Origin of the sequence: Streptomyces sp. NRRL B-24572, from assembly GCF_002156145.1 — a bacterium.
Taxonomy (GTDB): domain Bacteria; phylum Actinomycetota; class Actinomycetes; order Streptomycetales; family Streptomycetaceae; genus Streptomyces; species Streptomyces vietnamensis.
This window is the reverse complement of sequence record NZ_MWIG01000287.1, coordinates 1-57,162: the sequence shown is the minus strand read 5'-3', so window position 1 is coordinate 57,162 and position 57,162 is coordinate 1. Positions and strand designations below refer to the sequence as shown.

Genomic DNA, 57,162 nt, shown 5'->3' with positions numbered 1-57,162 from the left:
ACTCGGGCCCCGGCCGGTGCCACGTGATCGACTTCGGGATCAGCGAGCGGGACGGCACCGGCCCCGGAGGGGCGACCCCCGGATACAGCGAGCCGGTTCTGCGCGCGACCGGACCGGCCGCTCCCACCGACGACTACTACTCCCTCGGTGCGACCCTCTTCTTCGCCGCCACCGGCATGGACCCGGTGATCGTCGACACCGACCACGAGGTCAATCGGGACCGGACCCTGGCCTGCCTGGCCGAGGCACTTCCCGGGGACGCCCACCAGGGCATCCGGTCGTTGATCACCGGACTGCTGAACTTCGACCCGGCCGTGCGCGTCGGCACCGTCGACCGCCTGCGCACGGGCGCGGCCGGCACCGCACGCCGGCCCGCACGCCCCCGAATCGACAACGACCTGCTGGACGCGATCATCGAGCACACCACCGCCTACTGCGTCGGCGAAGCGCAGGCGATCACGGACCCGGAACGGGCCGCACAGCTGAACGTTCCCACCTCGATCGACGTCTACGGCGGCAGTTCGGGGCTCGGACTTGAACTCCTGCACCATGCGCACCGGCCCGACGTGCGTTCGGCCGTCACCGCGTTGGCGCGATGGACGGCGGAGCAGTCGAGGAACCTGTCACCTGGCTTCTACACGGGGCGCACCGGTGTCGAACTCTTCCTCACGCAAGCGGGGTTGGCGACAGAGCCGGGGACGGGCGCCGAGGTGCGGTCCGGGTACCCCGTCCTGCCTGAGCGCGCACCGGACGGCGGGCCGCCGGAGGCCGATCTGATCGCGGGCGCCGCCGGAATCGGCCTCGGCCGGCTGCTGCTCGCCCGGCACGCCCTACGGTCCGGTCGGCGGCACACCGCGGGCCGGCACCTCGCCGTCGCCGCCGACTGCGACCGGATGCTGGCAACGGGCACCGCCCGGCTGACCCCGACCGGTGCGGACACGCCCGGCAGCGCCGCACTCCGCGAGGGCATCGCGCACGGCGAGGCGGGCGTCACCTGTTTCCTGCTCGAGTACGGTGCCGCGACCGGGGACCCGGACGTGATCAGCCGCTCCGAGAAGGCCGCGGCGCGCCTGGCCGCCGTGACACCGGAGATCATCGCGGCGGCCACCGAGCCGGGGGCGACACGCCGCTACGGCTCGTGGTGCCGGGGGCTCGCCGGCATCGGGACCGTACTCGTCCGGGCCGCCGAACGCCTCGACGAGCCCGGGTACCTCGATCTCGCCCGGCGGGCCGCGCGGGCGTGCGCCGTAGTGGCACCGCGGATGCCGCTGGTCACGCAGTGCTGCGGACTGGCCGGAGTGGGTGAACTGATGCTGGAGGTCTCGGACGCGACCGCGTCCGAGGAGTTCCGTGACGCGGCCGAGACCATCGCCCTGCTCATCCTGAGCCGCAGCGGCGGCACCTGGTCCCGGCCGGTGTTCCCGGACACCGGTCTCGCCCGGCCGAGCGCCACCTGGGCCGGCGGCTCCGCGGGCGTGCTCGCCTTCTTCAGACGACTCCACGACGGGGGCGGCGCGCGGCTCGGTCTCGACCTCGGATGAGCCACGCGAACCGGGCATCGCGCGTCCGCTTCGAAGCCCCGGCTGCTCCCGGACCGGCGACGACATCGAGCACGGCCGCGGTGTCAGTCGGCTGACGTATCCTTCCCGCCACCGCACACCGACTGCTAGGACCAAGAGAATTGACCGGCCTCTCTGCTTTCCCGCTGCCCTTTCACGCTTCCCGTTCCCTCTCGTTCGCGACGCCCCGAACGTTGCGGGAGCTTCAGATGATGCAGTGCAGCGCACACCTCCGGGCGAAGCCCGGTTGGTTCGACAAGATGCATGACGCCGACATCGTCGCCAGGTGGACGCAGGAGGCGGTCGCCCAGGGCCTCACCGAAGCGCAGGTTCGTTATGTGCTTGCCGAACTCGCGCATTACGCCTCGCTACGAGACGAACGGACCGGCATCGAGGTGTCCGCCGTCGACGGGGTGTGGCAGTCGGACACCTTGGTCGACGACAAGCTCAGGTCCCGGCTGATCGAGGCGGTCCGGGTTCTGGAACAGGTCCCCGAGGCAGAACTGGACTGGCATCCCGGATCCGGCGGCCAGGTACTCGATCTGGTTCATCCCTCCCTGTTCTGCCTCGTGAACGAGGTGAGCGGCGCTCCCGAGCGGGCCTGGCGGAACCCGACGGACCGTTACTCACGGTATGAGTTCTCGGAGAAATTCCAGTGGCTGCCCACGGACGTCGACGTCAGTGAAGACGGCGACGTCACGTTCCGTTCCTACGTCAACAACATCCACCCCGAGGTCCACCACGAACTGGCCGCCGTCCTGCCGGACGTGTTCGCGCGCATGCGCCCGCTGCTGGAAAACGTACTCACCGATCTGCGCCGTCCCCGTCCCCCACGGATCGAAGCCGATCCGTACGGGTGGTACGAATCGCAGCCGGAGTACCCGGACAAGTCCGCCTACAACGACGACGAGGCCTACGCGGAAGCGTGCCGCGCATGGGAACGAGCCCAGGACGACTGGTGGGAGAACCGCCGCCCGGTGGTCCCCGACGCCCCGGCCTACACCCCGCCCGAGTCGCCCGAAGAGTCCGCCCGCGTCGACTTGCGGGGGCGGACTCTCCAGGTCATCGTCAAGCTCGCCACCATTCATCTCACGCCGGACAAGCCCGAGTACCAGGGCGGTTCCTGGCATGTCGAGGGGATGATGAACGAGCGGATCGTCTCGACCGGCATCTACTACTGGGACAGCGAGAACATCACCGAAAGCCGGCTGAGTTTCCGGGCGGCACTGGACGACCCGGACTACGAGCAGAACGACGACAACGGTCTGCGTGAGGTCTACGGCCTGGAGGACGAAGACGCGCTGAACCAGGTACTGGGATCGGCATCGACCCCGGCGGGTCGCTGTCTGGCGTTCCCGAACATCCTGCAGCACCGCGTCGGCTCGTTTCGCCTCGCGGACGCGACTCGGCCGGGACATCGCAAGATTCTCGCGTTCTTCCTGGTCGACCCGTCGGAACGGATCGTCTCGACGTCCGATGTGCCACCGCAGCAACCGTGGTCCGACACCTCGACCATGACGCTCGAACAGGCCAGGGAATATCGCGAACAGCTCATGCGGGAACGCAAGTTCTTCGTCGACGAACACAACGAGCAGCTCTACGAGCGGGAATTCTCCCTCTGCGAGCACTGAGCACCGCCTGAATCCCGCAGCATCCTTGAACCATGGATGACGACTCGCCCCAGGTCGGCCCGAAGCACGGGGCCCGGGATCCGGCTCCCCCCCTCCGGAACCGTCGCCGGCCCCAGGCAGCAGCGGGGAGCCGGCCCAGGGACGCCGCCGTGCGGTTCACCGATCGGTGACCACGATCCCACGCTTGAGGATCTTGCCGGTAGGGCCCTTGGGGAGCTCGGTCGTGACAGTTACGAGCCGCGGGTACTTGTACGCCGCCACCCTTGCCTTGACATGGTCGCGGATCTCCTCGGCGGTGGCCTCGGCTCCGGGACGAAGCGTGATCACCGCGGCGATCTCCTCGCCGAGCACCGGGTGCGGTACGCCGAGGACGGCGGCCTCGGCGACGGCCGGGTGCTCGTACAGCACCTCCTCGACCTCGCGCGGGTAGACGTTGTAGCCGCCGCGGATGATCAGGTCCTTCTTGCGGTCGACGATGAAGTAAAAGCCGTCCTCGTCGACGCGGGCCAGGTCACCGCTGTAGAACCATCCGTCGCGGATCGCTTCTTCCGTGGCCTCGGGGCGGTTCCAGTAGCCGGCCATCACGTTGTCGCCGCGGATCGCGATCTCGCCGACCTCTCCCGGGGGGACCTGGCCGCCGGCCTCGGAGACGAGCTTCATCCCGACCCCGCGGATGGGCTGTCCGATCGAGCCCGCCTTACGCGGGCGGTCAGGGTGGTTGAAGGCGGCGACCGGTGAGGTTTCGGAGAGCCCGTACCCCTCCAACACGGTGGCGCCGAAGCGGCGCTCGAAGCCGTGCAGCACCTCGACCGGGAGTGAGGATCCGCCGGAGACGGCCAGGCGCAGCCGACTGGCGTCGAAGCCGTCGGGAAGCTCGGCGTGGAGCAGCGCCGCGTACATCGTGGGCACGCCGAGGAAGACGGTGACCCCGTCGCGGGCCATGATCTCCAGGGCGCGCCCCGGCTCGAACTTCGGCAACAGGGTCAGCGTGGCGCCGGCGGCGACGGCCGTGTTGAGTGCGCAGGTCTGGCCGAAGGCGTGGAAGAGGGGCAGTCCGCCGAAGAGCACGTCGTCGGGTCCCGCCTGGACCAGGGTCTCGGCCGTGGTGGCGGTGTTCGTGGCCAGGTTCCGGTGCGAGAGCACGGCTCCCTTCGGTGTCCCGGTCGTGCCCGAGGTGTAGAGGATCAGTGCCGGGTCGTCATCGGTCCGGTCGACGATGCCGGGCATCGGTTCGTGAGCGCGCAGCATGTCGTCGAAGGCCACGGGCTCGGTGACCAGGCATGCGGTACCGGTTTCGGCGGCTGCCTTGGTCACCTCGTCGGCGAAGAGGTGGGATGCCAGAACGATCCGCGCCCCGCAGTCGTGAAGGGTGAAGGCCACCTCACGTGCCTTGAGCAGCGGATTCATCGGCACGGCCACGCCGCCGACCCGCAGGATGCCGTAATAGGCGACCGGGAACAGCGGGACGTTGGGCATGGTCAGCGCGACGCGGTCGCCGGGCCGGACGCCGCGGTCGCGCAGGAGGGCGGCGACTCTGGCGCTCGCCTCGTCCAGCTCGGCGTAGGTGAGCGTGCTGTCGTCGTGGCGCACCGCGATGCGATCGCCCCGGGCTGCCGCGGAGTCCACCAGGAACGTGGCGAGGTTGGTCATGTCGGCAGTCTCCTTGAGTTCGTCTCGGCCTGCGATGCGGCGTTCCGGCGGCGGATCACGTCGCGAGGGGTGATTCCGTGGCGAGCGCGGCCGGCACGGGGGTGTTGCGGCAGGGCCAGCCACAGCCGCAGTAGATGGCGCTTGAGCTCGGGCGGGTCATGGTCCTCGAACTCCGCTCGCGCGTGCATGATCGTGTGGGTGTTGAGCAACAGCAGATCGCCGACTTGGAGGTCGATGTCCAGTCGGAACCCTGCCGAAGCCGCCACGTCGTCGATGAGGTCGAACAGGTCCGAGTCCGCCGGTTCCAGGCGGGGCACCTCGGGGAAGCGCTGGGCGGATTCCAGGTAGCAGCGGTTGTAACGCATGCTCAGTGCGCCTCCCGGCAGCCGGACGGCGAGCGGCGCGGCCTCGTACGGAGGCTCCTCGGGAGGGTGCTCCTGCCGGCGGTCGAAGCAGTACGTGCGGTACAGGCGCTCGGCCAGATCGGGGCGGCGGTCCATCACCGCGTTGTGAACCGCCCCCGCGCTGACCAGAGAGGTGCGCCCGTCGGTGCGAGGCGCCTGCAGACACAGCAGCGCCACGAGATCGGCTCCTTCCGTGTGGAACGGCAGAGCCACCCGGGTCTGGTAGCCGCGTGTCGCCGGATCGGCCAGGCTGCGGCCGGTGTCCCGGACGTGGCCGAGGACGTGCCCGTCCGCGTTCTGCGGGACCGGACGCCCCAGGTATTGACCAAGGCCCCAGAAAACCGCGCTCGCGGTCGACTTGGTCAGCTGCCCGACCGCGAGGCCCTTCACGAGCACGAACCCCCGGCCGTGCTCCAGTGCCTCGGCGATGCGTTCCAGTTCAGCCGAGAGCGTGGGAAGCGGGAAGTCGGCGGTCGTCAGCTTCAGCAACGTGGTGTCGCGCCGGCGAGCCTCCCGCAGGGCGGCATCGATCTCGGCGAGGTGGTGCGATGAGAGGCATCGGGTCCACTCCTCGCGGTGGTCGGCCAGCTCTTCGCCGCTCCACACCGACGGTCCTGAGCAGGGTACGTACAGCCTCTCGTCCCCGTAGGTCGTACCGGTCATTACGCCTCCGTACCTTCGCGTGTCTACCGGCCCCGTACGTCTGCCACGAGCAGGCCGGGCCGGTGAACAGCGCCATGCTAGGTTCCCTCCTCCCACCATGCTTAACTTGGAGTGACATCAGACTTGCCCTTTCGGGACAGTCTTGGAGGGTTCACATGAAGCCCCTGGTCCGCACCGCTGCCCTCAGCGGCTATGTCGAGCTGTGCCGCTCACTCGATCTCGACCCACAAGCACTGCTGAAACGGGTGGGCCTGGACACCGCCGCCCTCGTGGTTCAGGACAGGTGGATCTCCGGCGCGGCCGCGGTCCAGGTGCTGGAGCTGTCGGCGGCCGACTCGGGCCACGAGGACTTCGGAGTGCTCCAGGCGGAGTTCCGGCGCTTCTCCAACCTCGGACCCATCAGCCTGGTCGTCCGCGAGGAGCCTTCCGTGCGGAGCGCGCTGGGACTGTTGATCCGTCATCAACACATGTTCAACGAGGTCCTGCACACCCAACTGCAGGAGGCTGACGGGCTGGCCACGTTGAAGGTCGACCTGCTGCTCGGCGAGGCGATGCAGACCCGGCAGGCCACGGAGCTGGCCGTCACCGCTTTCCACCGGATCCTGCGCGCGTTCCTGGACCCCGGTTGGCACCCGCTCTCCGTCTGGTTCAGGCACCCCGCCCCGGCGGACGCCTCGACGCATCGGCGCGCGTTCGGCTCTGCCGTGGAGTTCGATCAGAAGTTCAATGGAATCGTCTTCTACGCCCACGAACTCGACGCGCCCAACGCGATGGCGGACCCGCTGCTCCACGAGTACGCCCGCCAGTACCTGAAGCCCATCGCGACTCCCCAGGACACCACCGCCGCGGATCGGGTGCGTGAGTTGATCGAGGTCCTGCTGCCGAGCGGGCGCTGCTCGATCGAGCAGGTCGCCCGCAGCCTCGGTGTCGACCGGCGCACTGTTCACCGGCATCTGGCCGCCTCGGGCGAGACGTTCTCCTCTCTCCTCAACGCCACCCGCATGCGCCTCGCCGAGCAGTTCGTCGCGAACCCGCGGCGCTCGCTGACGGAGATCTCCGATCTGCTGGGCTTCTCGTCGCTGAGCGCATTCTCGCGTTGGTTCCGCGAGCAGTTCGGGTGCAGCCCGAGGGCCTGGCGCAGCAGCGGGAGCCGGCAGCACCCCGGCCGGAGCTGATACCTGGCAGAGCCGGCCCCCGCACCATGCCGTGCCGGCGCACTCGGCACGCCCCAGGGGACGGTGTCCCCAAACGGCAAGTTATCCGTCCCTCAGGGTCAAGCGAAGCCGGCGTGCCCGGTCCTACCTTGGGATCACCGCAGAGACGCGGTCGGCCGCCGGAGGAGACGGGTTCCCCCTGTGCGCGTTTCCTCCGGAACGTCGATCGTAACCGGGCCCCTGCGCCCGCTGTCACCCGGTGACCCGCATCGATCCTCGCCGGACTTCCCAGTCCCTCACATCGCACTCGGCGGTGCTCGGAGCGAGCGATCGAACACCCGACGAAGGAGACGGACCGTGCACTTCCACGACGACTCGCTCTTCCCGGAGAACCAGCAGAAGCTGGTGATCCAGGCCGCTCCCTACGGGCCGGAGTGGCTTCCCGGGGATGCCGACGACCTGCCCCTGACGATGGACGAGCACGTGCAGGCGGCCGTGGACTGCTACAACGCCGGCGCCACCGTGCTCCACATCCACGTACGAGAGCTCGACGGCAAGGGCTCCAAGCGGATGTCCATGTTCAACGAACTCCTCGGCCGGCTGCGCGAGGCCGTCCCCGACATGGTCCTGCAGATCGGCGGGTCGATCTCCTTCGCCCCCGAGGGTGAGGGCGGCGACGCCAAGTGGCTCGCCTACGACACCCGCCACCTGCTGGCCGACCTTACCCCGGCGCCGGACCAGGTGACGATCGCGATCAACACCAGCCAGATGAACATCGTCGAGATCATGACCGACGACGACCTGGAGGGCACCTCGATCGCGAAGCCGGAGTACTACCGTGCCTATCGCGACATGGTCGTCGAGGCCGGCCCTGAGTTCTACCTCGAGCACCTCAAGCGCCTGCGTGCGAGCGGCGTCCAGCCGCACTTCCAGCTCGCCACCCTCGCCCAGCTCGAGACCGTCGAGCGGCTCATCCGCGCCGGCGTCTACACGGGCCCCCTGATCCTCAACTACGTGGCGATCGGTGGCGGTTTCGCCGGGCGGCATCCCGCAGACCTGATCGAGTTCATTCGCCGCGTCCCGGACGGCGCAGTGCTCACCATCGAGAGCTCCATGCGCGCGGTGGCGCCGATGAACGCTGTCGCCATCGCCCTCGGGGTGCACGTCCGGGTCGGCAACGAGGACAACCTGTGGCGGCGCAAGGGCGAGCGGATGTCCTCCGTCGAACAGATCGAGCAGACGGTTCACATGGCCGACGCACTCGGCCGCGACATCGCGACCGGCGCGGAGGCCAAGGAGATCTACAAGATCGGCGAGTACTACACGAGCGCCGACGAGACCCTGGCCCGCCTGGGCATGGTGCCGAACCGCCGTCCCGGTCAGCGTGGCTTCATGCTGCGCGACGTCTGATCGCGAAGCACTACCACCGCGCCGCCGCTCGTCGGCGCGGGCCGAGGGGCCGCCGGAGTCGTGCCCTCCCCCGGCACCGGCGGCCCGTTCCACTCCCCTCCCGCGCACCTCCCATGATCAACGGAGCACACACCATGACTCATGCCGTCCGCTTCAAGGAAACCGGCGGTCCCGATGTCCTGCGCTGGGAAGAGGTCGTCGTCGGCGACCCCGGCCCGGGTGAGGTACGGATCCGGCACGAGGCCGTCGGACTCAACTTCGCCGACACTTACTTCCGCAGCGGCCTGTATCCCGTGCCGCTTCCGGCCGGACTGGGCGTCGAGGCCGCCGGAGTGGTCGAGGCGGTGGGCGAGGGCGTCGTCCACGTCGCCGAGGGCGACCGGGTCACGTACACCGGAAGCCCACTCGGGGCCTACAGCACGGAACGGGTCATGCCCGCCGACTCCCTGATCCGGCTGCCGGACAGCATCAGCTTCGAGACCGCCGCCGCGATGACCATGCGCGGCCTCACCTCCGCGTACCTCCTCCGCAGGATCCACCCGTTGAAGGCCGGCGACACCATCCTGCTGACCGCGGCGGCCGGTGGTGTCGGCCTCATCGTCTGCCAGTGGGCCAAGCTGCTCGGACTCACCGTCATCGGCACCGTCTCCACCGAGGAGAAGGCGGAACTCGCCCGCGCGCACGGCTGCGACCACATCATTCACTACCGGCGAGAGAACGTGGCCGAGCGGGTGCGTGAACTGACCGACGGCGCCGGGGTCCCTGTCGCCTTCGACAGCGTCGGCAAGGCCACCTACGCCGCCTCGCTCGCCTCGCTTCGGCGCCGCGGTCTGCTGGTCTGCTTCGGTACGGCCTCCGGTGCGATCCCACCCGTCGACGCCATGCAACTGGCCGTCAACGGCTCCCTGTTCATCACCAGGCCGGCGCTCGCCGACTACATCGCGGATCCCGCGGAGCGGGCCGAACTCGCGGGCGAGCTCTTCGGCCACGTCGCCTCCGGACGGATCTCCATCGAGATCAACCAGCGATACGTGCTCGAAGACGCCGTACACGCGCACCGCGAACTGGAGTCGGGACGTACCACGGGATCGTCCGTCTTCGTCCTCTGAACACCAGACGCCCCACGCGCACCACGACCCCTTCCAGGAGGGAAATCGCCATGGAAAAGACCGTCGCTCCGCCGGAGGGAACGCCCGCGCCGGTGCGCGCGCGTTCCCGCGGCTCGATCAAGGTCGAACCGCTGACCTGTACCATCGGCGCCGAGCTCTCCGGCGTGAACCTCGGCGACGCCTCGCGCGACGACGACCTGTTCGCCGAGATCAGGGCCCTGCTCCTGCAGTACAAGGTGCTGTTCCTGCGGGACCAGGACATCACCCGGGCCGAACACGTCGCCTTCGCCCAGCGCTTCGGCCCGCTGGAGGACCACCCGGTGGCCGGCAGCGACCCGGAGCACCCCGGCCTGGTACGGATCTACAAGGATCTCGACAGCGCGCCGGAGCACTACGAGAACGCGCTGCACACCGACGGTACTTGGCGTGAAAAACCGTCCATGGGCGCCGTGCTGCGCTGCATCGAGTCGCCCCCGGTGGGCGGCGACACGATCTGGGTCAACATGGCCGAGGCCCACCGCCGGCTTCCCGAGCACATCAGGACCCGGATCCAGGGACTGCGGGCCCGGCACAGCATCGAGGCCACGTTCGGCGCCGTCATGCCGCGGGAGAAGCGGCACGCGCTCAAGGCGCGGTTCCCCGACGCGGAGCACCCGGTCGTGCGCACCCACCCCGAGACCGGAGAGCAGATCCTCTTCGTCAACGCCTTCACCACGCACCTCGTCAATTACCACACCCCCGAGAACGTGCGCTTCGGTCTTGACTACGCCCCCGGCGCCGGCCTCCTGCTCAACCACCTGATCAGCCAGGCCTCGGTCCCCGAATACCAGGTGCGCTGGCGCTGGACGCCGAACAGCGTCGCGATCTGGGACAACCGCTCCACCCAGCACTACGCCGTCCAGGACTACTGGCCCGCCGTCCGCAAGATGGAGCGCGCCGGAATCGTCGGCGACAGACCGTTCTGATCCCGTCTCCAGCAGGTTTCACAAGCCCGTGAGGTGATGACAATGGAGTTGTGCACCACTGCTGGGTCCGTCCCTGGGGCCGAGACGAACATCTCGTCCAGGTGGCCGGTGTCCCCACGCTACGCCTGGGTGGTCTTCGCCCTGAGTTTCGGCCTGCTGCTGTCCGACTACATGTCGCGGCAGGTACTCAACGCCGTCTTCCCGATGCTGAAGGCCGAATGGCTGCTCTCCGACGCCGAGTTGGGTTCGCTCAGCGGCATCGTGGCCCTCATGGTCGGCCTGCTCACCTTCCCCCTCTCGCTCTTGGCGGACCGCTGGGGCCGGGTGAGGAGCCTGCTGCTCGCCGCGACGATGTGGAGCGTGGCGACCCTGGCCTGCGCTGTCTCGGCGACCTACGGCCAGATGTTCATCGGCCGCCTCTTCGTCGGCATCGGTGAGGCGGCGTACGGGAGTGTGGGAATCGCCGTCGTCCTGAGCATTTTCCCGATCGGACTGCGGGCCACCCTCTCCGGAGCCTTCATCGCCGGCGGGGCCTTCGGCTCGGTCCTGGGCGTGTCGATCGGCGGTGTCGTGGCCCAGCAGTTCGGCTGGCGCTGGGCGTTCGGCGGCATGGGCGTCTTCGGGCTCGTGCTGGCCGCGGTCTACGGGATCGTCGTCACCGAGAAGAGACTCGCTCCGCGAGCCGGTTCCACGGACGCCCGGAACGAGGAAGCCTCACGTGGCCGGCTGCGCGAGCTCCTGCCGCGGCTGTTCTCCTCCGTCTCGGTGATCTGCGCCTATGTCGGCAGCGGACTGCAGATGTTCATCGCCGGCGCGCTCATGGCCTGGCTGCCCAGCTACTTCAACCGCTACTACGACATGCCCACGGCGAAGGCCGGCGCGACCGCCGGGGTCTTCGTCCTGATCATCGGCATCGGGATGGTGGTCGGCGGCATCGCCTCGGACCGCATCAGCCGAGCTCTCCCCGTTCGGAAATGGACCGTGGCCATCGTCTGCAGCGTCGGCTCGCTCGTCCTGCTCATGGCCGCGTTCCGGCTGCCCGCCGGCCCGGCGCAGCTGCTGGCGCTGGCGGCCGGAGCGCTGCTGTCGGCGGGGACAGCGGGTCCCGCCGCCGCCATGGTGGCCAATCTGACCCCCGCGTCCATCTCCGCGACGGCCTTCGCCACGCTCACCTTGGCCAACAGCCTGCTCGGGCTGGCCCCCGGGCCCGCGGTCACCGGCAGGCTCGCGGACAGCATGGGCCTGCTCGGCGCGATGCGGATCGTGCCGCTCGCGGCACTCGCCGCCACTACGGCGTTCGTGATAGGCCGCCGCCACTACGCACGTGATCTGGGCCGTCTGACCGGGCCGGCCCCGGTGAGGGGCCGGAAGGAAACGGAGATCGCCCGATGAACCGCACGATCGAGCCAGTGGTGGTGATCGTCCCCGGCCTGCGCGAGCACGTCGAAGAGCACTGGCAGACCTTGCTGGCCGACCGGCTCACCATGGCCGGGCGCACGGTCCGCACCGTTCCCCCTCTGACGCGGGACCAGCTGAGCCGCGAGGCCCGCGTCGCCGCACTGGACAAGGTGGTGGCCGAGATCGCGGGACCGGTCGTGCTGGTCGCCCACAGTGCCGGCGTGATCACCAGCGTCCACTGGTCCCAACGGCACGAGGCGCAGGTGAGGGGGGCGCTGCTGGTGACGCCGCCGGACTTCGAGAACCCGCTGCCCCAGGGCTGTCCCGTCCCCGAGGTGCTCGACGAGAACGGCTGGACTCCGGTGCCCCGTACGCCGCTGCCCTTTCCCAGCATCGTCGCGGCCAGCTCGAACGATCCCCTGGGATCCCTGGATCGCATCGCCGAACTCGCCCGGGACTGGGAGGGACGCCTCGTAGAACTCGGCGAGGTCGGCCACCTCAACCCCGCCTCCGGCTACGGTCCGTGGCCGCGCGCGGAGGAGCTCCTCCGCGAACTCGAGCACCCGCTCGACTAGACCCCCGTCCCTCCTCGTGCAGCCCCCGCGAAAGGCAACGATGAAAACCGACACCGACCTGCTGTGGTCTCCCGGTCGCCGCGAGTTGGAGACCTCCAACGTCGCGTGCTTCATGGACTACGTGAACAACGTGCGGGGGCTGCACTTCTCCGACTACGCCGAGCTGTGGCGCTGGAGCTCCACCGACCTGCCCGGCTTCTGGTCGGCGGTGTGGGAGTACTACGGGCTGGACACGGTCACCCGCTACGACGAGGTACTGAGCGATGCGTCGATGCCGGGCGCCGACTGGTTCCCGGGCGCGCGGCTCAACTTCGCCGAGCGGTGCCTCGCCCATGCCACCGACGCTCGCCCGGCGTTGATCAGCGTGGCCGAGGGCGGCACCTCTGTGGAGACCTCCTGGCAGGAGCTGCATCGTCAGGTCGCGGACGTCGCCGCGGCCTTGCGACGCATGGACGTGGGGCCTGGCGACTGCGTGGCCGGCTACCTTCCCAACCTCCCGGAGACCGTGGTCGCCCTGCTCGCCACGGCCGCCATCGGCGCGGTGTGGACTGTCTGCTCCCCGGATTTCGGCACACCCAGCGTGCTCGCCCGACTGCGGCAGGCGCAGCCGGTCGTCCTCGTGGCCGCGGACGGATACCGCCACGGCGGCAAAACCTATGACAAACGCCCGGAGGTCGCCGAGCTCGCTGACGGACTTCCCACCCTCCGCCACATCCTCGCGGTCGACAACCTCTTCACCACCCGGACCGAGCCGTGGTCGACGCTGTCCGGGAGAGAACAGCACGCCTGGTCCGAGCTGCCGGCCGCCGAGTCGCCACTGGAATTCGCCGACGTTCCCTCCGACCACCCGCTGTGGATCCTGTGGTCATCGGGAACCACCGGCATGCCCAAAGGAATCGTGCAAAGCCACGGCGGCATCGTGGTCGAACTGCTCAAAGCACTCGGCCTGGGCGCGGACCTGCGCCCTGACGACCGCTACCTCTTCCTCACATCCACGAGCTGGATGGTCTGGAACTTCCTGGTCGGCGGCCTGCTGCACGGCAGCACCATCATCCTGTACGACGGCAGCCCCACCTTTCCGGACATCAACGGCGCCTGGCGGATCGCCGCGCAGACCGGTGCCACCATGGTCGGCGTCGGCGCGGCCTACCTCGCCGCCGTGGAGAAATCGGATACGCATCCCGCGGCCGAGTTCGATCTCAGCGCGCTTCGCTCCATCCTCCAGACCGGCTCGTCCCTGCCGCCCAGCACCTGGCGCTGGGTCCACGACCGGCTGACTCCCGGCGTCTGGCTCCAGTCCATCTGCGGCGGCACCGACATCTGCTCGGTCCTCGCCGGCGGGACCCCCGTGCTGCCCGTACGCGTGGGACGGATCCAGTGCCCCGCGCTCGGCGTCGCGCTGGCCTCCTGGGATCCCGTCGGGCATCCTCTGACAGGCGAACAGGGCGAGCTGGTGGTGACCGCCCCGCTGCCGTCCATGCCCCTCCGCTTCGTCGGCGACCCGGACGGCACCCGTTACCGGGCGAGCTACTTCGACACGTACCCCGGGGTCTGGCGGCACGGTGACTGGGTCACCCTCCACACAGACCTGTCGGTGGTCATCGCCGGCCGCTCCGACTCCACGCTCAACCGCATGGGCATACGGATGGGATCCGCCGACATCTACGACGTCGTCGAACAGCTCCCCGAGGTCGCCGACAGCCTCGTCATCGGCGTCGAGCGGTCTGGCGGCGGTTACTTCATGCCCCTGTTCGTCGTGCCCACCGACGGCGTCGCGTTCGACGACGGACTGCGTGAGCGGATCGCCAAGACGATCAAGCTCCGACTGTCCCCGCGCCACGTACCCGATGTGATCGAGCCGATCCCCGCCGTTCCGCGCACGCTCACCGGAAAGAAGCTCGAAGTACCGGTCAAGCGCATCCTGCAGGGTTCGCCGATCGCCGACGTCAGCGGCGAAGGGTCGGTAACCCATCCCGAGATGCTCGCGTGGTTCGCGGACTTCGCAACCCGTTCGACACCGGACAAGTGAGGTCGCCGAGGCACGGGGAGGCACTCACCCCAGCCGATGTCCGACAGCGGCCCCGAGGCACTCCGGGTGGCCGCTGCCGGGCTCGGGAACGAGCTGCGCCTGCCTGCCCAAGAGCATCAGCCCAGCAGGACGAACTCCGGATCGTGCTCGCGCAGAGTCTTGAGCAGGCCCGGGGACCGTTCGGCGAGCAGGTTCGTCGCGGCGGTGACATACGCGTGCGCGGTGCCGACGGACATCCCGAAACCGGCCGCGATCCGGGTGAGGCTGTCATGGCGGCGCAGGTACACCAGAGCGACGAGCGCGCGCTGGTGCGACGGGAGCTTGTACCGCCGGTCACCCTCACGGGTGACGATGAGCATCGTGACCCATTCGACCAGCCCGTGCGGGGGGCGAGTGCGGCCGGATGCGGAACCAACGAGGCTCCTGCACCGGTGGGTTGAGACGTCGACACCTCCCCCGACGGCACGGGAGCCCTGTGCGTTGCGGCCCTCATCTCAACCTCACCGGCGTCACCCGATCAGCGGCCACGCTGAAAACGCTCGCTGACGGCAGCCGGACAGCGAGTGATCGATCAAGGTGGCCGCTACTTGCGCCTGGGCCCTGCGGTTGCCGCCCTGCACGATACGTTCGCGGAGGCCCTGGCCGACGACGCGTCGCGCGCCGTCGTCGCCCACCGCCTCAAGGAGGTCGGCCGCGTCCTGCTCTCGCGTGGACACCACGGCGTCACGGGCTACACCAGCGGCTACGACGACGCCGCCGCGCGACACATGGCCGACAGCGGCATCGGGATCCTCCCGGAGGCCGACCGTGCCGTTCTTGCCATCGCGCTGTGGACGATCAGGTGATTCGGCTCTGTCGGGGATCTTGTGATGTCGCAGGGCTGAGCTGGGCAGTCTCCGGGTGTGTGGTTCAGGGGTGTTGGGGCGGCTGTTGCCGCATCTGTCTGATGTTGGCATCGAGTCGATCAAGCGAGTGACAGGGGTCGTCATACTTCGCGCCGGGTGCCAGGCGCTGCTGGCGAGATGCCCCGGATGCGGCATGCCGTCCTGGCGGGTGCACGGTCGGTACGTCCGCCGGCTCGGCGACGCACCGATCGCGGGCAGCCCCACGGTCATCGAGCTGACCGTGCGGCGGTTCAAGTGCTTGAACAACCGCTGCCCTGCGGTCACGTTCGCCGAGCAGATCGAAGGGCTGACCAAACCGCACGCCCGGCAGACGCACATGCTGCGGTCGATGCTCACCTCGATCGCCCTCTGCCTGGCGGCCGCCCAGGCGCCCGTCTGGCCGCTGCCTTCGGGATCCGCATTGCCAAGGACGCACTGCTGGACCTGCTCCGCTCGGTCCCACAGCCGCCGGTCGGGACGGTCAGATTTCTGGGAGTGGACGATTTCGCTCTGCGCAAGGGCGACTCCTACGCGACGGTCCTGGTTGATCTGGAAGCCCGCCGCCCGGTCGACGTGCTGCCCGGTCGCGACGCCGAGCCGTTGGCGGCCTGGCTGCGTCGGCACCCGGAAGTGGAGGTGATCTGCCGGGACCGGGCCGGCGCCTACGCGGAGGGAGCCCGCATTGGTGCCCCGCAGGCAATACAGGTCGCCGACGCCTGGCACCTGTGGCGGAACGTTGCCGAGGCGGTGGAGAGAACGATCGGATCCCACCACGGTTGCATCCGGGCCGCGTTCGCCGAGACCCCGGTCCTGGCGGAGGCAACCGCGAAGGACCCGGTTGCGCCGAAGCCGCCTGAGGCAGTGACCGCGCCGTTCGTTCCACCGGACGGCACGCTCGATGTCATGGGCCGACCCCGGCGCCTGGTCGCCCGCACCGCGGAGAGATTCGCCGCGGTCCAGGCACTGCTGGCCGAGGGGAAGTCCTTGGCGGCGATCGGCCGGACCCTGCGGCTCGACCACTCCACCGTCCGTCGTTTCGCCCGGGCCGGCAGCCTCGACGAACTCCTGGTCAAGGCCACCGGACGACTGTCCGTGCTGGACGAGCACAAGCCCTACCTTCACACCCGATGGGCGGAGGGCTGTCACGACATTCCCCAGCTCCACCGAGAACTGCGCGAGCGCGGATTCACCGGGAGCATCCAGTGCCTCCGCCGCTACTTCCGCGCCTTCAGACCGCCCCGTCAGCCGGGGCGGAAGCGGCAGCCGGTCTCTCAGCCGCAGTCCAGGCCGGTTCCGAGGCCCCGCCGCATCGTCCGCTGGATCATGACGAACCCCGCACACCTCGCCGCCGCCGACGCCGCGGAGCTGAAGGAGATCCGCGCGGTATGCCCGCACCTCGACGCCACTGCGCGGCATGTCCGGGACTTCGCAGAAATGCTCCGCAACCTCCGGGGAGACCAACTCCCGGACTGGATGAATCGCGTCCTTGACGACGACCTCCCGGCCCTGCACTCCCTGGTCAGCGGCCTGAGACGCGATCTCGAAGCCGTCACTGCCGGACTGTCCACACCGTGGAGCTCGGGCCAGGTCGAAGGCCACGTCACCCGCGTCAAACTCCTTAAACGCATGGGCTACGGGCGAGCCAACCTCGACCTCCTACGCCAACGCGTACTTCTCGCCCCGTGACCCTGTGACATCACAAGATCCCCAACAGAGCCGCCTTCGACTACGACGAGGTATCGACGGTACGACACCCCTGCCGCAGCAATCATGCACAGCTGGGGCAGTCGATGACATGGATGGCGTGCAGGGACTTGATCAGGGCGAAGTCGGCGTCAACCGTACGGCTGGAGTACGAAGCGAGGGCACCGAGTCCCACCCGCTCGCCGTTCTTGAGGACCAATCCGGGAGCCTGCGCCGGGGCCAATCCAGGGCCCTCACCGGTATCGACCGCTCCGATCACACACCACGGAACGACTTTCGAGCGTCCCAGGCCACGTTCGGTGAGACCCGTGGAGTCGATCCGCACTCCCAGGACACAGCTGCGGAACACCATCCAGGCACCGCCCGCACCCATCACGGTGTAGATCACTGCACTGACAGGATCTGCGGCAACCATCCCGCTGATCAGCGCCCCAGCACCCAACAGCGCAAAACCACTCCCCACCAAGAACAGGGCTACCCGCTGCCCCGACCTATGGAGAGTCTGAGTGCGTATCGGGCTCGGTGAGGGCGACTCCATGGCCACGATCCTAAGCCGCAGCCGTACACCGCGTACGGGTTTCACCGTCACAAGATCCCCGACAGAGCCGAATTGCGTGATCGTCGACACCGCCGACCGGCGCTGCTGCCCGTTCGGCATGAGGTGCGCCACAGGGACCGTCGAAGGCAGGTCGGGCGCTTCCGTGGGAGCCGTGCGCTCTGGTAGACGTGGTGGCGCACTTGTTCGATTCATTCCGAAAGCACCCCCATGAACCACGACACCGGTCCTCGTTCCGACCTAGTCGGCTTCAGCATCGACCTCACCGTCGAGGAGGCACGTCGGCGTGCCGAAGTCGTGGCAGCCCTTGGGCCCGACTGGGACCCCGTGGCCGTTCTGCGTGAGGAGGAGGCGGCGCGCACCCTGCTGTACTCGGGCCTGGACGAGGAGCAGCAGAGGCTTCACGCGATGCTGGTCGCGGCCGGTGTGCTGCCCGGGGAGGTGCCGGGCCGTGCGTCTTCCGCTTGATCCCCACGCCGACCCGGCTCGGCGGGCCTGGGTCGCGTGCCCCGGCTGCGACGATGCCCGTGACTGCGCGACCTGCCTGGACCACCGGAACTGCCGGAGCCACTGGCGCTATCTGATCGGGAACAACGGGCTCCGGGTCCACCTGCAGTGCCCGAACTGCACCCACACGTGGACCCTCGACACCTCCCGTGAGCGACGCGGCCGCCGGGCCTGAGCTCAGCAGATCCGCGGCAGCTGCTCTCCGAGTGGCATGTCCACGACGCGGGTGCCACCGAGTCCGGTGCGCGCCACCACCATGCCCGGGTGGGTCTCGACCGCCTCACCGATCACCGCCGCTTCGGTGCCCATGGGATGAGCGCGCATCGCGGCCAGTACCGCATCGGCGTGGTCACGCGGAACGAAGGCCACGAGCTTGCCCTCGTTCGCCACGTACATGGGGTCGAGTCCGAGCACCGCGCAGGCATTGCCGACCGCTTCGGGGACCGGTACGGCACGCTCCTTGATGACGACGCCCGTGCCCGACGCCGCCGCGATCTCGTTCAGCGAGGCGGCCAGGCCCCCGCGCGTGGGGTCGCGCAGCACGTGCAGGTCCCGCGTGACGGCGAGCATCGCCTCGACGAGGCCGCCGAGCGGTGCGCAGTCGCTGTTGATCTCGACACCGAATTCGAGGCCCTCACGCACGCTCATGATCGCCACGCCGTGCATACCGATCGGGCCGCTCACGATCACCACGTCTCCGGGCACCACCCGTTGCGGGCGCAGGTCGACTCCCTCGGGGATCAGCCCGACCCCCGAGGTGTTGATGTAGACGCCGTCGCCGTGACCGGCCTCCACGACCTTGGTGTCACCGGTGACGACCTGGACGCCGGCCACGCGCGCCGCCGCACCGAGGGCTTGCGCGACGCGGGCGACCACGTCGGTCTCGACGCCTTCCTCCAGGATGAACCCGCAGGAGAGGTGGCTCGCCCGGGCGCCGCTCATGGCGAGGTCGTTCACGGTGCCGTTGACGGCGAGGTCGCCGATGCTGCCGCCGGGGAAGAACAGGGGGCGCACCACGAAGGAGTCCGTGGAGAACGCCAGGCGGGCGCCGCCGATCCGGATCTCGGCCGCGTCCGCGGTGTGGGCGAGGGCCGGTCCGCCGTAGGCCGGCGCGAAAATGTGCTCGATCAGCTCGGCGGACAGTGTTCCTCCGCCGCCATGGCCCATGACGATGCGCGGTCGGTCCCGCAGGGGCGCCGGGCAGGTCCAGGCGAGCATGTCGGGGGCCGGCTGCGCGACGTCGACCGCCGGGGTGGTGCTGACGGTGTCAGGCAAGGGGGCTGCCCTCCAGGGAAGCGGTGACCGGGGACGGGGTGCCGGAGGCCGTGGGGACCGACGTGGGAGGCCGCTGTCCCGGAGTTCCCGCGTCGAGCCGCCGGTAGAGGTAGTAGGCGGCGCAGGCGCCCTCACTGGACACCATCGTGGCGCCGAGCGGGGAGCGGGGCGTGCAGGTGGTGCCGAACGCCTCGCACTCGTTCGGTTTCAGCAGGCCCTGGAGGACTTCGCCGCTGCGACACTCGGCAGGCTCGCGGGTGTCGATCCCCTCGACGGAGAAGCGGTGCTCGGCATCGTGGTCACGATAGCGTTCGGACAGGCGCCAGCCGCTGTCCGGGATGACGCCGATGCCGCGCCAGGCCCGGTCGGTGACCTCGAAGACATCGCTCAGCATCGCCTGTGCCGCCGGATTGCCCTCGGCCGTCACGGCGCGCTGATAGGCGTTCTCGACCCGGTGCTCGCCCTGCTCCAGTTGAAGCAGGGTCCTGCGTACGCCTTCCAGGATGTCCAGCGGCTCGAATCCGGTGACCACGATCGGCACCTGGTGGCGTTGCGCGAGCTCCGGGTACTCGGCCGTGCCCATCACGCTGCAGACGTGGCCGGCGGCAAGGAAACCCTGGACTCGGCAGTCCGGGGACCGCATGATCGCGTCGATCGCCGGGGGGACGCGGACGTGGGACACGAGCAGACTGAAGTTACGGATGTTCCGCTTGCGCGCCTGATGGACGGTCATCGCGTTGGGCGGCGCCGTGGTCTCGAAGCCGATGCCGAAGAAGACCACCTCCCGGTCCGGGTTCTGCTCGGCGATCCGCAGCGCGTCCAACGGGGAGTAGACCACCCTGACGTCGCCGCCTTGCCCGCGGACCTGGAACAGGTCGCGGCCCGTGCCGGGGACGCGGAGCATGTCGCCGAAGGAGCAGAAGATCACCCCCGGCCGGGAAGCGATCTCCAGGGCCTTGTCGATCATCTCCAGCGGAGTGACGCAGACCGGACAGCCCGGGCCGTGGATCAGCTCGATCTCGGGCGGCAGGAGCTGGTCGATGCCGTGCCGGATGATGCTGTGGGTCTGGCCGCCGCAGACTTCCATCAGGGCCCAGGGGCGCGTCACCGTCGCGCGGATCTCGTCGAGCAGCCGGCCTGCCAGGTCCGGGTTCTGGAACTCGTCGATGTACTTCACGGCCGTACCTCCCCGTGGACGTCGCCCTGCGCCTGCCACTCGCTTCCCGCGGCCTCGGCGGCCTCCCACGGGTCTCCGAACTCCTCCTGGAGCAGACCGAGGGTCTCGAACAGCTCCAGCGTCCGCCGGGCCGACTCCTCGTCGAGCTTCTGGAGGGCGAAGCCCACGTGCACGATGGCGTACTCACCGGGCTTCAGGTCCGGCAGGTACTCCAGGCACACCTCCTTGACCACGCCGCCGAAGTCGACCGTGGCCATCCGGGTTCCGTCCCGGTCCTCGACGTCCAGCACTTTTCCGGGTACCGCCAGGCACATGGGCGTTTCCTCACTTTCGCTCTCGTCGTGGCGTGCCGGGGGCCGCCCCGTCCGTGCTCCGGGCCGCCACGACGAGCTGGCCGAGAGCCAGGCCCCCGTCGTTCGGCGGGATCAGACGGTGGCGCAGGACGGTGAAGCCGTCCTCCCGCAGTCCTTCGGCGCAGGCCGAGGAGAGCACTGTGTTGGCGAACACCCCCCCGGTCAGGGCGACGGTCTCCACGCCGGTCTCGCCGCGGGCCGCGGCGCAGACCACACGCACCAGTCGGGCCACGGCGTGGTGAAAGCGCGCCGCGACGACGGCTGCGGGGGTCCCGTCCAGCACGTCGGCGACCACCGCCGTCAGAAGGGGCGCGGGGTCGGCGGTGAGCGGGGCGCCGGTCCGCGGCGAGCCGAGCCGGAAGGCGTAGCGTCCGTCCTCGGCCACGGCGGGTGCCCGCAGGGCCGCGGCCTCCAGCTCGATCGCGGCCTGCGCCTCGTATCCCGCGTGCTGGCAGATCCCCGCGAGGGAGGAGACGGCGTCGAAGAGGCGCCCCATGCTGGACGTGGGCACGCAGTTCAGCTCACGCGCCAACTGCCTTTCCAGTACGGGAAGCTCCCCGGGCGCACAGGCTCGCGTGCAGGGCAGCGCGTGGTCGGCGGCGAGGCCCGCGGCCCGCAGGTGGGACAGAGCCATGCGGTACGGCCGTCGTACGGCCGCGTCACCGCCCGGCAGGGGTACGCAGGCCAGGTGCGCGAACCGTCGGAACCCGGCGTAGTCCGCGAGAAGGAACTCGCCGCCCCACACGGCGCCGTCGAGACCGTAGCCGGTGCCGTCGAAGGCCACACCGATCACGGGACGCGTGCCGTCGAGACCGTTCTCGGTCATCGTCGCCGCGACGTGCGCGTGGTGGTGTTGTACGGGGACGACGGGCCGTCCCGCCGCGTGTTCACGGGCCCAGCGGGTGGACCGGTAGGCGGGGTGGCGGTCGGCGGCGAACAGTCCGGGCCGTACGCCCGTGACGGACTCGAGTTGCCGCTCGGCGGAGGTGAGGGCGAGCTGGGTGGCAAGGTCGTCCATGTCGCCGATGTGGGCGGAGAGCCATGCCTGGCGTCCTTCGCCGAGGCAGAAGGTGTTCTTCAGGTCCCCTCCGACAGCGAGGGCCGGAGCGATCTCGACGGGCAGCGCGACCGGAAGTGGTGCGTAGCCCCGGGAGCGGCGCAGCGTCAGCTGCTCGCCGTCGCAGACGCGGACGACGGAGTCGTCGCAGGGCACATGGATCGGTCGGTCGTGCAGCAGCCAGGCGTCCGCCAGTCCGGCGAGCCTGGTCAGTGCCTCCGCGTCGTCCGTGACGATGGGTTGGCCCGAGAGGTTGCCGCTGGTCATCACCAGCAGCCGAGGCCCTTCCCGGTCAGCCGCTCCCAGGCCGAGGAGGAGATGGTGCACGGGGGTGTACGGGAGCATGAAGCCGAGGTCGGGGCTTCCGGGGGCCACCGCTCCCGCCGGGGCGGCCCCCTGTCCCGGCCGGGCGTCGTCGCGGCGGCGCAGCAGGACGACGGGCCGGACACCGCCGGTGAGGAGTTCGCGTTCGAGCGGGCCGAGGTGCACGAGGGGCTCGATGTCGGCGAGGTCCGCGGCCATCATCGCGAACGGTTTGTCACCGCGCGCCTTGCGGCGGCGCAGTTCGGCCACCGCGTCGGGGTTCGTCGCGTCGCAGGCCAGGTGAAAGCCGCCCAGGCCCTTGACTGCGAGGATCGCACCGGCCGCGAGCATCCGGCGTGCGGCGGCGATCGGCTCGTCGCCGGAGTCGGAGGCGCAGTGGGCGTCCGGATCGGCGCCGGAGCGGGCAGGGCCGTCCGGCGCCGTGACCAGCCGCAGCCGGGGGCCGCAGCGGGGGCAGGCGATGGGCTGCGCGTGGAAGCGCCGGTCGGCCGGGTCCGCGTACTCCCGGGTGCAGTCCGGGCACATCGGGAAGCCGGCCATGGTGGTGTGGACCCGGTCGTAGGGCAGTCCCGTGACGATCGTGAACCGCGGGCCGCAGTTGGTGCACGTGATGAAGGGGTGCAGATACCGCCGGTCGGCCGGGTCCGCGAGCTCCGCGAGGCAGTCGTCGCAGGTGGCCGTGTCCGGCGGGACGAGGGTGCGGACGGCGTCGCCCCGGCGGGAGGGCACGATCGTGAATCCGCTGCCGCCGCCGGCGGTCAGCTCGGCCGCCTCGACGGACTCCACGCGGGCCAGGGGCGGGGCGTCGGGCGCGAGGCGGGCGCAGAAGGCGGCGACGTCCGCGGGGTCTCCCTCGACCTCCGCGACGACGCCGTCCGCCGTGTTGGTGACGTGGCCGGACAGGCGCAGCCCGGTGGCAAGGGCATGGACGAAGGGCCGGAAGCCCACGCCCTGCACGACACCGCGGACGACCACACGGCTGCGCCGCGGGGCCGTCGCGGGGGCGGGTCCGGGCTGCGCCGTGGTCATGCGCCGGCCCGGGCCATCGCCGGGGTGTGGACGCGGTTCCCCTCTGCCGTCGCGAGGGCCCGGTCCAGCAGCGCGCCGGCTCCTCGGTCGTCGCGCACCGAGCTGAGGACGACCTCGACGCCGGGGTTGACCTGCTGCACGTTGGCGCGGAAGGCCGTCTCGTCGAACTCCGCGGCCTCGGCCATGTCGGTCTTGGTGACGATCACCAGCTGGGCGAGGCCGAACGCGGTGGGGTACTTGAGCGGCTTGTCCTCCCCCTCGGTGACCGAGGCGAGCACCACTCGGAGGGACTCCCCCAGGTCGTAACCGGCGGGGCAGACGAGATTGCCGACGTTCTCCACGAACAGCAGCCGGACGGACTCGGGCAGCCAGTCGTGCAGGTGCCGGGCGACCATGTCGGCCTCCAGGTGGCAGAGGCCGTCGGTGAGCACCTGCTTGACGGGGACGCCCGAGCGGGCCAGGCGGCGGGCGTCGTTCTCGGTGGCCAGGTCGGCGGTGAGCGCGGCGGCGCCGACGCCCCGTTCGCGGGCGAGGCGCAGTTCGCGCTCCAGCAGGGCGGTCTTCCCGCTGCCGGGGCTGGAGAGCAGGTTGATCACGGTGGTGCCGCGTGCGTTCAGCTCGGTGCGCAGGATGTGTGCCGCGGCTTCGTTCTTGGCGAGGACCGCGCGCTGGAGATCGACGGCTCGGCACATGCTCAGCTCTCCTCGGTGATCGGTCGGCGATGCCGTTCGTGCGTCGTTTCGGGACAGGCCCAGCGGACCTCCCGGATCTGGAGCTCACGGCCGGAGACCAGTTCGTCGGCGGCGGCGCCGCAGCCGGGACAGAGCAGCCGGGGCGGCATGCCGACCGCCCAGTCCTCGGCGCACGGTGCGCAGCGCGCGGTGCCCGGGACGGTACGGGTGATCAGCTCGGCGCCCTCGACGACGGTTCCGGCGCAGGCGAGTTCGAAGCAGAAGGCGAGGGCGTCGGCGACGACGCCGGCCAGCTCGCCCACGTCCAGCTCGATGCTGCTGACACCGACGGCCCCGCGGGACTTCGCCGCGGCCTCGACCTGGTCGACGACGGCGACCGCGAGGGACATCTCGTGCATCGGTCTCCGTCCTGGGCGCGGGGGTCTCGGGCGCCATTAGAGAACGGGTGGCGGCGGGGGCATGCCCGGCGCGCCGGGATTGGACGGCCGTGTCGTCCGTTCGGTGCAGCCGCCACCACCGGACCCGCGGGTGCGTCACATCCTGCTGATGCGCAGATAGCGCCGGATGTCGGGGAGGACTCCGGCGACGACGGCCACGACGGCCAGGGCGGCGGTGGCGGCGACTGCGGCGCCGAGGACGTTCCTGTGCATGGGACTCTCCGTTTCGGTGTTCATACGACGGCTTCCTGGCGGACCAGTTCGGTCACCATGCGCACCGCCTCGGGCACGGCGGCGGCGACCTGCGGGCTGAGCCCGATGCCCTCGTCGAGGCAGGCCGGTTCGCAGCCGACGACGAGGATCCGCCGCGGCGGTGCCGCGCCGGTTCCCGCGCACAGGGTGTCGAGCAGGGCGAGGACGGCGTCGGGGGTCATCCGGTGGCCGTCGAGCGGCGCGGGCTCCGTGCCGCGGGCACGGTCGTCGGCCGCCGAGGCGTCGATCAGATAGAGCGTCCCCGGTTCCCCGCCGCGGGCGGTGACGTCGACGAGGACGAGGGTGTTCCAGCCGTCGAGGAGTTCGTAGGCGAGGTGGACGCCCCGGACCCCGACGTCGGCCAGCTCGACGGAGGCGGGGAGTTCCTCGCGGGTGAGCCGCCGCAGGGTCTCCACGCCGAAGCCGTCGTCGCCGAGGAAGACGTTGCCCACCCCGGCCACGAGGGTGCGGGGTGCCCGGGCCTCGGGCGCAGGGCCGTTCACGCGTCCTCCAGTACTTCGACCTCGTCGGGCTGGAAGTAGAGGAACCGGCCCTGTTCGCGGCGGATGTCGGCGCCCGGGTCGTCCTCCACGGTCACCGCGATGTGAACCCCGCCGTCGACGTCGTGGAGGACCGCCTCGACCAGCGCGCTGCGCCCGTCGAGGAACAGGTCCTGGGCGTCCGTGCGGCGCAGCCGGGGGCGCAGGACGACCCTGCTGCCCGCGCGGACCGCGCGCCCGTCGACGAGGACGTGGTCGCTGCCCGGATCGACACCGGTGTCGCCGCCCGGGTCCCACCAGGGCGTCTCCGGTTCGAGGACGTTTCCGGCCGGCTTCGGGGGCCCGGTGACGCTCTGGAGGCTCCGCACAGCTCCGTGCAGACGCTCGAGCACTTCGGGAGGCATGGTGTCCGCCAGCTCGATCACCGCCGCGGCGCGGGCGTCGGTTCCCCTGGCCTCGCGCTTCTCCTCGTCGGTGAGGGCCGCCGTGCGCAGGGCGAGGATCTCGTCGATCTCGGTCGCGTCGTAGAGGGCACCGGGGCTCTCGGGCGCGATGGCCGGGTGGTCCTCCAGGATGATCGGCGAGGAGAGCATCAGGTCGTCGTGGCCGGGTTCGCCGGCCAGGACGGGCCAGGTGTGCAGGTTGCGGCAGGCGGCGACGGCGCCCCTGGCCCATTCCGGCGGGTCGGTCATCGACAGGAACGACCCGCCGTCGATACGGAGCAGCGTGTGCGTGGCGACGAGGGAGTACGGCAGTGCCGCGTGGCGGTCGGTGTCCCGCTCGGCGGTCCAGTCGCTGGTGTTCTCCACCGTGACCGAGAGGCGCTCGACGCGGTACGGGCCGTCGATCTCGGCCGCCGAGATCCGCAGGGCGCCGCTGATCTCCTCGCGGCGGCGTACGAGTCGGCCGAGGACGCGTCCGTCCGCGTCGGTGACCTCCTCCGTCTCCTCGGCTGCGGGGCGGGTGAAGGACAGGACGGTGCCGTCGCCCCGCAGTTCGGCGACGGGGGCGACGAGGGTGACGCGCTCCTCGACACCCTCGTCCCAGGCCACCAGGACCCGGTCGGCCAGCCGTAGTTCGCCGGTCGGGGCGAAGGTCCCGTCCCCGCGCAGTTCCTCGACGGTACGTCGCTGGGCGCGCAGGAAACGGACCTCCACGGCGAGTTCGGCTCCGGTCCTGGGCTCCACGAGGCACTCGGTGAGCTGGAAGTCGTGCTCCTCGGCGGCGGCGCTCCAGGACGGCGGCACGAGGACCCCGAACTGCCAGCGGAGCCGGTTCTTCGCGGCGGACGCGCGGTACGGGTAGAGGACGTACCCCTCGAAGAGGACGGCGTCTGCGACGTGCCGGGCGACGGCGAACCGCGCCTCGGTGCCGGGGGTGAAGGCGACGGTGGTCATCGTGTCCTCTCCCCCGCCGCTTCGAGCAGGGACTCGACGGTGGCCTCCCACGAGGGGAGGGCCCGGCGCGAGCGGTAGGCGAGCAGGGCGTCCATCGCGTCGCCCGGGAGCCGGATCCATCCGCAGCCGGGGAAGTGCTGGTCGATCATCTCGCGCCACACCTTCACGGGCATGCGGTGGGAGACCTCCTTGTCCCAGGGCACGGGCTCGACGTGGAAGCCGCCGGCGCCGGTGAAGGCGGTGCCGGAGAAGAGCAGGAGCAGCGGGACGTCGCCGTCGGAGAGCGCCCGGAAGTAGCGGGACGCGGCGATGTCGGTGTCGTAGGTGCACGGCACGACGAGATCGGTCTCGATCTCGTCGGTGAAGCCGGGCACCATCACCGAGGCCTGGGCGAACTGGACCGGGTTGAGGCTGCTGCCCCACCGGGAGCGTTCGCCGAAGAGATCGCCCAGGGCCGCGGCCTCGTGGTCGTCGTAGCCGCGCCGGGCGGGTTCGATGCGGATCTGGCAGCGCAGGGCCATGGCGTGGACCCGGGTGCCGCCGGTGGCGGTGATCCGCAGCCGGAACACGAGCGTGGGTCCGGCCGCGTAGGCGTCGGCGCGGACGTCGGTGCAACTGAAGGAGAACTCGGTCACGGTCGGCTCTCCTGCGGCTCGCGGGCCAGGCCGCGGACGTGGGTGAAGAGGTCGTCGAGGTCCGCCCGCGCCTCCGCGCCTCCGTCGAAGCCCTGCCAGTGCAGTCGCATGCGGCCCACCAGTTCGTAGCAGAGGTCGATCGGCACGAGGAAGCACTCGGTGCGGCCCTCGTGGCGGCGCAGCAGCAGGGCCTCGACGTCGGGTTCGAGGTGGGCGGCGAGCCGGGTGGCGTCGAGGACCGACCGCCAGGCCTCTTCGTCCGGTTCGCTCTCCGTGGCGCCGGCGGGGCTCGGGTAGAGCACCACCGGCCGGTCGAGGGCGGAGTTGCGGAAGAAGAACGCGACCGAGACCGGGATCCGCAGCGACTCCCAGGCCCGGTCGTCGATCCGGTGCCCCGGGTCGCTCAGGAAGCGGCCGGGGACCGCCCGGAACCGCCCCGGGGAGGCGGCGGAGCGGTCCATGAGCTGCGCGCACGGGACGCAGGCGCAGACCAGGGCCCGCTTGTCCGTGTCGACGAGATGCGGGTGACGCTCCTCGGCCGCCAGCATGGCACCGCACAGTTCGCAGCGCTCCTCGCGGGGCGGTCGGGGAGTGGTGAACCGGCGCAGGCCGGTGGGCCCCGGGGGGCGCACGGCGCTGTTCGGCGGCCCGTTCACAGGGCGGCCGATGAGCGGCCGCCCGCGGGCGACGGACGGGTGCCGATCTGGAGCAGCGCCGGTTCGCGCGGGGCACCGCTCTCCAGTTCCACACCGGTCACCTCGGGGGCGAAGCAGGCGAGGGCGTCCACGGCCGCCTGCCGGACGGACTCCTGGGTGCCGGAGCAGCCGCAGCCGGCCGAGGCGGTGACCCGCAGTCGCAGCACGCCCGTCGCCGGGTCGAATCCGGCGTTCTCCACGGGCTGCGGCAGGGCGGACAGGGCTCGGTCGATACGGGTCGGCGTGTCCTCGGGGTGCAGTCCGTGCAGGTTGAGGAGGCTCGCGACGAGTTCGTCCGCGAGCAGCGGGCCCAGCGGGTCGGCTGGCGGGCGGGCGGCGGGGCGCCCGAGGAGCTCGACGAGGCGGGCGATGCCGCTGCCGTAGAACTCCATGAGGACGCGTACGACTTCCTCCGCGGCCGCGCAGGCCTCCGCGTCGCCGTTCTCGGCCAGCCGGTCCAGGACCTCCTCGACCCGCCGGCCCGCCTGTTCGGCGGTGGTCGCGCTCATCCGGCCAGACCGCTCAGGCCGGTGGGCACGTGCATCTGCTTCACGGTCCTGCCGCTGCCCGTGTACATGTGGACGCCGCACGGCAGGCAGGGGTCGAAGCTGCGCACGGCGCGCATGATGTCGATGCCCTTGAAGTTCTCGGGCGTGTTCTCCTCGAAGATCGGGGTGTTCTGCACCGCGTCCTCGTACGGACCGGGGGTTCCGAACGTGTCCCGCGTGGAGGCGTTCCACGGCGTCGGCGGATAGGGGTGGTAGTTGGCGATCTTGCCGTCCCTGATGACCATGTGGTGCGAGAGGACACCCCGTACGGCCTCGGTGAAGCCGACACCGATGGACTCGTCCGGCACTTCGAACTTCTCCCACGTCTGCGTGCGTCCGGCGCGGACCTCCTCCAGGCCCTTCTCGGCGCAGTGCAGGGCGACGGCGGCCGCGTACGCCTGGAAGTAGGTCCGGGCGCGGTTGCGCTCCAGCGCGTTGCTCCACTTCGGGATCTTCCACTCGAAGGTGGTCTCCGGCTTGGTCATCGTCCGGGGGAGGTTGATGACGACGCTGTGCCCGGTGGCCTTGATGTAGCCGATGTCGACGAGGCCGGAGAGCGCGGTGGACCACAGGCGCGCGATGGGGCCGCCGCCGGTGTCCAGTGCCAGGTGGTCCTTGCCGTCGAACCAGCGCGGGGACATGACCCAGCTGTACTTGTCGTCGAAGTTCCGCTTCTGCGGGGCCGGGATCGTGTGCTGGTTCCACGGGTGGCGCGGGTCGACCGGGTTGCCCAGCGGATCGTGGGTGACGAACTGCTCCTGGCCCTGCCAGTCCTCGTAGTACGAGCTGCCGAGCAGGATGCGGATGCCGAGGTTGATCTCGGTGAGGTCGTTGGTCACCAGCTTGCCGTCGACGACGACACCGGGGGTGACGAACATCCGCCGGCCCCAGTCGGTCATGTTGGCGTAGGTGAAGTCGCAGTGCTCGGGGTCGTTGAGCGCGCCCCAGCAGCCGAGCAGCACGCGGCGGCGACCGACCTCCTCGTAGCCGGGCAACGCCTCGTAGAAGAAGTCGAAGAGGTCGTCGTGGAGCGGGACGACCCGCTTCATGAACTCCACGTAGCGCATGAGGCGGCTCATGTAGTCGGTGAACAGCTGCACGGACGCGACCGTGCCGACACCGCCGGGGTAGAGGGTGGAGGGGTGGACGTGCCGCCCCTCCATGAGACAGAACATCTCCCGGGTGTAGCGGCTGACCTGGAGCGCCTCGCGGTAGAACTCGCCTTCGAGGGGGTTGAGGGAGCGCATGATGTCCGCGATCGTGCGGTAGCCGTGCTCGGCGGCGTGCGGCGCCTCGGTGCGCTCGGCCAGTTCCAGGACGCCGGGGTTGGTCTCGCGGACCATCTTCTCGCAGTAGTCGACCCCGACCAGGTTCTCCTGGAAGATGTTGTGGTCGAACATGTACTCCGCGGACTCGCCGAGGTTGATGATCCACTCACCGAGGTGCGGGGGCTTCACGCCGTACGCCATGTTCTGCGCGTACACGGAGCAGGTCGCGTGGTTGTCACCGCAGATGCCGCAGATGCGGCTGGTGATGAAGTGCGCGTCGCGGGGGTCCTTGCCCCGCATGAAGACGCTGTAGCCGCGGAAGACGGAGGAGGTGCTGTAGCACTCCGCGACGCGCTTCTGCTTGAAGTCGATCTTCGTGTGGATGCCGAGGCTGCCCACGATCCGTGTGATGGGGTCCCAGGCCATCTCCACAAGGCCGGAGCCGTCACCCGTCGTCTTCGCCGGAGATGCCATGGTTGTTGCGGTGCCCTTCGTCAACTCTTCGACTACGCGAACAGTGGGATGGATGGGGGGGGGTCCTGCGGGGGTGGTGCGAGGACGTCACGGTCACCAGGGCGGCCGGTAGCCGGTGGTGATGCGCTCGCCGGTGTGCCGCCACTTCGGTTCCTTGTCCACGGTCTTGGCCGTGATGTCCCGCAGGCGGCGGATGACGGAGCCGTACACGCCGCTGGCGGTGCTGGAGACCTTGCCGCCGGGAGGTTCGTCCATGAACGGCATGAACTTGTCCGGGAATCCGGGCATCGTGCACGCGATGCAGATGCCGCCGACGTTCGGGCAGCCGCCGACACCGTTGATCCAGCCGCGCTTGGGGACGTTGCACTTGACGACGGGACCCCAGCAACCGAGCTTGACCAGGCACTTGGGCGAGTCGTACGTCGAGGCGAACTGGCCCTGCTCGTAGTAGCCGGCCCGGTCGCAGCCCTCGTGCACGGTGGCCCCGAACAGCCAGGTCGGACGGAGCTTGTCGTCCAGCGGGATCATGGGCGCGGAACCGGCCGCCTGATAGAGCAGGTAGGTCAGCGTCTCCGCGAAGTTGTCCGGCTGGATGGGGCAGCCGGGCACGCACACGATGGGGATGCCGGCATGCGACTTCCAGTCCCAGCCGAGGTAGTCCGGGAGGCCCATCGCGCCGGTCGGGTTCCCCGCCATGGCGTGGATGCCGCCGTACGTGGCACAGGTGCCGATCGCGACCACCGCGAGGGCCTTGGGTGCCAGGCGGTCGATCCACTCGCTGGTGGTGATGGGCTGGCCGGTCTCCGGGTCGTCGCCGAAGCCGCTCCAGTAGCCCTCCTGCTTGATGGCCTCGTTCGGGATCGATCCCTCGACGACCAGCACGAACGGGTCGATCTCGCCCCGCTCCCCCTTGAAGAACCACTCGATGAACGTGTCGGCGCCGCCCACCGGACCGCACTCGAAGTCGATCAGCGGCCAGTGGACCGCGATCCGGGGCAGCCCCGGCAGCCCCGCGAGGGCGATCTCCTCGATGCTGGGCTGCATGGCGGCGGTCAGGGCCACCGAGTCGCCGTCGCAGCTCAGACCCGCGTTGATCCAGAGGATGTGGATCGGCTTCTCTTCGCTGCCGGGTGCGGCACCCTGGTCCTCGACCGGGGCCGGCTTCACTGCGCTCATGGGTCGCCTCCTGAGGAGGGATGGGGCGAAGGCCTCGTGTCGGGCCTAGGTCTTGCTTAACAGTCGGTCGATCCACTCGCGCCCGCACCTGGGCCGTTCGGGATCGGCGCTCGGGGAGCCTCCTTCCGGACGAAGGCCCGGCGCCGTGCGTGGTAGCTCGCGGTGGGATCGTCGAAGATCGCCCGCATCCGGGAGAGCTCCTGCTCACGGTGGGCCGCAAGGGGAGCGACGGACTCCCGGCGCTCGTGCTCCGCCTTCTTCGCCGCGATCCGCGACTGGAGACCGCCACGGGACGCCAGACGGAGGGCCAATCGGGTGACCTCGGCGGCGAACTCCCCCGGTCCGCAGTCGACGACCCGGTCGACCAGCCCCATGTCGAGCGATGCCGCCGCGGACACCGGCCGGGCGTCTTCGGTGAGGTGCGCCGCCAGAGCCTCGCCCACCTTTCCGGGCAGGGTGCGGGTCCAGTACTCCGAGCCGTACAGGCCCATGCGCCGGTAGTGCGGATTGAGCACCGCCCCCGAACGGCACCAGACCTCGTCGGCGGCGAGGGCGAGCATCACCCCGCCGGCGGCGGCGTTGCCGCCGATCGCGCTCACCACGAGCCGCTCGGTCGTGGTGAGGACCGCCTCGACCAGGTCGTTCATCGCGTTGATGTTGGCCCAGGACTCGGCGGCGGGGTCGGCGGCGGCCTCGATGACGTTCAGATGGATGCCGTTGGAGAAGAAGTCGCGCTGTCCGCCGAGCACCAGGACGGAGGTGGGACGCCCGCGTGCGGTCTCGTACGCGTCCAGCAGGCGGCGGCACTGGTCTGTGCTCATCGCCCCGCCGGGGAACGAGAAGGACAGAACGCCGACCGGCCCCTGCTCGCGGTACCGGATGTCGGACCAGGTCCGCCGACCCGGCACCGGGTCGGCGGGTGCGGGCAGTTCGGGGAGTTCCGGCAACCGGCCGGCGAGGGCGAGGGTGGCGGGGAGCTTGCAGGCGCGCGGCCTGCCGGGGCCGGTGCGGGCGCGGAGCTCGGGGATCCACACCGCGCCGTCCACGGTGGCGCGGCAGACAGCGCCCGCCCGGGTGGCGAGCAGTGCACCGGGCCGCCCGCGCAGACCGTCCTCCGCGTGGCCGCCGTGCAGGAACCACTCGGCGCCCAGCAGCCGGTCCGGTACGCCGGGCTGCGAGTCGGCGGCCCGCAGGGTGCGCAGAACGGTCACGGTGGCGTCCTCGTCCCACGAGATCCGACGCTCCTCCTGGCGGAGGGCGGGACGGGCGCGGATCTCGCCGGTCTGCGGACGCGGTGTCGCGCCGGCGGCGACCTTCTCGATGGCGAGGAGCACGGCGGTCACGGCGGCGTCGGACAGCTCGTTGCGGTACAGATCGCTCTTGCCGACCTCCGGAACGCGGAAGGTCGCGGACGCCCAGACGTCCCCCGCGTCCATCTCCTCGTCGGCCTGGAGGACCGTGACGCCCCACTCCGCGACCCCGTCGTGGATCGCGTGGTCCAGCGAGGACGGACCGCGGTCGCCCACGGGCCCCGGGTGCACGATCAGGCAACGGTGTGCCGTCCACACGTCGCGGGGCACGACGGCCTTCAACATGGGGGCCACGACCAGATCGGGCGTGTGGCGCGCCACTGCCTCGCGCACGGCGGCACCGTCGGGGGTGACCTCCACGGGAACGGTGTGCCCGCGGTCGCGCAGCTCCACCAGGACGCGCTGGGTGAGGCTGTTGAAGCTGCTGGCGACGAGCAGGATGCGCATGGGCGGCCTTTCCGGGTCGTGGTGGACGGTGCGGCCCTGGGAACCGCGGTCCACCAACCGCCTGTGATCATCGGGCAGCACGAGGCGGGCAGCGGGGTGGCGGAGCCCGCACCTCACCCGTTCGAGGCGTGCGTCCGACCGATTGGCGGCCTGGTCGCCGCGGTGTGCCGCCCAGGAGACGCGCCATGTGTCCCGTGGGAAAATCAGAGTCCTACGGGTACGCGGACGCATGCCCCTCATACGGACAGGCAGGTCGGCTCATGGCAGAGAAGCCGAAGTCCTCCAGGTCCTCGCGCGGCGAGCCGAGCCGCGACGGCATGGCCGGACAGCACGGCTGGTCCCCCGATGTGAACGAGACGCGACAGCAGGAGAATCCGAGCGCTTCGCGTTCCTTCCACCCCGAGAAGCACGCGCCCCCGCGTGGCAAGGGACGGAAGGCCGCCAAGGAGGAAGAACGCGAGGTCCCCGGCGACACCGTTCACAGCGACACGACCCGGGGCGAGAAGCGAGGCCGCTCGTCGGAGAAGGGCATGCGCGACACCGGTCGAAGGGGCCGCTCACAGCGCCCCAGCGGAACGAAGGACGACTCGGCGTTCACGGGCGTGAACCCGGACGACGACTCCGGCCCCCGACCGGGCTGACGCGGCACCGAGAACGAAGGGCCCCTACGCCATACGAGCGGCCCTCATCGCCACTCCGGCCATTCCTGTCCCGACGAGGGAGATCCGGCCGCGGTGCACAGGACCGGTGCTGTACTCGGTCGCCAGGGACCGGATGCCGAGCACGGCCTCCGGTGCGGGCACCGTGGCCGGGCGCGTACGCTGCGCCCCTTTCGACGGGGAACAGGACCTGAATGCCCTGCCCAGCGCGGCGTGCGCACTCTGCCGGGTCGGCCCTGAGAGCGAGCGAAGACGACACGCCGGCGCGGCGAAGGCCGGGCAGCGCGCTTGCAGGGCCTCGGTGAGGCCGGGAGCGATTGCGGCCAGGACCTCGACGGCTTCGCGGACGTACCGGTACACGACCGCGAGCCCGATTCGGAATCCGGCGGCGAGGCGGGCGCAGGTGTCGCCGCATCACGGAGGGGCAAGGACGAGCAGCGCTGTCGGCCCGGCGTCACGCGCCGTCGGGGGCAGCTGGTCTCCTGACGGTGTGCGCCCAGCCGGCGCGAGTCGTACGAAAGGCCGGTTGAGAGAATATGTAGATCGGTCTACTGTATCCGCATGGGAGTGAAGGGCGCCGAGACGCGGGACCGGATGCTGGACGCGACGCAGGAGTTGATCGAGACCGGGGGGTACTTCGGCGCCGGACTCAACCAGGTGATCGCGGCCAGCGGCACGCCTCGCGGCTCGCTGTACTTCCACTTCCCCGACGGCAAGGACCAGTTGGTCGGCGAGTCCGTCCGGCGGGCCGGACGGACGATCGGCGATGCGCTGGAGGGTCTGGCCGACTCCAGTGCGTCGGTGGCGGAGTTCGTCGACGCGGTGCTGCGGAGCCTGGGCGACCGGCTGGAGGAGTCGGGGTGGCGCAAGGGGTGTCCGGTGGCCACCGTCGCGTTGGAGACGGCCTCCACCAACGACCCGCTGCAGGAAGCCTGTTCCGAGGTCTACACCTCGTGGGAGGCGGCCCTGCGCGCACGACTGGCGGGCCGCCCGGACAGCGACGACCTCGCGGTCACGATCCTGGCCCTCGTGGAGGGAGCGCTCCTGCTGGCCCGGACGCACCGCAGCAGGGAACCCCTGACCAGGGTCGCCCGCCAGATCGGCGCCCTGCTGCGCTGACACGGCCCGCCGTCACCGGCGGGCCTTTTATTGCCCCAAAAATATGTAGACCGATCTACTAAGGAATTCCATGGACGCGATCGTCTTCGGTGCGACCGGCTTCATCGGCCGCGCCCTCGTCGCCGAACTGCTCACTCGGGGTCAGCGGGTGGCAGCGGCAGTACGCAACGACACCCTCACCCCCTGGCTGACCTCCCAGGACGTCGACATCCGCGGGCTCGACATCGTCACCGCCGACATCACACGACCACTGACGGAGCTGCCCGAGGCCCGCGACGTCTACAACGCCGCCGGTCGCTTCGCCTTCGGACTCGGCAAGCAGGAGGCGCGAGCCACCAACCTCACCGGGGCGCTCAACGTACTCGAATGGGCTGCCACGCTGCCCGGGCTGCGACGACTGGTACACATCAGCGGGTACCGGGTGAGCGCGACCGGCTCCCACCCCGACTACACCGGGCTGGGAGCCTACGAGGCGTCGAAGCTCGAAGGTGATCTCGCGGTACGGGCCCGGGCGGACGCGCTGTCGGTCCCGCTGACCATCGCCAATCCCAGCACCGTGATCGGGCCGGGCCAGCACATCGGCCTGGCAGCCCTCGTCGAGGACCTGTGGAACGGGCGGCTCCCCGCGCTGCCCGGAGGCCCCGACACCTTCCTGCCCGTCGTCACGATCGACTACTTCGTGCGGTTTCTGGCGGAGATCCCGACATCGCCCGCCGGCGAGCACTACTGGGTGCTCGACGACACCACCCCGCTCCTGCCCGAACTGATCGGCACGCTCGCCGACCACATGGGCGTGCGGGCACCTCGCCGGACCGTTCCCGTCGGCCTGCTGCGGCGTCTGCCGCGCAGGCTGACCGGCGCCGATCCCGAGACGCTGTCGTTCCTGTCGGCCGACCGCTACCCCACGGCCTCCGCCCGCGCCTTCGCCGCGAGCGCCGGCCTGGAGATGCCTCCAGCATCCGATGCCCTGCGCGCGTGGGCCGACGACCTGGTGGCCGCCCGCTTCGGTGCCGCATCGCCCGGGCTGAGCCCGTACGGCTTCCACACCGTGTCCGGCAGACCGACCTGGGTGACCGGAGAGCGGCAGAGCCCCACGCACGTCCTGCTGCACGGACTACCGATGAACGCCGACCTCTGGGCCCCGCTCGCCGCCCATCTCCCCGGCCCGATCCTGGCCCCCGACCTGCCGGGCCTGGGGCGCTCGGCCGCCACGACCCAGCCGGTCGACGCGTGGCTGGCCGACCTGATGCGGCCGGTCCGGACCCGCCCCGCACTGGTCGCACACTCCCTGGCCTGCGGACCCGCGCTCCGCTTCGCCGCCGATCACCCGGACCGCATCAGCAGCCTCGTCCTCGTTTCCCCGGCATTCCTGCAAGCGCCCGCACCGCGGCTGGAACGCTCGGTCCTGGCCGCGCCGATGCTGCGCCGCGTGACCGCCGCCCGGCTGGCTCGGGCGCTCGGCGTCCCCGAAGGGCCGGAAGTGCACAGCGCCGCAGTGGACCTCCGTCGCCCCGGGGTCGCGCGCCGGGCGGCCAGGGCCCTGCGCACGACCGTGGCCGATCGCCGACAGGCACGGGAACTGCTGGACCGGGTCAGCGTCCCGGTCCGGCTCATCGTGGGCTCGGCCGACCCGCTGGTCGAGGCCGTCGACTTCCCGGTGGCCGAGATCACCGGGGCCGGGCACTATCCCCAGCTGACTCATCCGTCACAGGTCGCCCACCACCTCGGCGCTGCTTCCGCTCCGACGGGCGGATGACTCCGGTGCGGGGCCGCAATCCCAACATGCCGAACCGAGGGCTCTGATCCCCGGGCCAGGAGCGCGGTTCGCTTCCCGGCACCCGCTACGGGCAGAAGCGGGAACCCGTAACGGGGTGGTGCCGGGAAGGTACGGGGCGACGAGTGGAACGAAATGCTTCGCCCCTACGACCGGGGCCGTCGGCCGGGCTTGCCGATCGTTTCGGAACGAGGTTCGGAATCGTCTCGGGCCGATGACGCCGCAGGCGAGTGGAAGCAGGCCGAGGTGCAGGTCGGCGCGTACCTCGAAGACGAGGCGGACATGTCGCCGGAGCGGGAGTCGCAGGCGGCGCGAGACGACCTCGGCGCCGCCGGTAGCCGGTTCGGGACCTGCGACGCCTCCGGCCGGCATACCGTCAGGATCAGTCGGTCTGGTTCGCGACCGCCCCGACTGACGCGATCCCACACGGTTCGCCCGCTCCCGAACGCCGCCCAGGAGGCGGGGCTGTCCGCGCCGTGGGGTGTGCCCGGTGTACGGCGCCGGGGTGATCGCCGTTCGCCAGGGGCACGTCACGGAACCGCCACAGCGGCGTGCGGCGGGAACCCGCTCGAGTCAGGGGGCCGTGTACCTGCACGCGAGTACCGGTGCAGGACCGGTCGTGAACCTCGGGGAGTACCCAATGCAGCACACAGCAGACATCGGCCGAACCGCTGCGGCTCTGGCGACGGCCCTGGCGGCCGCGGCTCTGATGACGGGCTGTACGCCGACCGGCGACGGCGGCGGGGCCGTCGCCCCGTCGACGTCGCCCGCGGTCTCTCGGCCGGCCGATCCCACGCCCACCGGCGGCGACAAGGGCGGAACGACCAGCGGCAGTGGGAGCGGAGGTTCCACGGACGGCGCGTCGTCCTCGGGCGGGGGATCCACAGGCGGCGCGTCGTCCTCGGGCGGGGGATCCACAGGCGGCGCGTCGTCCTCGGGCGGCTCCTCCTCCGGCGGCGCCGGCGGCGTGACGAAGAAGCCCTGCACGATCGACGACATCAAGGTCTCCGAGGCGCACCAGGCCGACGTCCGCCCGCCGGGCACGGGAACCGGGGCCGCCGCCCTCTCCGTCACCAACACCTCCTTGTCCTCCTGCAAGGTGTACGGGTACCCGACGGTCGCGGCGGCGGGCAACGGCTCGCCGGAGAAGAACAAGCCGCTGGCCACCACTCACACCGGCCCCGCCGCGGCCGACGTGCTGCTGACCCCGGGCGCCCGCGCGTGGACGAAACTCACGTTCGTCCAGGTCCAGGGCGAGGCGGACGGCTCCTGCGAGTCCGGCGCGACCCCGGCCACCTACCCGACGCTGGTCATCGGCGTACTCGGCGCCGGGAATCACCAGATCGCCATGGACGACGGCGTATTCGCCTTCTGCGACGACCGGGTGGCCGTCACCGCCTGGTCCTCCGTCAAGCCGTCCTAGGGCACAGGACAGGCCCTGGTACCGCAATCAGGGACCGCATTCGTCAGTCGCAGCCGGGAGGAGGCCCGCAGGGCGGTCCTCCCGTCCGTGCCGGCCGGTGCGCCGGTGGACGGCCAGGGCCTGACGGGCGGTCCCGGCGGCCGTGGTGGTGGCGCCGGTCATGTGCTCGAGTTCCCGGCATCGTGAGTGCCTGTCCATGCAGCACCTCTTGGCCGGTGCCGACGGTGATCTCCACCGCCCGCCGTACATGCGGGAAGCCGTCGGCCGGCCCGACGTCGCGGACAGCCAGCCGGGCCGGCGCGAGCTCGGCTCCGGCTTCGGCTTCGGCTTCGGCTTCGGCTTCGGCTTCGACTCGGGACCACCCATCCTGACGAACACGTCACGCGCGCAGACGATCATGTCGTGGGCTTCGTTCGTCGCACCGCGCTCGCCAAGCGCCCGACCGGGCATCATGCGCTGGTAGGCCTCGTAGCGCGTGTCCCCGAGTTCGACGCGCAGCCGGACGCCCCGCCGGCCGAGTCGCTCCGCCTCGTCGAACCCTGCGGCCTCGAGGTAGATCTCGGCAGCCATGTTCAGGGTCTTCCCGGGAGAGCCCGTACGCGCCCGGGATCGAGCACTCACTCGCCACGCCCGATACGGCGAAGCTGCTCGCTCTGCCGTTCCTCCAGCCCGAGCAGGTCGGCTCCTCCGTCCACGCCTACGCGCTCGCCGAGCGGGCCGACTCCTTGCGCGTCCAGACGGCCGCCGCCGTACGGGGCAAGCGCAAGGCCCGTGTCAACGCGGTGGACCCCGGCGTGATCATCACTCACTGGCCCTGGACGAGTTGTCCGGTCCACGCCGCGAGCGGTCACACGACCCGTGCGCTGGTACGTGATGCCGCGAAGGCCGAGCGACAGCTTCCGGCCGAGGCCCGGGTCACGGTCGCCGACGTCACCCGGCCGGACACCCTGGCCCAGGCCGTGGCAGACGTCGACGCCGTCCTACTGACCCTGGGATCCGACGGCACCGGCCACTCCTCGCCCGAGAACGCCGACTACGCGGAGTCCGCAACATCCTGGCCGCCCTGGAGGGGTGGAAGCCCCGCATCGTGCTGATGACCGCCATCGGGGTCACCGCCCGCGGCAGCGCGTACAACCACCTCCTCGACTGGAAGCACCGCCGCCGACGGTGTCACCGCCCGGGAGCAGATCGCCCAGGTGCTGGTGCAGGCCCTCACCGCTCCCGGGGCGGTGGGCCGGACCTTCGAACTGGTCGCTGAAAGCGGCCCCGCGCCGAGCGACATGGGCCGCTGTTCGCCGCACTGGACCAGGCCCCGTCATGGATGGCCTCGCAGACCGGACACATCGACAGGGGATGTCGCAGCAGTCGTCGGTGGACGCGGCCGGCCGGGGCAGACGTACGGCTCGACCTCGGGAGCCGGGCGCGGCAGACGCTGCTTCGGGGGCAGGGCCTCCAGGTAGGCGACGTGGGCCGGAAGCTCCCGTGTCGGGCAGCCCTGCGGGCAGGGACCCATTCCCGGGTGGTACGCAGGGCTTCCTCGCCCGCCCGTGTCCTGGTCCGATGGCGAGAGGCGGCGTCGACGTGCCGGTGTCGTGCGGCGGTGGTACGGCGACCGCGAGGCGCAGGGCGAGCCTGGTCCTGCCGAGGGTCGGTCCGAGGTAGCCGGGTGCCCGCCGGCCGCCGACGACCAGGAGGTCGGCGTGGCAGGACGCCTCGACGAGCGTGCCGGGCACGCTGTGGCTCTTCTCGCCCTCGGTGAACAGCGTGAGTTCCGGGAACTCGTCCCGGAGGAGCTCGGCGACATCGGACAGGGCATGCACATGGGGGAAGGCGGCACCTTCCGCGGTCCCGTTCGGCCGTATGGCCCGGACCGCGTCGTACGGGGTGGTGCGCCACATGTGCAGGAGTCGCAGCAGGGCCTCGTGGGCGGCCGTGCGGGCCACGCCCGGGTCGTCGCCGTCCCGGAGCGCCGCGCGCACGGCGCCCGCCTCGACGAGGTCGGTGGCGGCTTCGCGTACGACGATCACCGGGGTGGTGGCCGCGGTCGTGACCTGGAGGCCGACCGAACCGAAGAGGAGGGAGGTGAACCCGCCGAGGCCCCGGTGGCCGACGACGATGGTGTCACTCGGCGCGGCGGCGTCGTGCAGGGTGTCCGGGGCGGGACGCCCGCTGAGTTCCGTGACGACAGGCAGCGCGGGGTGGTCCGCGGCCAGGGTGTCGGCGGTCCGCCGGGGCGGCCGTGGGCCCGGAGGGCCACTGGGGGCAAGGCGGATCCCTGTCGGTCCGTGACGGGGGGGGGACCGTTCTGTCTCCCCGGGGCAGCGTCGTACGCCGGACAGTGGTGGCATCGGGCCGGGCCGATGCCCTACCGCTCGGACAGGAGGCACGCTTCGAGAAGCGTCCGCAGATCGCTCTGCGGCACGGTCGAGGACACTTCGAGGTACTGACCTCCGTCTGAAGTCCGAAGGCCGCGGATCGGCCCGCCATCGCGGATCAGACCCGGGATCTCGGCGCGTTCGATCCTGTCGCTGCTCCACCGGGGATCGGACGGACTCCACCGCTCTCGATCCGGAGGGGGTTCCGTGAACCACATGGTGGGCCTCGTCGTTGTACTGGTCGAGCAACTTTCCGTGACCGTACAGACCGTACAAGGGGTTTCTGGTGATGAATCTCGCGGAGTCGACCGAGTCGATGGAACAGCTGACCGTGGTGTGGCGGGCCATGGTGCTCGACCGAGATCCGGAGGCGGATGTCCGTGATCTTCCGGGGATCGCCGTTCGCTGGGCCGACTGCCGGTTCGCGTTCTGGAACTGCCTGACGCTGACCGAACTCGGCACGGACGCGGAGCTGCTGGAGCGACGTCTGCACCAGGCCGCGGAGATCATGCGTTCCAAGGAGCGGCCCGGCTTCCTGTGGCTGTTCGAGGACCTCCTCGACAACGGGGCTCGGGACGCGCTGGAGGCTGCGGCCGAACGGGCGGGGCTCGAGCACGCCTTTCCCGGCACCGGCATGGCGGGGGACCTCCTCCCCGTTCCCGAGCCGTCCCACCCCGACCTGACCTTCGTTCGGGTGACCACCGACGAACAGCTGCGCGCCTTCGCGGACCTCAACTCGCTCGCCTACGGCTTTCCGTTGGAGGACGGCCGCGACGGGCTCGTCGGCTCAACGCTCTGGAAGGATGGGGTGCACGCCTATCTGGGGATGCGGGGCGATGTTCCGGTCACGTGCGCCGGGACGGTGGCGGCGGACGGCCGTCTGTTCGTTGTGCTCGTCGCCACCCACCCGGAGTGGGAGCGGAGGGGCTACGGCGAGGCGGTGACGCGGAAGGCGTTGTACGAGGGTGGGCGGGCCACAGGCCTCACCCGCGCCACCCTGCACGCGACGGCTGCCGGGGCCCCCGTGTACCCGCGTATCGGCTTCAAGCCGAACTCGCCCATGCGCTTCTTCGGCCTGAAGGGCTGATCACACCGGCCCTCGGTCGCTGCGTGCGGAGATCGCCGCTCTGGCCGACGCGGCCGGGCCGCACGACGTCGGCCCACGCGACCGCGGTCCGGTCACGTGGGCCGACGTCAAAGGCCTTTACGTGCTAGCCCCAGGTTCGGACCGAGGAGATCGAGTCGTTGTAGGGGTAGTTGAGGACGTTCCACGTGTAGTTGTTCTGGAAGACGCCCTGAATGCCCTGGAAGTTGTTGTCGTTCCACGTGTAGAGCGTCTTGGCGTTCTGGATGGAGATCGAGGAGATCCTGTCCTGGAGTGCCGCCGTCCCGGAGCTCGAGTTGATGTACTTCCCCATGTCGGGAACGTACGGGTCGTTGTCCGTCGTCCAGTAGTGGCACGTGTTGAGGTAGTTGTTGACGCAGAGCTGAGTCCCATTCGCAACGGCCGTCGCGGCCGAGGCGGGAGTCGCCAGCACGAAGGCGGCGAGGCTCACGGCGGAGGCCGCCACGCCGAGAGCAGACCGAGCATTCGACTTCTTGAGTATGCGCATGAACCTGTCCTTCGAGTTGATGGATTTCCTGATGCAACGTCAAGGCCGCTCCCTGAAAGGGAACTTCGCCTTCTTCGACGCTCGTCCGGTACACGTGTGTCACGCCCGGCCGGGTTCACCCATGCCTGGCCCCTTCGGGCCGCTTTCAGCCACCGGCCCAAGCGGGCTCGTTTCCGTTCTGTGCGGTCCGGTGAGCGCCCGCCAGGGCGGTACGCCACGCATCGGACAGCGCGATCATCTTGAGCTCGTCGATTCCCAGCGCGGGTTCGCTGCGGGTTCCGGTGAGCCGGTAGGCCTTCGCATTGAGTTCGTTGACGGCGACGCGCAGGCCGTCGGGGTGCCAGATGTCCACCGACCATAGGACCGTCCCGTCGCCTCCCTTTTCCGGGTGGCTCCTTGTGACCTTCACACGGACGCCGTCCGCTTGCGTGGTCGCCCCTCGGAAGACGCGCGTCAGCGCCTCGTCACCCGGTTCCCATTGCTGCACCGTGACCGCGACCAGGCACTTGCCTTGCCCGTCGTCCACCGTCAGATGCCCGTAGCCCGGCGCTCCGCCTCTGTCCGCCGTCTTCAGGTGTCCGGGCAGGTTCTGAGCGATGACGTCCGTGACCTTGGCCGCGGGGAGGGACTGGAAGGACGGCGTCGAGGTGGAGCCACGAGGAGGAGCGGGTACGGCGGCCAGGACGGGCTTCCATGCCGTCGATGCCGCGATGCCGGTGAGCTGTCGCACGCTCAGTGGTGGAGTCGGTCGGCTGGGAGAGGGGTTCCTGTCGTCCCGGGTGTTGGACGCCGAGACGGCGACCGTCCCTCCGTTCCGGTCGGTGCGTACTGCTGTCCGTCGTCGGCCGACGGACGGCCTGGTCTCGTCGACCGGGGACTCGTCGAGGATGAGCGTGGCACCGTCTTCGAGGTGCGTGAGAGTGCAGTGGCTGAAGGGGTGTTCGGAAAGATCCGGGCACTGGGACAGTTGCGGGGGCAGGGGTAACGGGAAACGTCCCACCGAGGCCGACACCTGGCCGATTCCATCGGCGTCCGTGTAGATGAGGGTCGCCGGAGCGAGCGGATCGTTCGCCCTGGCCTCGGCGTCGTGCACGGCTGCGTCCCCTTCCTGCGGTAGCAGGGTCCGGAGGACCTGGCTCACCGAGTGCGGACCCGGTTCGCTCGGGGACGAGGAGGAGCAGCCGGCCGCGAAGACCATGCAGGCCAGTGGGGCGATCACTGCCGTGTACGGGGAAGCGCGCCGTCTCGACGAGCCGGCGGCACCTCGGGCGGACGTCCTCACAGGACCTGCCTTTCAGCGTGTGTGACGACGAGCGGGGGCACTGTGTCGCCCTCGGCGCCGCCCATGGGTGTCGTCGCCGAGAGGGCGGGCGCGGTCGGGCCCGCCCGGCGGAACAGCGGGTACAGGCGCGCGTCCTCTCCCGGACCGCTGCCGTTCACCGTGCGTGCCGCGCCGATGCCTTCCAGGACCGCGCCGTTCAGTGGGGTGGGGGGTTCCCCCCGCAGCGGAACATCGGCGAGGTCCTGGAAGACGACGAGCCCGCCGGGACGCACCGGCCGGGAGAGACGGCGCAGCGCCATGACAAGGTCGGGGAGGTGTCCGAGGATCAGTCGGCCGATCACGGCGCCCACCGGTCCGCCGAGGTCGATGGTGACGTCGGGCAGGGTCACCGGCCGGAACGAGATCTCGGCGTCCCCGGCCTGGTCCCGCTTCCGGCCTGCGGCGCGGGCCCGCGCCACCTCCAGGGCACGGGGTGCCGCGTCGACTCCGGTGACCGATCCCGTGGACCCGACGATCCGCGCCGCCAGGAATGTCACGTCCCCGGCGCCGCAGCCGACGTCGAGGGCGCGCATGCCGGGACGCAGCCCGGCTGTCAGCAGGGGCTGCTCGGTGATCGGGTCGTACGGGCGGTCCTGGAGCAGGAGCCGGTCGGTCTCCGTGGACGAATGCCCCAGCAGGTATGCGGAGTCGGGGTCGGCGGCGTGTGTCATCGTTTCTCACCTCGCGAGGAGAGCACCGGGTCGAGGGTGTCGGACGGGATGAAGAACGTGTTCCGTCCCTTGGTGGGGAGACCGCATCGCCGCAGTGGCTCCGCTCGGCTTCGAGGTACGTCCCGCCCCTGGAGTTGAAGGACCGGGCGACGGCGTTCGTCTCATCGGGTCAGGTCTTGGTGGGGCCACGCGCCGCGTCGAAATCCCACGACTGCTCCGGCGTGGTGTCGCCGACGCGGTGGGTCGCCCGCCACAGGCCGGCGCACGGCCCCGCGCGTCGACGTGGCTGCTCCTTCAGCTCACTGCGGGGAGGGCCAGGTCCCACAGCCGGTCCGCGGCGGTGGGGTCGACCGACCACCTGGCGACGCCCGCCATGACGTCGGGGCCCCCGTCGACGACCTCGGCTTCCTGATTGTCCTCGAAGTACCGCCCGGTCACACCGTGGAGGAACGGTGACGCAGCCAGCAGTACCGTGGTCGCGGCGCCCTGGGCCGGGGTCTTGTAGTAGTCGGGGGTGAGCAGGTTTCCGTCCGTGTCCATGGCGCCGACGGCCTGCATGGTCGCCTTGTCGAGGTGGCGGGTCAGGTTGGTGTGGATCCATCCCGGCGCGCAGGCGTTGGCGGTGATGCCGTGCTCGGCCCATCGACGGCTGATACCGACGGCGAGCAGCACGTCGGCCGTCTTCGACTGTGCGTAGGCGGCGAACGGGACGTAGGGGCGTCGCTCGAACTGCGGGTCGTCGAAATCGAATCCCGCCCGGAGCTGGGCGCCGGAGCTGACCACGACCACACGGGGCCGCTCGGCCGCCTGAAGAGCGGTGCGCAGGCCGACGGCGAGGGCGAAGTGGCCGAGGTAGTTGGTGGAGAGCTGCATCTCCCAGCCCAGTGCGTCGACCTGACGGGTCGGGAGCATCATCACGCCGGCGTTGGCGACGAGGCCGTCGAGCGGCCCGGTCCAGGCATCGCAGAAGGCTCGAACGGACGCCAGGTCGGCAAGGTCGAGTGCGACGGCCCGTGTTCCCGGGAACTCCTCGACGAGTGGCTCGGCGTCAGCGGGGTTGCGTGTGGCGACGGTCACCTGCGCTCCCGCGCCGGCGAGGGCGCGTACCGTCTCGACGCCGAGGCCGGAGGATCCTCCCGTGACGATCATCCGGCGCCCGCTCAGATCGACCCCGGCGAGTATCTCGGCGGCGGTGGCGCGCGTTCCGAACGGTGTGGTGGTCAGCGTCATACCTGTGCCCTGTCTTCGGAAGGGGATGGCGGGATCACCATACAACATGTGCACACATGACGATCGGCACGAGAAGCACACACACGTGTGAACATGTTCACTCACACGTTCTATGGCTTGGGCGGAGGAGCAGGTGTGCGGCGCGTGGTCAGGTCACCTGCTGCCTTCGGCGGTCACGTCGTCCCGTGCGGAGCGCCTGGTGGGATCAGACGGTGATGGTCTTGTACTCGGTGTAGGTGCCGAGGCCGACCGCACCGTACTCGCGGCCGATCCCGCTGGCCTTGAATCCGCCGAACGGGCCGTCGAACGCGACGGATGCGCCGTTGACGGTGACGGTACCGGTGCGGATCCGGCGGGCGACCGCCAGGGCGTGTTCCTCGTCGGAGGACCAGACGCCGCCGGAGAGGCCGTACTCGGACTCGTTGGCGATGCGGACGGCCTCGTCCTCGTCCTCGTACGCGATGACGACCAGGACGGGCCCGAAGATCTCCTCCTGTGCGATGCGCATCGCGTTGTCGACGTCGGCGAAGACGGTGGGGGTGACGTAGTTGCCCTTCTCCAGGCCTTCGGGGACGTGCGGGCCGCCGGTGACCAGGCGGGCGCCCTCGTCGATGCCGAGCTGGATGTAGTTGCGCACCCGCTCCTGCTGGTCGGGGCGGATCATCGGGCCGATGAACGTGTCGGGGTCGTTCGGGTCACCGACCTTCAGCGACTCCACCATGTCCTTCAGCGCGGTCACGACCTCCTCGTACCGACTGCGGGGGGCCAGGATCCTGGTCTGCGCGATGCACGACTCGCCGTTGTTGAGCAGGGAGCCGAACTTCAGGCCCGCCACGGCCCTGGCGATGTCGGCGTCGGGCAGGATGACGGCGGCGGACTTGCCGCCCAGCTCAAGGCTGACGCGCTTGAGCTGCTCCCCTGCGATGGCGGCGATGCGGCGGCCGGCCCGGGTCGAACCAGTGAAGGCGATCTTGTCGACCTCCTTGTGGGAGATCAGGTACTCGCTGGTCTCCCGGTCCGCGGCGAGGACGCTGATCACGCCCTCGGGCAGGCCCGCCTGCTCCAGCAACTCGGCGAGGAATCCCATGCTCAGCGAGTTCTCCGGGGACACCTTGAGGACCACGGAGTTACCGGCGAGCAGAGCGGGGATGATCTTCGAAGTGGCCGACGAGAACGGCGAGTTCCACGGAATCACCGCGGCCACCACGCCGACCGCCTCACGGCGCACCACGCTGCGCACCGGGGAGGTGGGGTCGGAGGGCACCAGTGTCTCCTCCCAAGCGAACTCTTCCGCCGCCTTCAGGTAGGCGTTCGCCTGCCGGGTGAGACCGGGCTGTCCGGCACGGGTGAACCAACCGGCCGACCCGTTCTCCAGCGAGATCAGGTGCGCGATCTTCTGCGCGTTCTTCTCGCGCAGCGCGTCGAACCGCCGCAGGACGGCGATCCGCTCCGCCGGCGAGGTCTGCAACCACTCGCCCGCCTCGAAGGACGCCCGTGCCGCGACGACCGCGCGGTCGATGTCCGCGGGCCGCGCCTGAGCGGCGCGACCGACCACCGACCTGTCGTGCGGCGAGGCGATGTCCAGCAGCTCCGGGTTGCTCGGCTCAACCCAGGAACCCCCGATGAAAAGCCGGTCGTAGGTGATCATGCGTCTTCTCTCTTCCGGTGGTCGGTCGTGGCGTGCTGTGCGGTGGTTCAGGCAGCCGGGACGGCGCCCTCGGGCGGGACGGCCTCTGTGGCAGGGGCGGGCGCCGTGGCCCCGGGCTTCCGGGGGGCTTGGGGAAGACGGCGAGGAGGATGCCGGCGGCGCCGTAGACCGAGCCGAACATCCCCTGGTGGCGGCCGCGTTCGGCCGGGGTGACGATGTCACCGACCAGGGCGAAAGTCAGCACGATCATGCCGCCGCCGTCGACGCGAGGAGGTAGGCGGCGCCGACCCGTGCGATGTCGTCGGATCCGTTCAGCTCCCGGGCCGTCCGGGGCAGTGCGGTGGAGACGATCGTCCGGTCGAGGGCCGCAAGCAGGACCGCGAGGAGCAATGCGCTCATAGCGGCCGCCACCTCGCCTGCCCAGGGGATGCAGACCATGATGATTTCGACATAGGAGTAGCTCTTTTCCTAAGAACCGCAACACTAATGTAGCACTTGTTGGATTTTCCTCAACATGTCAGTGGCTTTAGATGCCGCAGTCTCGACATTTCCTGGCTAGACTCGGGGCGGTGAGAGCCGATGCAGCACGCAATCTGGAAGCCGTCCTGACCACCGGAGCACGCATGCTCGCCGCCGACCCCGGCGCGAGCATCGCCGGCATCGCCGCCGAGGCAGGCGTGGACCGGAGCACCGTCTACCGGCGCTTCGCCTCCCGCGAGGACCTCCTCGCGGCCATCTACGAAGCCCGCCTCACGGCCATCGAAGGAGCCATCGAGGACGCACGGCTCCGTGAAGCGCCTGTCGCCGTCGCCCTGCACCGCTACGTAGAGAACATCATCGCCGTCAACCGCACTTGGCCCGTCGATCTCGCCCGCATGCTCGCGGACGACACCGTCCACGCACGCCGCGACGCCGCCGTCCGCGAAGTCGACGCCTTCCTCCAACGCGCAACCGACGAAGGACTGTTGCGCACCGGCCTTCCCCAAGGATGGGCAAGCGCCCTGCTGCCCGCGCTCATGAACCTGGTGGCCCGGCAGAGCGACGAGCTGGGCCCCGGCCAGGCGGCCGACATCGTCGTCGACACGTTTCTGAACGGCATCGGAACATCCTGACACGGCGACCTTCCCTCAGGGACGCATATCTCCGTGTGTCTCCAGGGGCGAACGCCGCGGAAGGCAGCTGTGCGCCAAGAACACTTTCGGCCATCCCAGGTGGCGGGGTTCCGTGGGGACATCTAGTGTTGCCTCGCGGCAGCGCAGGGTGGGGCACGCCATGGCACAGCCACGGTGCAGGGGACGGCACGGAGCGTACGAACGGCGCCGGCCGAGGGGGCAACCGTCCCGCGGCGAGAGGGAGAACGACGACGTTCCCTCGCCGTCACGCCTGGCCGGATCCGTGCACGCGAACCGCGTGGCATGCGAGCCGGGCCGGTTCAACGGGGAAGGAAGTAGGGGACGATGGAGTCGATCGACGGGGCGATGGTCGGCCGCGAACGCGAGCAGTCGGTGCTGTCCGAGCTCGTGGCAGCCACCGGAGGCCGGGCCCTCGTCCTGCGCGGCGACGCGGGTGTGGGCAAGAGTGCCCTGCTTGACCACGTCGCCGGTCTCGCCGAGGGCGGGGAGCACCGAGTGATCAGGGCGGCCGGGGTCGAGGCCGAGTCGGAGCTGCCGTTCGCCGGCCTGCACCAGTTCCTGTACCCGCTGCTCTCGTCCATCGACCAGCTCGACGGCAGCCACCGAAAGGTGTTCGACGTCGTCTTCGGCAGGGGCGAGAACTCGCCTCCTTCGGTCATGACCCTCGGCATCGCCGTCCTCGACCTCCTCTCCCTCGCGGCGTCGCAGAAACCGCTGCTGCTGGTACTCGACGACGGCCAGTGGTTCGACACCTCCAGCACCGAGGTGTGCGGATTCGTGGGGCGCCGGCTCACCGGCAGCTCGGTGAAGCTCGTCGTCGGCCTGCGTGCCGGCGTGCCATCGGGCTTCGACACCGCCGCGCTTCCGGAACTTGCGGTGACCGCGCTGTCGGGGAAGGCGTCGGAACAACTCCTCGGCATGCACCACCCGGAGCTGGACTCCCGGATCCGCCGTCTGATTCTGGACGAGGCCCAAGGCAACCCGCTGGCCCTGCTGGAGCTGCCGTCGTACGTGCGCGGCACCCGGACGGGGCACACGCCCGAGGCACTGTTCGGGTACGCCGGCATCCCGCTGCCCCAACGTCTCCAGCAGGTGTACGGCGCCCGGATCGAAGCCCTCGGCGAGGATGTCCGCGCGGCGCTGCTGCACGGTGCTCTGGACGGTGTCGGCGCTGGTGCGGCGACCGGCCCCACGGGCAGCGCCCGTTACCGCATGACGGATGCCCACGAGGCGGTGACGGCCGGTCTGCTGGACATCGACGCGCTGAGCGGCGACTTCGTGTTCCGGCATCCGCTGGTGCGTTCGACCGTGGTCCAGATGGCGACGCCCAACGAAAGGCGTGCCGCCCACGCGGCCCTCGCCCGGGTGCACCACGACGACATCGAGCGGCGGGCCACGCATCTGGCGGCCTCGACGGTCGATCCGGACGAGGAGGTGGCGGCCGTCCTGGAGAGGGCGGCGGACTCCGCGACCCGGCGTGGCGGCGCACTGGCCGCCATCACATGGCTGACCCGCGCCGCGGAGCTGAGCGAGAGCCGTGAGGAGAGGTCCCGGAGGCTGGGCAGCGCGGCGTACATCGCCGGGCACTCCGGCCGGCTGGAACACGCGCAGCAGTTGCTCCGCTCGGGCACCGGTTCCGGTACCGACGCCTCCCCGGACTCGGTGGTCGCGTCGGGCTACGTCGCGTTCTTCGAGGGCGGTGACATCCGGTCCGCGCAGCGGCAGGTCTTCGCGGCGATCGAGGGCATGCGCGACAGCGGGCCGCGGGAACCGGACGAGGTGCTCACCCGTCTTGTCGACCTGCTGCTGGCCATCGACCAGTACGCGAGTGACGAGGTCTGGTGGGAACGGACCCACGAGCTGCTCGACTCACTGGGCGATCTGGTGCACCCGTACTCACGCATCTACCAGGACGCCTGGGGCGACGTGGTGCGTCGCGGCGCCGGTGTGCGGGAGCGGGTGGAACGCGCCTACGCCGGCCTCCACCTGGAACCGTGGGACATCACGCGGCTCGGTGCCGCCTCCTACCACGTGGACACCCTCAGCCAGTACCGGCCGCTGCTGCAGCGCGCTGCGGACCGCGAGCTGGAGACGGGGGCCGTGGGCGACGTCATGACGATGCTGCACCTGATCATGCTCGACCAGATCGCGGTCGGCGAGTGGGACGAGGCCGAGCTGACCGGCCGGCATTGCCTGGAGCTGACGACGGCGCACGCCCACGGTCTGCTCGTTTACCACACCCATGCGTATGTGGGCTTGTTGGCCGCTCTGCGCGGCCGGGTCGACGAGGCCCGGGAACTGCAGGCCGTGGTCGACGCCTGGGCCCGTCCCCGTGGCGTCGGATTCCTCACGCAGATCGCCGACGCCATCGGCACCGCCGCCGCGCTCTCCGAAGGCGACTACGAAGCCGCCTACCTCCATGCCATCGGCCTGACTTCCCCCGGCTCCTTCTCCCCCTACGCCCACCAGGCGTCCCGAACCCTCCTCGATCTCGTGGAAGCGGCCCTCCACACCGGCCGCGCCGAACAGGCCCGCAGACACGCCCTCGCCGCCCAGGAAGCGGGCCTCCCCGACATCTCCCCCCGCCTGGCGCTCATCACCTACGGCGCCCTCGCCATGACCGCCACCGATCCCGCCGAAGCCGACGCCCTGTACGACCGCGCCGAATCCCATCCCGCCGGTGCCGTCTTCCCCTTCGAACTCGCCCGCATCCGACTCGCGCGCGGCATCCGTCATCGCCACACCCACGGGCGCAAAGCGGCACGACGGCCCCTGGCCCTGGCGGCGGAGGCCTTCGAACGGCTCGGGGCGACGACCTGGACGGAACGGGCCCGGGCCGAGCTCCGCGCCACCGGCACTCCCACCGTCGCCTCCTCGACACACCTCACCCCGCTGACCTGGCAGGAGCGCCGGATCGCGGACCTCGCTGCCAGCGGCCTCACCAACAAGGAAATCGGCGCACGCATGCATTTGTCGCCACGCACCGTCAGCTCACACCTGTACCGCGTGTTCCCCAAGCTCGGCATCACCGCGCGCGCCGCCCTCCGCGACGCGCTGGGCAAGCTGCCCGACGGCCAGAACATGTGACGTGGCGGCCGGCGGGCGGGGCTCCACAGGATTCTCCTTGCGGCCGCGCGCGTTCAGACCGCGGTGGGGTGCGTGCGGAGGCCGCGTTCCTCCAGCCAGCAGAGCACGTAGTCGGCGACGACTCTCCATCCGTTGTCGATGACCAGGGAGTGGCCGCGGTCCGCGAACTGCTTCAGGTCGGTCACGGCCGTCGAGTCGCCGTACTTCTTGTACACCGCACGCGTGACGGCGTCGGGCACCAGCCGGTCCTCCTGCCCGGATATCAGAAGCAGGGGGCCGCGGTGCGCGTTGCCGACGTGCGCCACAGCACTGCCCACCCCGCCCGCGGCCCCGATTTCGCCGACCAGACGGCGGGGTGCCGGCACGACATAGCGCTCGAAGAGCCGGTACGACTCCTCTGCCGCGACCGTGTTCGCGAAGTCGCGGTGGAACCGCTGCGGAGACAGGGTCACCAACGGGTCGGCGCCTGCCTGGCCAGGGGTCCACAACCGGGCTGAGGAGGGGGGCAGCGGGATGTCGTCGATCGGGGCCGGTGCGATGGCCACCGCGGCTCGGCCGATGTCGGCTCCGATGAGACGCTGCGCGATGAGGCCGCCGACCGAGTGGCCGACGACCACTGGCGCAATCTCAAACGACCGCACGATTTCCGCGTAGTGGGCCGTCAGCGTGTCCAGGCCGATGCCTGCGAACGTCTCGGACGACGTGCGCGTCTCCCCGGAGGCGACTTCCCCGGGCCAACCCGGTGTGAAGGTGAGGAACCCCCGGCCGTCGAAGCGCTCCGCCCATGACTCCCAGGAGAGCGTGTGCAGCCAGGTGCCATGGATGAAGACGACGGGAGTGTGGTTCACGGATGGCCCCTCTGCGCATGACGATCAGCCGGCGCTGACACGCCGACGACGGTTTCAGAATCGTTCAGGCGCGGATCGGAGGCGACAGTCGAATGACTTAATGCTGATCGCCCACAGCGCCCGAGCACACCCGGAAGAGCGCTCCGGACGAGGGCGTGGACAGGGGAAGCGTTCCGGTCGGCAGGTGTCCCTCGCTGCCCCTTCGCCGTCGAAGTCGGCCGAACTCGGCGGTCATATGACTTACGCGTGGCGCTCCAGCGCGCACGAGAGTGGGCTCGGCCAGTCTCCCGTCGCAGAGAGAGATCCCCACATCATGAGCGGTGACCGACCAGGTGTACAGGTACGTCGAGCGGTGCCGGAGGGCTGCTTCGAGTTGAGCTTGGACATCGAGCGCGTGTTGAGCCTCTCTGCCCGACAGCCCATCAGGGCCGAGTTCCGGTTCTCGCCGGAGGCCCCCCTGGTCGTGTGCGTGGAGTTCCTCGTCCAGGGCGGCACGCGTGTGCTGTGGCGGATCGGCCGCGACCTCCTTCGGCAGGGACTGCGCTCTGCGAGCGGCTTCGGTGACGTGCGGATGTGGCCGTCGCAGTCCAGGGAGCCGGTCACCGCATGGCTGCAGCTGACCGCCAGGGACACGGCGGCCCTGTTCGAGATACCCGCACGCCCGCTTGCGGAGTGGCTGGAGTACACCTATGAGCTCGTTCCGGCCGGTCGCGAGCTCGCCACGATCGACTGGGCCGCCACCTCCGAGGACCTGCTTCGGAGCCCCAAGGCACAGCCCGAGTGATCACCGGGGGCAGGATGCCCGCCGACGGCTCGGCGACCGAGGGCGCCGAGCGCCGCGACGCGGCGGGTGCGCAGGAGAACTCGTCTGTCGATCACTGGGTCCCCCTGACGGACCGGGCGGGAGGGGGCGTACGAGCACGGAGCCGGTGGCTGCCTGGACAGCGGAGGACTCGGCATCGACCCCGGCCGCCCAGGCGGGCGACGTGTCCGCTCCGGCCCTGCTTGTTGGACCGGCACCGGCCCGCGATGCGCGCGGTGGCGGTCAGCCTGCTGGGGCCGGGCCCGGACGGGGACGACATCGTGCAGGACGCGGCTCTGGTGGGGCTGCGCCACATCGTGGACGTCCGCGGTCCTCAGCCCGTGGGCCGTGGCTGCGCATGGTGGTACGCAACGGCTGCCGGGCCCTGCCGAGGGCTTCCCGCCGCGTCGAGTCCGTGGATGAGGTACCGCTGCCGCCGGACCTTGTCACGCCCGAGCAGGTGCTGCAGAGCCGCGCGCTGCGGGACTGGATCCGGGCGGCGGTCGAGACGCTGTCGCCGACTCTGCGCCTGCCGGTCGTTCTGAGGTACTTCTCCACCGGGATCACGTCGTACCAGCAGATCGCCGAAGCATGCGCGGTTCCCGTCGGCACCGTGCGCAGTCGGCTGAGCCAGGCCCGTACCAAGCCGGCCCTCGCCCTGGAGACGACCACGGCCACGGCGCACGAGGATGTGGCGCGCCGTGCGGAGGCCGGTTGGCACGAGGTGTGGGACACCCTCTCTGCGGCCGAGCTCGGGGAGTTCGGCAAGGTGGTCAGGGACCGCTACTCCCCCGACGTCTCCCTGCCGACCGGCAAGCGGCTCGGCGGTGCCCGTCTGCTCCTGGCCGGCATGGACAGCGATCTCTCGGCGGGTGTGCGGCAGCGCCCGCTGCACATCGTGGCCGGCCGCTCTCTGGTCGTCCGGGAGATGGAACTGATCAACCCGCGGGACGATCCGTACCGCTGTCCTCCGGGTGTCGCGTGGATCATGACGCCCGACAGCGGTCGCGTCAGCAGGATCTCGCTCCATCACGCGCCCCGTCCGGAGCAGCGGTCCGCGCCTGCGGCGGTCTGGTCCCGTTCCGCGGGCAGGCGGCTGCCTCAGTCTAATGACCCGGCCTTCGGTGTGTGCGGGTCCCGGTCTTCCTGCTTGTGCCGCACCGTCATCTGACTGATGTTTCCGCTTTGGACGCGCGCCAGAGTGGGTCCGGTTGCCAGCCGGTCACCGGAAACGCACGACGGAGGAATCCACATGATCAACAGGCGTATCTTCAGCAAGGCCGTCGGCCTGGGCACCGGCGCGGCGGCGGTCTCGCTGACCGGCCTGCAGACCGACGCGTTCGCCGCGACCGCCTCGCACGGGCACGGCGGCACACAGGTTCCCTCGGTGCCGAGCACCACCCCCTGCACACACACCGAATTCCGGAGGTACAAGCAGGTCAAGGCCGGTGTCCTCGACATCGGTTACGCCGAGGCCGGCCCCTCGCACGGCCCGGTCGTGCTCTGCCTGCACGGCTGGCCGTACGACATCCACAGCTTCGTCGACGTCGCCCCGCTCCTCGCCGACCTGGGTTACCGCGTCATCGTTCCCTATCTGCGCGGCCACGGCAGCACCCGCTTCCTGTCGGGTCGTACTCCCCGCACGGCCGAGCAGTCCGCCATCGCGCTCGACATCATCGCCCTGATGGACGCCCTGAAGATCGACAAGGCCGTCCTGGCCGGCTTCGACTGGGGCTCGCGCACCGCGGACATCATCGCCGCGCTGTGGCCCGAGCGCGTCAAGGCCCTTGTCTCCACCGGCGGATACCTCATCACCAACCGCAAAGCACAGCTGGAGCCGGCCGCGGCCGCCGTCGAGCACAACTGGTGGTACCAGTGGTACTTCGCCACCGACCGCGGCAAGAAGGCGATGGAGAACGAGGAGGACCGCATCGCGCTGTGCCGGTTCGTGTGGACGCTCGTCTCCCCCAACTGGAACTTCGACGACGCCACCTACGCACGCACCGCCGAGGCCTTCAAGAACCCCGACTACGCCGCCATCGTCCTGTTCAACTACCGTTGGCGCATCGGTCTGGTCGATGGCGAGGCCCGCTACGACCGCTACGAGAAGCAGCTCGCCGCCCGGCCCCCCATCCACGTCCCCACGCTCACGCTCGACGCCGCCCTGGACCCCTTCACCCCGCCCGGCGACGGCTCGGTCTATCGCGACCGTTTCACCGGTCCCTACGCGCACCGCACCGTCGCGGACATCGGCCACAACCTGCCGCAGGAGGCACCCAGCACCTTCGCCCAAGCCGTGGTCGACGCGGATCACCTCTGAGCCTCGCGACGGGTGTGCGCGTCGGGCACGTCCGGCTCCTCGGGTGGCTGCCCGGGTGGCGAGCCCGGGGAAGAGGGAGCCCCGATGCCGGCCGGCTGTGCGGACGCACCGGCGGACGTCCTCGTGCGGGAGCCGTGCGCGAAGAGGGCGACAGCGCACGGTCGTCGCGATGAACCGGTGTGCACCGGGTCACGCCCGTGCGGTCGGGAGGAGCGTGCTCCTCCCGACCGCACGGGCGTTCAGGACGCTTCGCGCCTGGGCAGGCGCCAGTTCGGGCGCGGGAAGTGGCAGGTGTAGCCGTCCGGATAGCGCTGGAGGTAGTTCTGGTGCTCCGGCTCGGCCTCCCAGAACGGACCGGCCGGCTCGACCTCGGTCACGACCGGCCCCGGCCACAGTCCGGATGCCTCGACGTCAGCGATGGTCTCCTGAGCGACGCGCCGCTGCTCGTCGTCGGCGTAGTAGATGGCGGAGCGGTAGCTGAGCCCCACGTCGTTGCCCTGGCGATTCCTCGTGGTGGGGTCGTGGATCTGGAAGAAGTACTCCAGGATCGTGCGGTAGTCGGTGACCGAGGGGTCGAAGGCGATCTCGATCGACTCCGCGTGCCTCCCGTGGTCGCGGTAGGTGGGACGGGGCTTGTCGTCGTCGCCGGTGTAACCCACCCGGGTGCGCACCACTCCGGGAAGCGACCGGATCAGCTCCTCCATGCCCCAGAAACACCCACCTGCCAGCAGCGCCCTCTCCTCCGAGATGTCACTCATTCCACTCGCCTTTCCGTGCGTGCGTGTCCACAGGTACCGGCGCGCCTCGCACGCGCGACCTGAACCCCACCATCATAGTCACCCTCTTGACAGGTGACGACCAACCTGACAGATTGCGTCACCAGTCAGAGCGGTGACGCAGATCGGCGAGGCCGATCCGTCTCCGTTGCCGAAACACCTGAAGGGGAAATGCCGTGGTGAGCATCAAGAGTGGACGCAAGCGACTGGCGACCGGTGCGGCCGCATCGCTCACAGCGGGGCTCGCGCTCGGCGCGTTCGCCCTCGGCGGCACCGCCAACGGTGCGGCCGAGGCCGCCGATGCCGGGAGGCACACCAAGCCCACGATCATCCTGGAGCACGGCGCCTTCGCCGACGGCTCCAGCTGGAACGGCGTCATCGAGGAGCTGCGCGCCGACGGCTACCCCGTCATCGCCGCAGCCAACCCGCTGCGCGGACCGGCGCCCGACGCCGCCGCCCTGCGCACGGTCCTCGACCACGTAAAGGGCCCCAAGGTCCTCGTAGGACACTCCTACGGCGGCAACGTGATCAGCCAGGCCGCCACCGACGACCCCGAGGTCAAGGCCCTCGTCTACGTCGCCGCATTCCTCCCCGCCCCCGGCGAGAGCGCCCTCGAACTCACCAACAAGTTCCCGGGCTCCACTCTCCCCGGCACCCTCGACCCGGTGACCTATCGGCAGGCCGACGGCTCCCCCGCCACCGACCTGTACATCCAGCAGGACAAGTTCCACCAGCAGTTCGCCGCCGACGTCCCCGCAGAGCAGGCCGCTCTCATGGCCGCCGCGCAGCGCCCGATCGCCCAGGCCGCCCTCGGGGAACAGGCCACCACGGCCGCCTGGAAGACGAAGCCCACGTGGGACATCGTCACCACCCGCGACCTCAACATCCCGGCGGACGCACAGCGCTTCATGGCCGAGCGCGCCCACGCCCGCACCACCGAGATCGCCGCCTCGCACTCGGTCGCCGTCTCCCACCCCCACCTCGTCGCCGACGTCATCGAGCGGGCCGCCCGCGCCACCGTCCACTGACGCCCCGCCCGGGGGCGGGGCGTCAGTGGACGGTGGCGCGGGCGGCCCGCTCGATGACGTCGGCGACGAGGTGGGGGTGGGAGACGGCGAC

At 70.5% G+C, this 57,162-nt stretch carries 53 protein-coding genes and 2 pseudogenes (1 of these 55 only partly in view); 27 read left to right on the top strand and 28 right to left on the bottom strand.

What is annotated here, in order from left to right:
* Positions 1–1,541: the 3' portion of a class IV lanthionine synthetase LanL gene (gene lanL, locus CCN56_RS18125; RefSeq protein WP_086828112.1), read on the top strand. It extends 1,012 nt beyond the left edge of the window; 1,541 of the gene's 2,553 nt are visible here — the last part of the coding sequence; its start codon lies beyond the left edge, outside the window; its stop codon occupies positions 1,539–1,541.
* A gap of 140 nt (positions 1,542–1,681) precedes the next feature.
* A complete protein-coding gene (locus tag CCN56_RS18120; RefSeq protein WP_086828110.1) occupies positions 1,682–3,190 on the top strand; it encodes a DUF4246 domain-containing protein in 1,509 nt (502 codons plus the stop codon).
* A 156-nt stretch (positions 3,191–3,346) separates the two neighbouring features.
* Here CCN56_RS18120 and CCN56_RS18115 read toward each other — a convergent pair whose 3' ends face one another.
* Both CCN56_RS18115 and CCN56_RS18110 read right to left on the bottom strand, forming a co-directional pair.
* Positions 3,347–4,840, bottom strand: a complete 1,494-nt coding sequence (locus CCN56_RS18115; protein WP_086828108.1) for a long-chain fatty acid--CoA ligase — start codon at positions 4,838–4,840, stop codon at positions 3,347–3,349.
* Positions 4,837–5,907 (bottom strand): TauD/TfdA family dioxygenase, encoded by a 1,071-nt coding sequence (locus tag CCN56_RS18110; RefSeq protein ID WP_179199889.1) that lies wholly within the window; start codon positions 5,905–5,907, stop codon positions 4,837–4,839. Before CCN56_RS18110 ends, CCN56_RS18115 begins: the two co-directional genes overlap by 4 nt.
* Before the next feature lie 155 nt (positions 5,908–6,062).
* On the opposite strand from CCN56_RS18110, the gene CCN56_RS18105 reads away from it, so the two are divergent.
* The 7 genes from CCN56_RS18105 (at position 6,063) to CCN56_RS18075 (ending at position 14,547) form a co-directional block, all read left to right on the top strand.
* Positions 6,063–7,082, top strand: a complete 1,020-nt coding sequence (locus tag CCN56_RS18105; protein WP_086828104.1) for an AraC family transcriptional regulator — start codon at positions 6,063–6,065, stop codon at positions 7,080–7,082.
* 336 nt (positions 7,083–7,418) lie between these two features.
* Positions 7,419–8,471 carry a 3-keto-5-aminohexanoate cleavage protein gene (locus CCN56_RS18100; protein WP_086828102.1) on the top strand — a complete coding sequence of 351 codons (1,053 nt, stop codon included), beginning with the start codon at positions 7,419–7,421 and terminating at the stop codon, positions 8,469–8,471.
* Positions 8,472–8,605: 134 nt separating this feature from the next.
* Positions 8,606–9,580, top strand: coding sequence for a quinone oxidoreductase (locus CCN56_RS18095; protein ID WP_086828101.1), 975 nt, complete (start codon positions 8,606–8,608; stop codon positions 9,578–9,580).
* 50 nt (positions 9,581–9,630) lie between these two features.
* Entirely contained in the window at positions 9,631–10,545 is a 915-nt protein-coding gene (locus tag CCN56_RS18090; protein WP_086828098.1) for a TauD/TfdA family dioxygenase, read from the top strand.
* A 108-nt stretch (positions 10,546–10,653) separates the two neighbouring features.
* Entirely contained in the window at positions 10,654–11,937 is a 1,284-nt protein-coding gene (locus tag CCN56_RS18085; RefSeq protein ID WP_256962022.1) for an MFS transporter, read from the top strand.
* Positions 11,934–12,518, top strand: a complete 585-nt coding sequence (locus tag CCN56_RS18080; protein ID WP_086828094.1) for an alpha/beta hydrolase — start codon at positions 11,934–11,936, stop codon at positions 12,516–12,518. Before CCN56_RS18085 ends, CCN56_RS18080 begins: the two co-directional genes overlap by 4 nt.
* Positions 12,519–12,558: 40 nt before the next feature.
* Positions 12,559–14,547, top strand: coding sequence for an acetoacetate--CoA ligase (locus CCN56_RS18075; protein ID WP_086828092.1), 1,989 nt, complete (start codon positions 12,559–12,561; stop codon positions 14,545–14,547).
* A 122-nt stretch (positions 14,548–14,669) separates the two neighbouring features.
* Here CCN56_RS18075 and CCN56_RS18070 read toward each other — a convergent pair.
* Positions 14,670–14,962 (bottom strand): annotated as a pseudogene (locus CCN56_RS18070) (transposase family protein); the annotation flags it as partial.
* A 172-nt stretch (positions 14,963–15,134) separates the two neighbouring features.
* Here CCN56_RS18070 and CCN56_RS18065 point away from each other — a divergent pair.
* The 3 genes and pseudogenes from CCN56_RS18065 (at position 15,135) to CCN56_RS18060 (ending at position 17,117) form a co-directional block, all read left to right on the top strand.
* Positions 15,135–15,392 carry a hypothetical protein gene (locus CCN56_RS18065; RefSeq protein ID WP_086828090.1) on the top strand — a complete coding sequence of 86 codons (258 nt, stop codon included), beginning with the start codon at positions 15,135–15,137 and terminating at the stop codon, positions 15,390–15,392.
* A gap of 193 nt (positions 15,393–15,585) precedes the next feature.
* Positions 15,586–15,633, top strand: a pseudogene (locus tag CCN56_RS45840) (hypothetical protein); the annotation flags it as partial.
* A 53-nt stretch (positions 15,634–15,686) separates the two neighbouring features.
* Positions 15,687–17,117, top strand: a complete 1,431-nt coding sequence (locus tag CCN56_RS18060) for an ISL3 family transposase (RefSeq protein ID WP_179199888.1) — start codon at positions 15,687–15,689, stop codon at positions 17,115–17,117.
* A gap of 82 nt (positions 17,118–17,199) precedes the next feature.
* On the opposite strand, the gene CCN56_RS42655 is transcribed toward CCN56_RS18060, so the two are convergent.
* Positions 17,200–17,523, bottom strand: a complete 324-nt coding sequence (locus tag CCN56_RS42655; RefSeq protein WP_143664548.1) for a PH domain-containing protein — start codon at positions 17,521–17,523, stop codon at positions 17,200–17,202.
* Positions 17,524–17,901: 378 nt separating this feature from the next.
* On the opposite strand from CCN56_RS42655, the gene CCN56_RS18050 reads away from it, so the two are divergent.
* Both CCN56_RS18050 and CCN56_RS18045 read left to right on the top strand, forming a co-directional pair.
* Positions 17,902–18,159 carry a DUF6400 family protein gene (locus CCN56_RS18050; RefSeq protein WP_086828084.1) on the top strand — a complete coding sequence of 86 codons (258 nt, stop codon included), beginning with the start codon at positions 17,902–17,904 and terminating at the stop codon, positions 18,157–18,159.
* Entirely contained in the window at positions 18,143–18,373 is a 231-nt protein-coding gene (locus CCN56_RS18045) for a hypothetical protein (RefSeq protein WP_086828082.1), read from the top strand. Before CCN56_RS18050 ends, CCN56_RS18045 begins: the two co-directional genes overlap by 17 nt.
* A 2-nt stretch (positions 18,374–18,375) precedes the next feature.
* Here CCN56_RS18045 and hypE read toward each other — a convergent pair whose 3' ends face one another.
* The 15 genes from hypE to CCN56_RS17975 form a co-directional block, all read right to left on the bottom strand.
* A complete protein-coding gene (hypE, locus tag CCN56_RS18040; protein WP_086828142.1) occupies positions 18,376–19,416 on the bottom strand; it encodes a hydrogenase expression/formation protein HypE in 1,041 nt (346 codons plus the stop codon).
* Between the two features lie 49 nt (positions 19,417–19,465).
* A complete protein-coding gene (gene hypD, locus CCN56_RS18035) occupies positions 19,466–20,650 on the bottom strand; it encodes a hydrogenase formation protein HypD (RefSeq protein WP_086828080.1) in 1,185 nt (394 codons plus the stop codon).
* Entirely contained in the window at positions 20,647–20,964 is a 318-nt protein-coding gene (locus CCN56_RS18030; RefSeq protein WP_086828079.1) for a HypC/HybG/HupF family hydrogenase formation chaperone, read from the bottom strand. The genes hypD and CCN56_RS18030 overlap by 4 nt, the downstream gene beginning before the upstream one ends.
* A 10-nt stretch (positions 20,965–20,974) precedes the next feature.
* Positions 20,975–23,413, bottom strand: coding sequence for a carbamoyltransferase HypF (gene hypF / locus CCN56_RS18025; RefSeq protein ID WP_086828077.1), 2,439 nt, complete (start codon positions 23,411–23,413; stop codon positions 20,975–20,977).
* On the bottom strand, positions 23,410–24,105 hold the full coding sequence (gene hypB, locus CCN56_RS18020) for a hydrogenase nickel incorporation protein HypB (protein ID WP_086828075.1): 696 nt from the start codon (positions 24,103–24,105) through the stop codon (positions 23,410–23,412). The genes hypF and hypB overlap by 4 nt, the downstream gene beginning before the upstream one ends.
* 2 nt (positions 24,106–24,107) lie before the next feature.
* A complete protein-coding gene (locus CCN56_RS18015) occupies positions 24,108–24,503 on the bottom strand; it encodes a hydrogenase maturation nickel metallochaperone HypA (RefSeq protein ID WP_086828073.1) in 396 nt (131 codons plus the stop codon).
* Between the two features lie 135 nt (positions 24,504–24,638).
* The gene (locus CCN56_RS45835) at positions 24,639–24,755 is read right to left on the bottom strand and encodes a hypothetical protein (protein WP_373412864.1); all 117 of its coding nucleotides are present in this window, start codon (positions 24,753–24,755) and stop codon (positions 24,639–24,641) included.
* A 20-nt stretch (positions 24,756–24,775) separates the two neighbouring features.
* On the bottom strand, positions 24,776–25,297 hold the full coding sequence (locus CCN56_RS18010; protein ID WP_086828071.1) for a hydrogenase maturation protease: 522 nt from the start codon (positions 25,295–25,297) through the stop codon (positions 24,776–24,778).
* Positions 25,294–26,691 carry a hypothetical protein gene (locus CCN56_RS18005; RefSeq protein WP_086828069.1) on the bottom strand — a complete coding sequence of 466 codons (1,398 nt, stop codon included), beginning with the start codon at positions 26,689–26,691 and terminating at the stop codon, positions 25,294–25,296. Before CCN56_RS18005 ends, CCN56_RS18010 begins: the two co-directional genes overlap by 4 nt.
* Positions 26,688–27,326 carry a DUF6084 family protein gene (locus CCN56_RS18000; RefSeq protein WP_086828067.1) on the bottom strand — a complete coding sequence of 213 codons (639 nt, stop codon included), beginning with the start codon at positions 27,324–27,326 and terminating at the stop codon, positions 26,688–26,690. Before CCN56_RS18000 ends, CCN56_RS18005 begins: the two co-directional genes overlap by 4 nt.
* On the bottom strand, positions 27,323–27,982 hold the full coding sequence (locus CCN56_RS17995; protein ID WP_086828066.1) for a DUF5947 family protein: 660 nt from the start codon (positions 27,980–27,982) through the stop codon (positions 27,323–27,325). Before CCN56_RS17995 ends, CCN56_RS18000 begins: the two co-directional genes overlap by 4 nt.
* Complete coding sequence (locus CCN56_RS17990; RefSeq protein ID WP_086828064.1) at positions 27,979–28,530, bottom strand: hypothetical protein; 552 nt, start codon at positions 28,528–28,530, stop codon at positions 27,979–27,981. Before CCN56_RS17990 ends, CCN56_RS17995 begins: the two co-directional genes overlap by 4 nt.
* Complete coding sequence (locus tag CCN56_RS17985) at positions 28,527–30,311, bottom strand: nickel-dependent hydrogenase large subunit (protein ID WP_086828063.1); 1,785 nt, start codon at positions 30,309–30,311, stop codon at positions 28,527–28,529. The genes CCN56_RS17990 and CCN56_RS17985 overlap by 4 nt, the downstream gene beginning before the upstream one ends.
* 93 nt (positions 30,312–30,404) lie before the next feature.
* Complete coding sequence (locus CCN56_RS17980) at positions 30,405–31,487, bottom strand: hydrogenase expression protein HypE (RefSeq protein ID WP_107484173.1); 1,083 nt, start codon at positions 31,485–31,487, stop codon at positions 30,405–30,407.
* 56 nt (positions 31,488–31,543) lie between these two features.
* On the bottom strand, positions 31,544–33,244 hold the full coding sequence (locus tag CCN56_RS17975) for an enoyl-CoA hydratase-related protein (RefSeq protein ID WP_086828061.1): 1,701 nt from the start codon (positions 33,242–33,244) through the stop codon (positions 31,544–31,546).
* Positions 33,245–33,504: 260 nt separating this feature from the next.
* Between CCN56_RS17975 and CCN56_RS17970 the strand changes: the two genes are divergently transcribed.
* The 6 genes from CCN56_RS17970 to CCN56_RS42645 all read left to right on the top strand — a co-directional run bounded on the left by CCN56_RS17970 (position 33,505) and on the right by CCN56_RS42645 (position 39,313).
* Positions 33,505–33,885, top strand: a complete 381-nt coding sequence (locus CCN56_RS17970) for a hypothetical protein (RefSeq protein ID WP_179199887.1) — start codon at positions 33,505–33,507, stop codon at positions 33,883–33,885.
* A 579-nt stretch (positions 33,886–34,464) separates the two neighbouring features.
* Entirely contained in the window at positions 34,465–35,022 is a 558-nt protein-coding gene (locus tag CCN56_RS17960; RefSeq protein WP_086828058.1) for a TetR/AcrR family transcriptional regulator, read from the top strand.
* A gap of 70 nt (positions 35,023–35,092) precedes the next feature.
* The gene (locus CCN56_RS17955) at positions 35,093–36,778 is read left to right on the top strand and encodes an alpha/beta fold hydrolase (RefSeq protein ID WP_086828056.1); all 1,686 of its coding nucleotides are present in this window, start codon (positions 35,093–35,095) and stop codon (positions 36,776–36,778) included.
* 985 nt (positions 36,779–37,763) lie between these two features.
* Entirely contained in the window at positions 37,764–38,219 is a 456-nt protein-coding gene (locus CCN56_RS44620) for a DUF4232 domain-containing protein (RefSeq protein WP_256962020.1), read from the top strand.
* A 208-nt stretch (positions 38,220–38,427) separates the two neighbouring features.
* Positions 38,428–38,682: a hypothetical protein gene (locus CCN56_RS42650; RefSeq protein ID WP_143664547.1), complete on the top strand. Its 255-nt coding sequence runs from the start codon at positions 38,428–38,430 to the stop codon at positions 38,680–38,682.
* Positions 38,683–38,944: 262 nt separating this feature from the next.
* Complete coding sequence (locus CCN56_RS42645) at positions 38,945–39,313, top strand: NAD(P)H-binding protein (protein ID WP_179199886.1); 369 nt, start codon at positions 38,945–38,947, stop codon at positions 39,311–39,313.
* A 15-nt stretch (positions 39,314–39,328) separates the two neighbouring features.
* On the opposite strand, the gene CCN56_RS45830 is transcribed toward CCN56_RS42645, so the two are convergent.
* Positions 39,329–40,567, bottom strand: coding sequence for a universal stress protein (locus CCN56_RS45830; RefSeq protein WP_179199885.1), 1,239 nt, complete (start codon positions 40,565–40,567; stop codon positions 39,329–39,331).
* A 313-nt stretch (positions 40,568–40,880) separates the two neighbouring features.
* Here CCN56_RS45830 and CCN56_RS17930 point away from each other — a divergent pair, with 313 nt between their 5' ends.
* Positions 40,881–41,681: a GNAT family N-acetyltransferase gene (locus CCN56_RS17930; RefSeq protein WP_086828047.1), complete on the top strand. Its 801-nt coding sequence runs from the start codon at positions 40,881–40,883 to the stop codon at positions 41,679–41,681.
* A 124-nt stretch (positions 41,682–41,805) separates the two neighbouring features.
* Here CCN56_RS17930 and CCN56_RS17925 read toward each other — a convergent pair whose 3' ends face one another.
* The 6 genes from CCN56_RS17925 to CCN56_RS44615 form a co-directional block, all read right to left on the bottom strand.
* The gene (locus CCN56_RS17925; protein WP_143664545.1) at positions 41,806–42,207 is read right to left on the bottom strand and encodes a hypothetical protein; all 402 of its coding nucleotides are present in this window, start codon (positions 42,205–42,207) and stop codon (positions 41,806–41,808) included.
* Positions 42,208–42,352: 145 nt separating this feature from the next.
* Positions 42,353–42,733: a hypothetical protein gene (locus CCN56_RS42635; RefSeq protein ID WP_143664544.1), complete on the bottom strand. Its 381-nt coding sequence runs from the start codon at positions 42,731–42,733 to the stop codon at positions 42,353–42,355.
* Between the two features lie 752 nt (positions 42,734–43,485).
* On the bottom strand, positions 43,486–44,199 hold the full coding sequence (locus CCN56_RS17915) for a class I SAM-dependent methyltransferase (protein WP_086828041.1): 714 nt from the start codon (positions 44,197–44,199) through the stop codon (positions 43,486–43,488).
* 294 nt (positions 44,200–44,493) lie between these two features.
* Positions 44,494–45,429, bottom strand: a complete 936-nt coding sequence (locus tag CCN56_RS17910; RefSeq protein ID WP_086828039.1) for an SDR family NAD(P)-dependent oxidoreductase — start codon at positions 45,427–45,429, stop codon at positions 44,494–44,496.
* A 205-nt stretch (positions 45,430–45,634) separates the two neighbouring features.
* Positions 45,635–47,077 (bottom strand): aldehyde dehydrogenase, encoded by a 1,443-nt coding sequence (locus CCN56_RS17905; RefSeq protein ID WP_086828038.1) that lies wholly within the window; start codon positions 47,075–47,077, stop codon positions 45,635–45,637.
* 246 nt (positions 47,078–47,323) lie between these two features.
* The gene (locus CCN56_RS44615) at positions 47,324–47,476 is read right to left on the bottom strand and encodes a hypothetical protein (RefSeq protein ID WP_256962019.1); all 153 of its coding nucleotides are present in this window, start codon (positions 47,474–47,476) and stop codon (positions 47,324–47,326) included.
* 224 nt (positions 47,477–47,700) lie between these two features.
* Here CCN56_RS44615 and CCN56_RS17895 point away from each other — a divergent pair, with 224 nt between their 5' ends.
* Entirely contained in the window at positions 47,701–48,189 is a 489-nt protein-coding gene (locus CCN56_RS17895; protein WP_086828036.1) for a TetR/AcrR family transcriptional regulator, read from the top strand.
* Between the two features lie 345 nt (positions 48,190–48,534).
* Positions 48,535–51,297, top strand: coding sequence for a LuxR family transcriptional regulator (locus tag CCN56_RS17890; RefSeq protein WP_086828035.1), 2,763 nt, complete (start codon positions 48,535–48,537; stop codon positions 51,295–51,297).
* A gap of 53 nt (positions 51,298–51,350) precedes the next feature.
* Here CCN56_RS17890 and CCN56_RS17885 read toward each other — a convergent pair whose 3' ends face one another.
* Positions 51,351–52,145 carry an alpha/beta hydrolase gene (locus tag CCN56_RS17885; protein WP_086828033.1) on the bottom strand — a complete coding sequence of 265 codons (795 nt, stop codon included), beginning with the start codon at positions 52,143–52,145 and terminating at the stop codon, positions 51,351–51,353.
* 394 nt (positions 52,146–52,539) lie between these two features.
* Here CCN56_RS17885 and CCN56_RS17880 point away from each other — a divergent pair, with 394 nt between their 5' ends.
* From CCN56_RS17880 to CCN56_RS17870, 3 genes are all read left to right on the top strand, one after another.
* Positions 52,540–52,929, top strand: a complete 390-nt coding sequence (locus tag CCN56_RS17880; RefSeq protein WP_256962018.1) for an SsgA family sporulation/cell division regulator — start codon at positions 52,540–52,542, stop codon at positions 52,927–52,929.
* A 433-nt stretch (positions 52,930–53,362) separates the two neighbouring features.
* Positions 53,363–54,118: an RNA polymerase sigma factor gene (locus tag CCN56_RS17875; protein WP_306300610.1), complete on the top strand. Its 756-nt coding sequence runs from the start codon at positions 53,363–53,365 to the stop codon at positions 54,116–54,118.
* Positions 54,119–54,199: 81 nt separating this feature from the next.
* Positions 54,200–55,267, top strand: coding sequence for an alpha/beta fold hydrolase (locus CCN56_RS17870; RefSeq protein ID WP_086828032.1), 1,068 nt, complete (start codon positions 54,200–54,202; stop codon positions 55,265–55,267).
* 239 nt (positions 55,268–55,506) lie between these two features.
* Here the strand turns inward: CCN56_RS17870 and msrA are convergent, their stop codons facing one another.
* Positions 55,507–56,025 (bottom strand): peptide-methionine (S)-S-oxide reductase MsrA, encoded by a 519-nt coding sequence (gene msrA, locus CCN56_RS17865; protein ID WP_086828030.1) that lies wholly within the window; start codon positions 56,023–56,025, stop codon positions 55,507–55,509.
* A gap of 194 nt (positions 56,026–56,219) precedes the next feature.
* Here msrA and CCN56_RS17860 point away from each other — a divergent pair, with 194 nt between their 5' ends.
* A complete protein-coding gene (locus CCN56_RS17860) occupies positions 56,220–57,071 on the top strand; it encodes an alpha/beta fold hydrolase (protein ID WP_086828028.1) in 852 nt (283 codons plus the stop codon).
* Positions 57,072–57,162: the final 91 nt, after the last annotated feature.

Excerpts from the sequence above, each read along its gene's own strand:
- CCN56_RS18030 (WP_086828079.1), bottom strand. The coding sequence starts at position 20,964 with ATGTGCCTGGCGGTACCCGGAAAAGTGCTGGACGTCGAGGACCGGGAC.
- CCN56_RS18080 (WP_086828094.1), top strand. The coding sequence starts at position 11,934 with ATGAACCGCACGATCGAGCCAGTGGTGGTGATCGTCCCCGGCCTGCGC.
- CCN56_RS17970 (WP_179199887.1), top strand. The coding sequence starts at position 33,505 with ATGGCAGAGAAGCCGAAGTCCTCCAGGTCCTCGCGCGGCGAGCCGAGC.
- CCN56_RS18015 (WP_086828073.1), bottom strand. The coding sequence starts at position 24,503 with ATGCACGAGATGTCCCTCGCGGTCGCCGTCGTCGACCAGGTCGAGGCC.
- CCN56_RS17960 (WP_086828058.1), top strand. The coding sequence starts at position 34,465 with ATGGGAGTGAAGGGCGCCGAGACGCGGGACCGGATGCTGGACGCGACG.
- CCN56_RS45830 (WP_179199885.1), bottom strand. The coding sequence starts at position 40,567 with ATGCCACCACTGTCCGGCGTACGACGCTGCCCCGGGGAGACAGAACGG.
- CCN56_RS17870 (WP_086828032.1), top strand. The coding sequence starts at position 54,200 with ATGATCAACAGGCGTATCTTCAGCAAGGCCGTCGGCCTGGGCACCGGC.
- CCN56_RS17910 (WP_086828039.1), bottom strand. The coding sequence starts at position 45,429 with ATGACGCTGACCACCACACCGTTCGGAACGCGCGCCACCGCCGCCGAG.
- CCN56_RS17975 (WP_086828061.1), bottom strand. The coding sequence starts at position 33,244 with ATGCGCATCCTGCTCGTCGCCAGCAGCTTCAACAGCCTCACCCAGCGC.
- CCN56_RS17895 (WP_086828036.1), top strand. The coding sequence starts at position 47,701 with ATGCTCGCCGCCGACCCCGGCGCGAGCATCGCCGGCATCGCCGCCGAG.
- CCN56_RS18005 (WP_086828069.1), bottom strand. The coding sequence starts at position 26,691 with ATGACCACCGTCGCCTTCACCCCCGGCACCGAGGCGCGGTTCGCCGTC.
- CCN56_RS18075 (WP_086828092.1), top strand. The coding sequence starts at position 12,559 with ATGAAAACCGACACCGACCTGCTGTGGTCTCCCGGTCGCCGCGAGTTG.
- CCN56_RS17985 (WP_086828063.1), bottom strand. The coding sequence starts at position 30,311 with ATGGCATCTCCGGCGAAGACGACGGGTGACGGCTCCGGCCTTGTGGAG.
- CCN56_RS17955 (WP_086828056.1), top strand. The coding sequence starts at position 35,093 with ATGGACGCGATCGTCTTCGGTGCGACCGGCTTCATCGGCCGCGCCCTC.
- msrA (WP_086828030.1), bottom strand. The coding sequence starts at position 56,025 with ATGAGTGACATCTCGGAGGAGAGGGCGCTGCTGGCAGGTGGGTGTTTC.
- CCN56_RS18110 (WP_179199889.1), bottom strand. The coding sequence starts at position 5,907 with ATGACCGGTACGACCTACGGGGACGAGAGGCTGTACGTACCCTGCTCA.
- CCN56_RS17990 (WP_086828064.1), bottom strand. The coding sequence starts at position 28,530 with ATGAGCGCGACCACCGCCGAACAGGCGGGCCGGCGGGTCGAGGAGGTC.
- CCN56_RS18105 (WP_086828104.1), top strand. The coding sequence starts at position 6,063 with ATGAAGCCCCTGGTCCGCACCGCTGCCCTCAGCGGCTATGTCGAGCTG.
- hypB (WP_086828075.1), bottom strand. The coding sequence starts at position 24,105 with ATGTGCCGAGCCGTCGATCTCCAGCGCGCGGTCCTCGCCAAGAACGAA.
- CCN56_RS44615 (WP_256962019.1), bottom strand. The coding sequence starts at position 47,476 with ATGAGCGCATTGCTCCTCGCGGTCCTGCTTGCGGCCCTCGACCGGACG.
- CCN56_RS17915 (WP_086828041.1), bottom strand. The coding sequence starts at position 44,199 with ATGACACACGCCGCCGACCCCGACTCCGCATACCTGCTGGGGCATTCG.
- CCN56_RS17925 (WP_143664545.1), bottom strand. The coding sequence starts at position 42,207 with ATGCGCATACTCAAGAAGTCGAATGCTCGGTCTGCTCTCGGCGTGGCG.
- CCN56_RS45835 (WP_373412864.1), bottom strand. The coding sequence starts at position 24,755 with ATGCACAGGAACGTCCTCGGCGCCGCAGTCGCCGCCACCGCCGCCCTG.
- CCN56_RS17890 (WP_086828035.1), top strand. The coding sequence starts at position 48,535 with ATGGAGTCGATCGACGGGGCGATGGTCGGCCGCGAACGCGAGCAGTCG.
- CCN56_RS18095 (WP_086828101.1), top strand. The coding sequence starts at position 8,606 with ATGACTCATGCCGTCCGCTTCAAGGAAACCGGCGGTCCCGATGTCCTG.
- CCN56_RS18115 (WP_086828108.1), bottom strand. The coding sequence starts at position 4,840 with ATGACCAACCTCGCCACGTTCCTGGTGGACTCCGCGGCAGCCCGGGGC.
- CCN56_RS18090 (WP_086828098.1), top strand. The coding sequence starts at position 9,631 with ATGGAAAAGACCGTCGCTCCGCCGGAGGGAACGCCCGCGCCGGTGCGC.
- hypE (WP_086828142.1), bottom strand. The coding sequence starts at position 19,416 with ATGCTCGCCTGGACCTGCCCGGCGCCCCTGCGGGACCGACCGCGCATC.
- CCN56_RS17905 (WP_086828038.1), bottom strand. The coding sequence starts at position 47,077 with ATGATCACCTACGACCGGCTTTTCATCGGGGGTTCCTGGGTTGAGCCG.
- CCN56_RS17980 (WP_107484173.1), bottom strand. The coding sequence starts at position 31,487 with ATGAGCGCAGTGAAGCCGGCCCCGGTCGAGGACCAGGGTGCCGCACCC.
- hypF (WP_086828077.1), bottom strand. The coding sequence starts at position 23,413 with ATGACCACGGCGCAGCCCGGACCCGCCCCCGCGACGGCCCCGCGGCGC.
- CCN56_RS18050 (WP_086828084.1), top strand. The coding sequence starts at position 17,902 with ATGAACCACGACACCGGTCCTCGTTCCGACCTAGTCGGCTTCAGCATC.